43 protein-coding genes, 1 tRNA gene and 1 pseudogene (1 of these 45 cut by a window edge) are annotated in these 57,671 nt (G+C 56.6%); 18 read left to right on the forward strand and 27 right to left on the reverse strand.

Going from position 1 to position 57,671, the window contains the following annotated elements:
- From ACIQVE_RS08170 to dibA, 5 genes and pseudogenes are all read right to left on the reverse strand, one after another.
- Positions 1-734, reverse strand: a pseudogene (locus ACIQVE_RS08170) (sulfate ABC transporter permease); the annotation flags it as partial.
- A gap of 12 nt (positions 735-746) precedes the next feature.
- Positions 747-1,565, reverse strand: a complete 819-nt coding sequence (cysT, locus tag ACIQVE_RS08175; RefSeq protein ID WP_402806541.1) for a sulfate ABC transporter permease subunit CysT — start codon at positions 1,563-1,565, stop codon at positions 747-749.
- Positions 1,566-1,737: 172 nt separating this feature from the next.
- Entirely contained in the window at positions 1,738-2,751 is a 1,014-nt protein-coding gene (locus ACIQVE_RS08180; protein WP_402806544.1) for a sulfate ABC transporter substrate-binding protein, read from the reverse strand.
- 68 nt (positions 2,752-2,819) lie between these two features.
- Positions 2,820-3,002 carry a sulfur starvation response protein OscA gene (gene oscA, locus ACIQVE_RS08185; protein ID WP_007917682.1) on the reverse strand — a complete coding sequence of 61 codons (183 nt, stop codon included), beginning with the start codon at positions 3,000-3,002 and terminating at the stop codon, positions 2,820-2,822.
- A 299-nt stretch (positions 3,003-3,301) separates the two neighbouring features.
- Positions 3,302-5,221, reverse strand: coding sequence for a phosphodiesterase DibA (gene dibA, locus ACIQVE_RS08190; RefSeq protein ID WP_402806547.1), 1,920 nt, complete (start codon positions 5,219-5,221; stop codon positions 3,302-3,304).
- A 146-nt stretch (positions 5,222-5,367) separates the two neighbouring features.
- Here dibA and desA point away from each other — a divergent pair, with 146 nt between their 5' ends.
- Both desA and ACIQVE_RS08200 read left to right on the forward strand, forming a co-directional pair.
- Positions 5,368-6,549 (forward strand): delta-9 fatty acid desaturase DesA, encoded by a 1,182-nt coding sequence (gene desA, locus ACIQVE_RS08195; protein WP_402806550.1) that lies wholly within the window; start codon positions 5,368-5,370, stop codon positions 6,547-6,549.
- Between the two features lie 225 nt (positions 6,550-6,774).
- Complete coding sequence (locus ACIQVE_RS08200) at positions 6,775-7,764, forward strand: GGDEF domain-containing protein (protein WP_402806553.1); 990 nt, start codon at positions 6,775-6,777, stop codon at positions 7,762-7,764.
- 130 nt (positions 7,765-7,894) lie between these two features.
- Here the strand turns inward: ACIQVE_RS08200 and ACIQVE_RS08205 are convergent, their stop codons facing one another.
- The 3 genes from ACIQVE_RS08205 to gabD form a co-directional block, all read right to left on the reverse strand.
- Positions 7,895-9,106 carry an HDOD domain-containing protein gene (locus ACIQVE_RS08205; protein ID WP_402806556.1) on the reverse strand — a complete coding sequence of 404 codons (1,212 nt, stop codon included), beginning with the start codon at positions 9,104-9,106 and terminating at the stop codon, positions 7,895-7,897.
- Positions 9,107-9,242: 136 nt separating this feature from the next.
- On the reverse strand, positions 9,243-10,520 hold the full coding sequence (gene gabT / locus ACIQVE_RS08210) for a 4-aminobutyrate--2-oxoglutarate transaminase (protein ID WP_402806558.1): 1,278 nt from the start codon (positions 10,518-10,520) through the stop codon (positions 9,243-9,245).
- A 184-nt stretch (positions 10,521-10,704) separates the two neighbouring features.
- Positions 10,705-12,147 (reverse strand): NADP-dependent succinate-semialdehyde dehydrogenase, encoded by a 1,443-nt coding sequence (gene gabD / locus ACIQVE_RS08215; protein ID WP_402806561.1) that lies wholly within the window; start codon positions 12,145-12,147, stop codon positions 10,705-10,707.
- Positions 12,148-12,589: 442 nt separating this feature from the next.
- Here gabD and ACIQVE_RS08220 point away from each other — a divergent pair.
- A tRNA-Arg gene (locus tag ACIQVE_RS08220) sits at positions 12,590-12,666 on the forward strand.
- Between the two features lie 104 nt (positions 12,667-12,770).
- Positions 12,771-13,853, forward strand: coding sequence for a site-specific integrase (locus ACIQVE_RS08225; RefSeq protein WP_402806563.1), 1,083 nt, complete (start codon positions 12,771-12,773; stop codon positions 13,851-13,853).
- Positions 13,854-13,856: 3 nt separating this feature from the next.
- On the opposite strand, the gene ACIQVE_RS08230 is transcribed toward ACIQVE_RS08225, so the two are convergent.
- Positions 13,857-14,441, reverse strand: a complete 585-nt coding sequence (locus ACIQVE_RS08230; RefSeq protein WP_402806566.1) for a hypothetical protein — start codon at positions 14,439-14,441, stop codon at positions 13,857-13,859.
- A gap of 109 nt (positions 14,442-14,550) precedes the next feature.
- On the opposite strand from ACIQVE_RS08230, the gene ACIQVE_RS08235 reads away from it, so the two are divergent.
- From ACIQVE_RS08235 to ACIQVE_RS08245, 3 genes are all read left to right on the forward strand, one after another.
- Entirely contained in the window at positions 14,551-14,856 is a 306-nt protein-coding gene (locus ACIQVE_RS08235) for a helix-turn-helix transcriptional regulator (protein WP_402806569.1), read from the forward strand.
- A 35-nt stretch (positions 14,857-14,891) separates the two neighbouring features.
- On the forward strand, positions 14,892-15,881 hold the full coding sequence (trfA, locus tag ACIQVE_RS08240) for a plasmid replication initiator TrfA (protein WP_402806572.1): 990 nt from the start codon (positions 14,892-14,894) through the stop codon (positions 15,879-15,881).
- 284 nt (positions 15,882-16,165) lie between these two features.
- Complete coding sequence (locus ACIQVE_RS08245) at positions 16,166-16,540, forward strand: hypothetical protein (protein WP_402806575.1); 375 nt, start codon at positions 16,166-16,168, stop codon at positions 16,538-16,540.
- Between the two features lie 89 nt (positions 16,541-16,629).
- Here ACIQVE_RS08245 and ACIQVE_RS08250 read toward each other — a convergent pair whose 3' ends face one another.
- The gene (locus tag ACIQVE_RS08250; protein ID WP_402806577.1) at positions 16,630-17,550 is read right to left on the reverse strand and encodes a restriction endonuclease; all 921 of its coding nucleotides are present in this window, start codon (positions 17,548-17,550) and stop codon (positions 16,630-16,632) included.
- 282 nt (positions 17,551-17,832) lie between these two features.
- Positions 17,833-18,045: a hypothetical protein gene (locus ACIQVE_RS08255; RefSeq protein WP_402806580.1), complete on the reverse strand. Its 213-nt coding sequence runs from the start codon at positions 18,043-18,045 to the stop codon at positions 17,833-17,835.
- 558 nt (positions 18,046-18,603) lie between these two features.
- On the opposite strand from ACIQVE_RS08255, the gene mobA reads away from it, so the two are divergent.
- The gene (mobA, locus tag ACIQVE_RS08260; RefSeq protein WP_402806583.1) at positions 18,604-18,906 is read left to right on the forward strand and encodes a plasmid mobilization protein MobA; all 303 of its coding nucleotides are present in this window, start codon (positions 18,604-18,606) and stop codon (positions 18,904-18,906) included.
- A 25-nt stretch (positions 18,907-18,931) separates the two neighbouring features.
- Here mobA and ACIQVE_RS08265 read toward each other — a convergent pair whose 3' ends face one another.
- From ACIQVE_RS08265 to ACIQVE_RS08300, 8 genes are all read right to left on the reverse strand, one after another.
- Positions 18,932-19,240 (reverse strand): hypothetical protein, encoded by a 309-nt coding sequence (locus ACIQVE_RS08265; protein ID WP_402806586.1) that lies wholly within the window; start codon positions 19,238-19,240, stop codon positions 18,932-18,934.
- Between the two features lie 292 nt (positions 19,241-19,532).
- Complete coding sequence (locus ACIQVE_RS08270; protein ID WP_402806589.1) at positions 19,533-19,778, reverse strand: hypothetical protein; 246 nt, start codon at positions 19,776-19,778, stop codon at positions 19,533-19,535.
- 135 nt (positions 19,779-19,913) lie between these two features.
- Entirely contained in the window at positions 19,914-20,957 is a 1,044-nt protein-coding gene (locus ACIQVE_RS08275; RefSeq protein ID WP_402806591.1) for a restriction endonuclease, read from the reverse strand.
- Positions 20,958-21,005: 48 nt separating this feature from the next.
- Positions 21,006-22,382 carry a restriction endonuclease subunit S gene (locus ACIQVE_RS08280; RefSeq protein ID WP_402806594.1) on the reverse strand — a complete coding sequence of 459 codons (1,377 nt, stop codon included), beginning with the start codon at positions 22,380-22,382 and terminating at the stop codon, positions 21,006-21,008.
- Complete coding sequence (locus tag ACIQVE_RS08285; RefSeq protein ID WP_402806596.1) at positions 22,375-23,916, reverse strand: N-6 DNA methylase; 1,542 nt, start codon at positions 23,914-23,916, stop codon at positions 22,375-22,377. The genes ACIQVE_RS08280 and ACIQVE_RS08285 overlap by 8 nt, the downstream gene beginning before the upstream one ends.
- Positions 23,917-23,992: 76 nt before the next feature.
- Positions 23,993-27,337, reverse strand: a complete 3,345-nt coding sequence (gene hsdR, locus ACIQVE_RS08290) for a type I restriction-modification system endonuclease (protein ID WP_402806599.1) — start codon at positions 27,335-27,337, stop codon at positions 23,993-23,995.
- A gap of 680 nt (positions 27,338-28,017) precedes the next feature.
- Positions 28,018-34,356: a DEAD/DEAH box helicase gene (locus ACIQVE_RS08295; RefSeq protein ID WP_402806602.1), complete on the reverse strand. Its 6,339-nt coding sequence runs from the start codon at positions 34,354-34,356 to the stop codon at positions 28,018-28,020.
- Complete coding sequence (locus ACIQVE_RS08300) at positions 34,349-37,684, reverse strand: STY4851/ECs_5259 family protein (protein WP_402806605.1); 3,336 nt, start codon at positions 37,682-37,684, stop codon at positions 34,349-34,351. The genes ACIQVE_RS08295 and ACIQVE_RS08300 overlap by 8 nt, the downstream gene beginning before the upstream one ends.
- 853 nt (positions 37,685-38,537) lie before the next feature.
- On the opposite strand from ACIQVE_RS08300, the gene ACIQVE_RS08305 reads away from it, so the two are divergent.
- Entirely contained in the window at positions 38,538-39,539 is a 1,002-nt protein-coding gene (locus tag ACIQVE_RS08305) for a restriction endonuclease (RefSeq protein ID WP_402806608.1), read from the forward strand.
- 228 nt (positions 39,540-39,767) lie between these two features.
- Here the strand turns inward: ACIQVE_RS08305 and ACIQVE_RS08310 are convergent, their stop codons facing one another.
- From ACIQVE_RS08310 to ACIQVE_RS08340, 7 genes are all read right to left on the reverse strand, one after another.
- Positions 39,768-40,040: a hypothetical protein gene (locus tag ACIQVE_RS08310; RefSeq protein WP_402806611.1), complete on the reverse strand. Its 273-nt coding sequence runs from the start codon at positions 40,038-40,040 to the stop codon at positions 39,768-39,770.
- A 20-nt stretch (positions 40,041-40,060) separates the two neighbouring features.
- A complete protein-coding gene (locus ACIQVE_RS08315) occupies positions 40,061-40,654 on the reverse strand; it encodes a hypothetical protein (protein WP_402806614.1) in 594 nt (197 codons plus the stop codon).
- On the reverse strand, positions 40,651-41,232 hold the full coding sequence (locus tag ACIQVE_RS08320; RefSeq protein WP_402806738.1) for an RNA polymerase sigma factor: 582 nt from the start codon (positions 41,230-41,232) through the stop codon (positions 40,651-40,653). Before ACIQVE_RS08320 ends, ACIQVE_RS08315 begins: the two co-directional genes overlap by 4 nt.
- 29 nt (positions 41,233-41,261) lie before the next feature.
- The gene (locus ACIQVE_RS08325; RefSeq protein ID WP_402806617.1) at positions 41,262-42,935 is read right to left on the reverse strand and encodes a von Willebrand factor type A domain-containing protein; all 1,674 of its coding nucleotides are present in this window, start codon (positions 42,933-42,935) and stop codon (positions 41,262-41,264) included.
- Between the two features lie 128 nt (positions 42,936-43,063).
- On the reverse strand, positions 43,064-44,422 hold the full coding sequence (locus ACIQVE_RS08330) for an OprD family outer membrane porin (RefSeq protein ID WP_402806619.1): 1,359 nt from the start codon (positions 44,420-44,422) through the stop codon (positions 43,064-43,066).
- A gap of 75 nt (positions 44,423-44,497) precedes the next feature.
- The gene (locus ACIQVE_RS08335) at positions 44,498-45,892 is read right to left on the reverse strand and encodes an amidase (RefSeq protein WP_402806621.1); all 1,395 of its coding nucleotides are present in this window, start codon (positions 45,890-45,892) and stop codon (positions 44,498-44,500) included.
- Positions 45,893-45,944: 52 nt separating this feature from the next.
- Positions 45,945-47,258 (reverse strand): MFS transporter, encoded by a 1,314-nt coding sequence (locus ACIQVE_RS08340; protein ID WP_402806624.1) that lies wholly within the window; start codon positions 47,256-47,258, stop codon positions 45,945-45,947.
- Between the two features lie 237 nt (positions 47,259-47,495).
- Between ACIQVE_RS08340 and ACIQVE_RS08345 the strand changes: the two genes are divergently transcribed.
- From ACIQVE_RS08345 to panB, 9 genes are all read left to right on the forward strand, one after another.
- A complete protein-coding gene (locus ACIQVE_RS08345) occupies positions 47,496-48,425 on the forward strand; it encodes an asparagine synthetase A (RefSeq protein WP_402806626.1) in 930 nt (309 codons plus the stop codon).
- A gap of 65 nt (positions 48,426-48,490) precedes the next feature.
- The gene (locus ACIQVE_RS08350; RefSeq protein WP_402806629.1) at positions 48,491-49,561 is read left to right on the forward strand and encodes an LLM class flavin-dependent oxidoreductase; all 1,071 of its coding nucleotides are present in this window, start codon (positions 48,491-48,493) and stop codon (positions 49,559-49,561) included.
- Complete coding sequence (locus tag ACIQVE_RS08355) at positions 49,554-50,795, forward strand: MFS transporter (protein WP_402806632.1); 1,242 nt, start codon at positions 49,554-49,556, stop codon at positions 50,793-50,795. The genes ACIQVE_RS08350 and ACIQVE_RS08355 overlap by 8 nt, the downstream gene beginning before the upstream one ends.
- Positions 50,792-51,247, forward strand: a complete 456-nt coding sequence (locus ACIQVE_RS08360; RefSeq protein ID WP_402806635.1) for a cobalamin-dependent protein — start codon at positions 50,792-50,794, stop codon at positions 51,245-51,247. The genes ACIQVE_RS08355 and ACIQVE_RS08360 overlap by 4 nt, the downstream gene beginning before the upstream one ends.
- Positions 51,248-51,291: 44 nt before the next feature.
- Positions 51,292-52,530, forward strand: a complete 1,239-nt coding sequence (locus ACIQVE_RS08365) for an acetyl-CoA carboxylase biotin carboxylase subunit family protein (RefSeq protein WP_402806638.1) — start codon at positions 51,292-51,294, stop codon at positions 52,528-52,530.
- Positions 52,527-54,023: a hypothetical protein gene (locus tag ACIQVE_RS08370; RefSeq protein WP_402806640.1), complete on the forward strand. Its 1,497-nt coding sequence runs from the start codon at positions 52,527-52,529 to the stop codon at positions 54,021-54,023. The genes ACIQVE_RS08365 and ACIQVE_RS08370 overlap by 4 nt, the downstream gene beginning before the upstream one ends.
- A gap of 3 nt (positions 54,024-54,026) precedes the next feature.
- Positions 54,027-55,286 (forward strand): methylaspartate mutase, encoded by a 1,260-nt coding sequence (locus tag ACIQVE_RS08375; RefSeq protein WP_402806642.1) that lies wholly within the window; start codon positions 54,027-54,029, stop codon positions 55,284-55,286.
- Positions 55,267-56,520, forward strand: coding sequence for an ATP-grasp domain-containing protein (locus tag ACIQVE_RS08380; protein ID WP_402806645.1), 1,254 nt, complete (start codon positions 55,267-55,269; stop codon positions 56,518-56,520). Before ACIQVE_RS08375 ends, ACIQVE_RS08380 begins: the two co-directional genes overlap by 20 nt.
- A 43-nt stretch (positions 56,521-56,563) precedes the next feature.
- The gene (panB, locus tag ACIQVE_RS08385) at positions 56,564-57,382 is read left to right on the forward strand and encodes a 3-methyl-2-oxobutanoate hydroxymethyltransferase (protein WP_402806648.1); all 819 of its coding nucleotides are present in this window, start codon (positions 56,564-56,566) and stop codon (positions 57,380-57,382) included.
- Here panB and ACIQVE_RS08390 read toward each other — a convergent pair.
- Positions 57,367-57,671 carry the 3' end of a PLP-dependent aminotransferase family protein gene (locus ACIQVE_RS08390; protein WP_402806651.1) on the reverse strand. 1,117 nt of this gene lie beyond the right edge of the window, so only the last 305 of its 1,422 coding nucleotides appear in the window; the start codon falls outside the window, past its right edge; it ends in the stop codon at positions 57,367-57,369. The genes panB and ACIQVE_RS08390 overlap by 16 nt on opposite strands.

Raw genomic sequence — 57,671 nt, forward strand, 5'->3', positions numbered from 1 at the left:
AATGAAAACCCGAACAACTACATCTACAACAACAATCAAAATATAACCCAAAACAACGAAAAACCAAACAAAAAACACATGGCCCGCGCGGTACACAGCACCACGCCATAGATCAGGCCCCATTTGATGTTGGGCACGGTGACATGCCAGAACATCTGCCAGCCGTTGGCGCCGAGCAGACGCGCGGCTTCCTCTTCCTGAGTGCCTTGTTCCTGCATCAGCGGGATCAGCTCGCGAGCCACGAACGGCACGGTGACGAAAATCGTCGCCAACACGATGCCCGGCAGGGCGAAAACGATCTGGATGTCGTGATCCTGCAACCACGGCCCGAAGAAGCCCTGGGCGCCGAACATCAGCACGTAGACCAGACCGGCGATCACCGGCGACACCGAGAACGGCAGGTCGATCAACGTCACCAGCATGCTCTTGCCGCGGAACGAGTACTTGCTCACGCACCACGCGGCACTGACGCCGAACACCAGGTTGAGCGGCACCGAAATCAGCACGGCGAACACGGTGAGTTTCAGTGCCGACAGTGCATCCGGTTCAAAGATCGCGGTGAAGAAAGCGCCGAGGCCGTTCTTCAAACCCTGCGACACCACGATGAACAGCGGCAGCAACAGAAACAGGAAAAAGATCAGCCAGCCAAGGCCGATCAGGATTCTGCGCGACGTGGCACTGCCACGGCGTGCAGCGTTGGCCGAGGAAGCGGCCGCAATAGACGATTGGGACATGTTCGCGCCTCCTTATGGGGTTTCGATGCGCCGCTGCAGCAAGTTGATCAGCAGCAACAGGACAAAGGAAACCACCAGCATCAACACGCCGATGGCAGTGGCGCCGGTGTAATCGTATTGGTCGAGTTTGACCATGATCAGCAGCGGGAGGATCTCGGTTTTCATCGGCATGTTGCCGGCGATGAAAATCACCGAACCGTATTCGCCGACACCACGAGCAAAGGCCAAGGCAAAACCGGTCAGCCAGGCGGGCAGCAATGCCGGTACCAGAATGTGCCGGAACACCTGCCATGGCTTCGCGCCGAGGCACGCTGCGGCTTCTTCGACTTCACGGGGAATGTCGGCCAGCACCGGTTGCACCGTGCGCACCACGAACGGCAGCGTGACGAAGGTCAGCGCGAGGGTGATACCCAACGGGGTATACGCGATTTTGAAACCGAGGTCGGCGGCGAATTGACCGACCAGACCGGCCGGCGCGTACAGCGCGGTCAGCGCGATACCGGCCACCGCCGTCGGCAAGGCGAACGGCAGATCGATCATCGCGTCGATAATCTTGCGCCCGGGGAAGGTGTAGCGCACCAGCACCCACGCCAGCAATGTGCCGATGATGCCGTTGATGATCGCGGCGCACAACGCGGTGCCGAAGCTCAGCTTCAAGGCTGCCAGCACGCGGGGGGCGGAGATGATCGTCCAGAACTGATCCCAGGTGAGCTGCGAGGCGTGGACGAACATCGCCGCCAGTGGGATAAGCACAATCAGGCTGAGGTACACCAAGGTGTAACCCAGCGTCAGCCCGAAGCCGGGTATGACGGGGGAAATACGACGCGACATAAAAGTCCCTGGTTAAAAAGCGATCCGGTTAACGCACCAATGTGGGAGCGAGCTTGCTCGCGAAGAGGGAGTATCAGTCAACTTTACGTCGTCTGACACTCCACTTTCGCGAGCAAGCTCGCTCCCACATTTTCCGCGCCTGGCCTCGGCTTGGTGTGTGGCTGAAGTCAGATTACTGCGCCTGATAAATCTGGTCGAACACACCACCATCATTGAAGAATTTCGGCTGCGCGGATTTCCAGCCGCCGAAGTCCTTGTCGATGGTCACCAATTCCAGTTTCGGGAACTGCTGGGCGTACTTGGCGGCGACATCTTTGTCACGCGGACGGTAGAAGTTCTTCGCGGCAATTTCCTGACCGGCCGGGCTGTACAGGTGCTTGAGGTAGGCTTCGGCTATCTGCTCGTTACCCTTCTTCTCGGCGTTTTTGTCGACCACGGCCACCGGTGGTTCAGCCAGGATCGACAGCGAGGGCACGACGATGTCGAACTTGTCCGCGCCGCCGTCTTCTTTCAGCGCCAGGAACGCTTCGTTTTCCCAGGCCAGCAACACGTCACCCTGACCGTTGTTGACGAAGGTAATGGTCGAACCGCGAGCGCCGGTATCGAGAATCGGCACGTGCTTGAACAGGGCTTGTACGTATTCTTTGGCTTTGCCTTCGTCACCGCCGTTGGCTTTCAGGCCATAGGCCCAGGCGGCGAGGAAGTTCCAGCGCGCACCGCCGGAAGTTTTAGGATTCGGGGTGATCACCGAGACGTCGTTCTGGATCAGATCGCCCCAGTCCTTGATGCCTTTCGGGTTGCCCTTGCGCACCAGGAACACGATGGTCGAGGTGTACGGCGTGCTCGCTTCCGGCAGACGCTTCTGCCAGTCGGCTGGCAGGGTCTTGCCGAGTTTGGCGATTTCGTCGATGTCGCCGGCCAGCGCCAGAGTCACCACGTCGGCGCGCAAACCGTCGATCACCGCGCGGCCCTGCTTGCCCGAACCACCGTGGGATTGCTGGATTTTCACAGTGTCGCCGGCATGGTCTTTCTGCCAGAACTTGATGAACTCAGCGTTGTAGTCCTGATACAGCTCGCGCGTCGGGTCGTACGAGACGTTGAGCAGTTCGTAATCCTTGGCAACTGCGGAACCGGCAAACACAGCGCTGGCCAGGGCGGCCAAAGCGTAACGGCGAATCGACGACATGGTGAAAGCTCCTGGAATTGCTGGTGGTGGCTTTTTCTTATGTATTGCTGGAATCGGGTTGCCGGCTTTTAGCCAGGTTGTTTGCCGGGTTGCTGCAAACGGAATTTCTCTTTACGTTCGATCTGCACGACTTGAGCGTTGTGCACAGTGATCTCCACCGCGCCGAAACGCAGATCGCGCAGGGCGCTCTGGATTTCACGCAAGATGGTGCTTTCGTCCTGACCGTCAACGCTGCGAAGGGATGCGCTCATGGTGCTGCTCCTTTGAATGGGATATGCCTGGCAGTGGGCGGCACTGCGTTCGGCGTGGGAGCAATATAAGAGAGGCGCTGATATTCTTAAAAAGACCATTTAATAATGTTTATATAACCAAAAAACATTCTGTGACGGGACAAGGGTTTGCGCTGATTTGAAATCCTTCAGAGAACTTTGTGACGAGGGGATTCATCCCCGTTGGACTGCGTAGCAGTCCGATTTTTTGGGGCCGCTTCGCGACCCAACGGGGATAAATCCCCTCGCCACAGGGTTGGTGTTAGCCGTAAAGGGCCTATTCAGCCAATCATCGGGGCTTTTGCCCAATCTATATCCAACGCAGGCACCGGCCGCCCAAACCAATACCCCTGCCCGAGATCGCATTCCTGCTCCAGCAAAAACGCCGCTTGCTCAACCTGTTCGATCCCTTCGGCATGCACCTGCATGCCCATACTCCGCGCCAGCGCGATGATCACCCGGACAATCGCCGCGTCATCCTCATCCCATGGCAAACCGGCGACAAATCCCTGATCAATCTTGAGCTTCTGTACCGGCAGACGCTTGAGCCTTAATAGCGACGAATATCCGGTACCAAAATCATCGATCGCCAAGCGGATACCCAACTCACGCAAGCGGTGCATCTGCTCGAGCGCCACCTCCGGATCGTCCATCACCGCGCTTTCGGTCACTTCCAGTTCCAGGTACGCCGGGTCCAGCCCGGTATCGCGCAGCACCTGCGCTACCTGCTGATACAGCTCACGCCGGGCGAACAACCGCGAAGAAACGTTCACTGCCACGAACGACAACATCCTCCCGGCCTGCTGCCATTGGCACATCTGCCGGCAAGCCTGCTGCATCACCCAGGCATCGATTTCGGCAATCAACCCGGTACGCTCGGCAATCGGGATGAACTCGGCCGGCGACACCAGCCCCCGCTGCGGATGCTGCCAGCGCACCAGGGCTTCGACGCCGATCAGGCGAGCGGTTTTAAGGTCGTGCACCGGTTGGTAGTAGACACGCAACTCCTGCTGTTCCAGCGCACGGCGCAGTTCGAAGGCAATTTCGACCCGTTGCTGGGCGTGAGCCGTGAGTTCTTCGGTGTACAAGGCATAACCGTTGCGCCCACTGCTCTTGGCCTTGAACAGCGCCGCGTCGGCGTTGCGCAACAGCTGGTCAGCGCTCAGCGCATCGCTGGGGAACAGGCTTATGCCGACGCTGGCGTTGATGAATAACTCACCGCCGTCGATGCCGACCGGCTCCTTCAGCGCATCGAGAATACGCTGGGCGCATGCCGCCGCCTGGCCGGGCTGTGGACAACTTTCTGCCAACACCGCGAATTCGTCACCGCCAAGTCGCGCCACGGTGATGCCGGGGCCGAACAGCGCCTGCAATCGGGTCGCCACCGCTTTGAGCAAACGATCGCCGACGTTATGACCGAGGCTGTCGTTGATCATCTTGAAGTGATCCAGATCGAGCAACAGCAGCGCACAGCCGCGCTTGTGGGTCTGCGCCGACGCCAGTGCCTGTTCGGTACGATCGCTGAACAACAGACGGTTGGGCAGATCAGTCAGCGGATCGTGGTGGGCAAGGTATTGGAGCTCATGCTCGGAATGCTTGATCGCACTGATGTCAGAAAACACCGCCACGTAATGGCTGATCAGCCCCTGATCATCATGAATGACGCGGATGGTCTGCCATTGCGGATAAATCTCCCCGCTTTTGCGACGGTTCCAGATCTCGCCGCTCCACTCGCCCTGCGATTCCAGCGTGGAGAACATCGCCTGATAGAAGCCCGGCGGATGGTGGCCGGACTTGAACAGACTGGGTTGTTGGCCGAGAACTTCTTCGCGCAGATAACCGGTGATCTCGATAAACGCACGATTAACGTGCACGATTAGCCCCCGATGGTTGGTAACCAACACGCCTTCGCGGGTGCAATCGAACACAGCCGCTGCCTGCCGCAGGTGTTCACGATCGGCGTGACGTTCACGCAACCGCGCTCCGATCCCGAGAAACTCACACAACCGCGCTCGCGCCAGAAAAATCAGGCCGGCACTGAACCCCGCGAAAACATAACCGTTGATCAGTTGCCATCGCGCGAGTTCGACGGAGTTATCGAAGAAACTGTTTAATAAATAACCAGTAGCTTGCAGCCAGATCGCCGCAAGTACGAGATAGAGCAGCGCTGCACGCAAGGCATCGCGATAAGTGGCAGACATTCGGCCGTCCATGTCCCTACAAAAAGTTGGGATTATAGGTCAAGAAACATTCAGCTAACTCTTATCTGAAAGCGCGACTGGTTTTATCTGTGTGCTTAGTGATAATGCATCGGCTGTTTTTATCTTTATCGAGGGCCCTATAGCCTATGTGGTACGAAGGTTTTCTTGGCTTGTCGGCCTGGTCTCTGGTCGCGGTCACTCTACTGATGACCCACGTGACGATTGTCGGCGTCACGGTCTATCTGCATCGCTACTCGGCCCATCGCTCCCTGGAGCTGAATGCCGGCCTGAAGCACTTTTTCCGTTTCTGGCTGTGGCTGACCACGGCGCAGAACACCCGCGAGTGGACTGCCATCCACCGCAAACACCACGCCAAATGCGAAACCGAAGATGACCCGCACAGCCCGGTCATCAAGGGGTTGTCCACGGTACTGCGGACCGGCGCCGAGCTGTACCGCGCCGAAGCCCAGAACCCGGAAACCTTGCGCATCTACGGCAAGAACTGCCCCGAAGACTGGATCGAGCGCAACGTCTACAGCCGTTTTCCACTGCTGGGCGTGGCAATCATGGGCGTGATCGATTTGCTGCTGTTCGGCACCATCGGCATCACCATCTGGGCGATCCAGATGATGTGGATCCCGGTGTGGGCCGCCGGCGTGATCAACGGTCTGGGCCATGCTGTCGGCTATCGCAACTTCGAATGCCGCGACGCGGCGACCAATCTGGTGCCGTGGGGCATCCTGATCGGCGGCGAAGAACTGCATAACAACCACCACACCTACCCTAACTCGGCCAAGCTGTCGGTGAAGAAGTGGGAATTCGACCTCGGCTGGGCGTGGATCAAAGTGTTCAGCTTCTTTCGTCTGGCCAAGGTGCAACGTGTAGCGCCAATCGCCCACCGCGTCGAAGGTAAAGGCAATCTGGACATGGACACCGCCATGGCGATCCTCAACAACCGCTTCCAGATCATGGCCCAGTACCGCAAATTGGTGATCGGCCCGTTGGTCAAGCAGGAGCTGGCCAAAGTCGATCACTCGGTGCGTCACCAGTTCCACCGGGCCAAACGCCTGCTCTCGCGGGAAACCAGTCTGCTGGAAGATCGCCACCACGCGCGCATCCAGAGCATGCTTGAGCACAGCCATGCGCTGAAGGTCATTTACGAAAAACGCTTGGCCCTGCAGCAGATCTGGGTCAAGACCAGCTCCAATGGCCACGACATGCTCGCCGCCATCAAAGAGTGGATTCACGAGGCTGAAGCCAGCGGTATTCAGTCTCTGCGTGAATTTGCCGACCAGCTGAAAACTTACTCGCTGCGACCCGCTGCCTGACTGCTGCCCTTGTGGCGAGGGGATTTATCCCCGTTCGGTGGCGAAGCCACCGCAGATCTGACGGCGCGTTTGCATGAATGAAACGCGCCGTCATTACCGCCCAGCAGAACCCCACTACCGGTGGGAACTTCGCCGAAAATCACCTATCTCAAAGACTTCGCCATTCCGGCGGGCTTAGGTGTTGCCGTTGTTGTCGACTCGGCACGCCCTCTGAGAACTGTGCCGATGGTCAACAACAACCAAAAAGACTCATCCTTCCCGCAGTGGCCCGAGGCCGCGCAAACCCTCATGGCATTGATGCACGCCCAAGGCGAAGTCGCTCGTCTGAGCGAACGCGAACAACTGTTCAGCTCGCTGCTGGTCAGCGTTAACGCGGTGCTTTGGGCATTCAACTGGGAAACCCGTCAGGTGCTCTACGTCAGTCCCGCTTATGAGCGGATTTTCGGCCGCTCCGCAGGGCTTCTGCTGGCCGACTACAACCAGTGGCGCGACAGCATCTATCCCGACGATCTCGAATACGCTGAACGCAGCCTCGCTGAAGTCCTGCACAAAGGCGCGGTGGAAGATCGCGAGTATCGGATCATCGCAGCCGACGGCCAGGTGCGCTGGCTCAGCGACAAATGCTTCATCAATCGTCAGGACGAGCCCGGGCAACCGGTGATCATCGTCGGCATCGCCGAAGACATCACCGAAAAGAAGCAGATGGAAACCGAGCTGCAACGTCTGGCCACCACCGACGTACTGACCCAGAGCAGCAACCGCCGGCACTTTTTCGAATGCGCCAACCGCGAGTTCGAAGAGGCGCGTCAGCAAGGCGCGCCTTTGGCCTTTCTGCTGTTGGATATCGATGATTTCAAGATGATCAACGACACCTACGGCCATCCTCAAGGCGACAGCGTGCTGCAAGCCATTGCCGAATGTGGGCGTGCTTCGTTGCGACGGGGAGACTTGTTCGGGCGAATTGGCGGTGAAGAATTTGCCGCGGTGTTCCCGGGCTGCGCCCCCGACATGGCCATGCAAGTAGCCGAACGGCTGCAAAATGAGATTCAGCGTTTGAGCTTTAGTCATGACGGCCAGACGTTCGGCATCACCGTCAGCCAAGGCCTGACCAGCCTCACCGAAGGCGACGAAAGCCTCGACAGTCTATTCGCTCGCGCCGATACGGCGATGTATGAGGCCAAGCGACAGGGCAAGAACCGCATCATCTCTGGTTGAACACAAACCTCAACCAATGCCCCCTGTGGGAGCGAGCTTGCTCGCGAAGGAGTCTTGTCAGTCGACGTGTGCTTATGCCACACCGCATTCGCGAGCAAGCTCGCTCCCACAGGGTTAGAGGTAACTCTGGCTACTTACGCATCCGCATCAACTCGGGCAACCCGATCTTGAGGAACCGGGCCGTCCGGCTCTTCGCCAATTCCTCTATACCTTCATGCTCGGTCAGGCGAGCCATCTGCGCGGCCATGTTCATCACCAGCGCCTCGCGGGAATATACCCCGCCCCCGAGCTGGTAGACCGAGGCAATCAATTCGCGCAGCTCCAGCGGCAGTCGCCAACGGGTGCGCAGCGCCGAACCATAGGCCGCGCCGAATTGCGCCAACGCTTCACCCACTTCCTGAAGATCATCCAGCTCACCGCCCGCCTGCTTCCATTCCTGCAAACACCGCAGCAACGCCAGATCGCCAAGACGATGCAGCATGCCCGCGCAATAGCAGCGCTCCTGATCCAGATCGAGCAACCGCGCCAGTGTGCGCGCGTATTCGGCGGTGTGCAGCGACAGCCCCCAATAACGTTCGGCGTAGTCCGCCAGGCATGGATCGCTAAGCCGGGCACTGCGTTTGAGCGCCAGCCCCAGAATCAAATTCATGCTTTGCCCGGTGCCAAGCCTTTGCAGCGCCTGCGCCAGAGTTTGCACCGGTGCGCCATGGTGTTGCGCGGCGCTGTTGGCCGCCGCAATCAACACCGCTGTGATCTGCGGATCGGTACGGATTTCCTGTTGCAGCAGCGTCAGATCGAGACCGCCGGGATTGAGGCTGCGCTTTACCGCGACCTGCACATCCGTCATCAACGGCGCGCCGTCGGCCTGCTCACGCCGCCGCTCCAGGAATACCGACAAGGTCATGCCGGGCGCCAGCGCCGGCACCTCACAGAACACTTCTTCCCCGGCATTCAACAGCAAACCCTGCAAACGCTCGGTCAGGCTTTCCATGTTCAGGGGTTTGGTCAGGTACGCCGTCGGTGCCAGCGGTAGGGCTTCACGCACGCTGGCACTGTCATTGCGGCTGCTCATCAGAATGAACGGCAGCGGCGGATTACGTTTGCGCTGACGCACACTGCGCAGCACATTCAAGCCATCAACGCCGGGCAGTTCCCAATCGACGATGGCAAAGTCATACGGCACTTCACTGAGCATCGACATCGCTTGTTTGCCATCGGCGCACAGGTCCAACCGCGCATCACAACGCACGTTCAGCAACACTTGTTTGAGCAGGTCCCGGGACCACGGATCAGCCTCGGCAATCAGCACTCGGGGTACGGCGGGTAAATCAACGGCAGTCATGCACGCTCTCCCTTGCAATGCCTGAACCTTAGCCAATGATGGCCATTCGATACAGTGCTAAAGCAGCCGATGTGTTTCAGGGGCATGAAAAAACCCGCCGAAGCGGGTTTTTTGTCGATCAGGTCACACGGGGTGATCAGAGCTCGGAGAAGCACTCTTCGATGATCGCCAGACCTTGGTCCAGTTGCTCGTCCGGCGAGGTCAGCGGTACGAGTACGCGCAGAACGTTACCGTAGGTGCCGCAGGACAGCAGGATCAGGCCCTTGTCGCGAGCCTTGGCCACAACGGACGCTACAGCAGCAGCGTTCGGCTTGTGACTGTCACCGTTTTCGAATAGCTCAACGGCAATCATCGCACCCAGGGCACGAACTTCGCCGATCACCGGGTATTTGGCCTGGATGGCTTTCAGGCCAGTGACCAGACGCTCGCCGACAGCCTTGCAGCGGTCCAGCAGTTGTTCTTCTTCGAACACTTCCATCACTGCCAGAGCAGCGGCGCAAGCGATCGGGCTACCGGCGTAAGTACCGCCCAAGCCGCCTGGTGCGATGGCGTCCATGTAGTCAGCCTTGCCGCAAACACCGGCCAGCGGGAAACCGCCCGCAATGGATTTGGCGAAGGTGGTCAGGTCGGCAGCGACGCCCATCTGTTCCATGGCGAAGAACGTACCGGTACGGCCAGCACCGGTTTGTACTTCGTCAGCGATCAGCAGGATGCCGTGCTGGTCGCACAGGGCACGCAGACGCTTCATGAATTCCTTCGGCGCAACGTAGAAACCACCTTCACCCTGCACAGGCTCGATGATGATCGCGGCGATGTCTTTCGGCTCGGCGTCGTTCTTGAAGATGCGCTCGATGGAAGCGATCGAGTCGTCGATGCTCACGCCGTGCAGTTCGTTCGGGTACAGCGCGCGGAAGATGCCACCTGGCATCAGGCCCATGCCGGCCGAGTAAGGCACGACTTTACCGGTCAGGCCCAGGGTCATCATGGTGCGACCGTGGTAAGCGCCGGTGAAGGCGATCACGCCAGCGCGGCCAGTGGCGGCACGGGCGATTTTCACGGCGTTTTCTACCGCTTCGGAACCAGTGGTGACCAGCAGGGTTTTCTTGGCGAAATCACCTGGCACCTTGGCGTTGATTTTTTCGCACAGCTCGACGTACGGCTCGTAGGCCAGCACCTGGAAGCAAGTGTGCGTCAGCTTGTTCAGCTGTTCGGTCACGGCGGCGATGATTTTCGGGTGCACGTGGCCAGTGTTCAGCACAGCGATACCGCCGGCGAAGTCGATGAATTCACGACCTTCAACGTCAGTCACGGTAGCGTTCTTCGCGGATTCGGCGAAGATCGGGTGAATCTGGCCAACACCACGAGGTACAGCAGCGTTACGGCGGGCCATCAGTTCAGCGTTAGTCTTGCTCATTACAGTCCTCATTCGCCGCTCATCGGGCGGCGTGGTTCAAGGATTAAGCGCAAGGATTCGACGGTGGCAGCATGCGATGATCGACTGCCACGGCGTTCCCGGCCGCAGAGAAAATTCCGGTTTGAAACACGCAAAGGGACAGCGCTCTCGTGCCCTTTGCGTTTGCAGCGATCCCTTTCTCGGCTTAGATGCCCAGGCAGAGGTATTTGATTTCCAGGTAATCTTCGATGCCGTACTTGGAGCCTTCACGACCCAGGCCCGAAGCTTTGATGCCGCCAAACGGCGCGACTTCGTTGGAGATCAGCCCGGTGTTGACGCCCACCATGCCGTATTCCAGGGCTTCAGCTACACGGAACACACGGCCCAGATCGCGAGCGTAGAAATAAGAGGCCAGACCGAACTCGGTGTCGTTGGACATCGCGATCACTTCGGCTTCGTCTTTGAAGCGGAACAACGGCGCCAGCGGACCGAAGGTTTCTTCCTTGGCCACCGCAGCGTTTTTCGGCACGTTGGTCAGGATGGTCGGCTCGAAGAAGTTGCCTTCCATTTGCTTGCCGCCAGCCAGTACGGTTGCGCCTTTGGCTACTGCGTCAGCGATGTGCTCTTTCACCTTGGCCACGGCTTTTTCGTCGATCAGCGGGCCAGTGGTGGTGCCGTCTTCCAGACCGTTGCCGATCTTCAGTTTGGCCACAGCCACTTTCAGCTTCTCGGCGAACGCGTCGTAGACCGAATCCTGAATGTACAGACGGTTGGCGCAAACGCAGGTCTGACCATTGTTGCGATACTTGGAGATGATCGCGCCTTCGACGGCCTTATCCAGGTCCGCGTCGTCGAACACGATGAACGGCGCGTTGCCGCCCAGTTCCAGCGAGACTTTCTTGATGTCCTTGGCGCATTCAGCCATCAGCTGACGGCCGATTTCGGTCGAGCCAGTGAAGGACAGTTTGCGCACGATCGGGTTGCTGGTCAGCTCGCTGCCGATGTCGCCAGCGCTGCCGGATACCACGCTGAACACGCCAGCAGGAATGCCGGCACGCTGAGCCAGTTCAGCCAGAGCGAATGCGGAGAATGGGGTTTGCGAAGCAGGCTTGAGCACCATGGTGCAACCAGCCGCCAGCGCAGGGCCGGCCTTACGGGTGATCATCGCCGCCGGGAAATTCCACGGGGTGATGGCCGCAGTCACGCCGATTGGCTGCTTGATAACGATCAGGCGCTTGTCCGGCTGATGGCCCGGAATCACATCACCGTAGATGCGCTTGGCTTCTTCGGCGAACCACTCGATGAACGAAGCGGCATAAACGATTTCGCCCTTGGCTTCGGCCAGCGGTTTACCCTGCTCGAGAGTCATCAGGCGAGCGAGGTCGTCCTGGTTTTCGATGATCAGTTCGAACCAGCGACGCAGCTTGTTCGCACGATCCTTGGCGGTCAGCGCACGCCAGGCCGGCAGCGCTTTGTCAGCGGCTTCGATGGCACGGCGGGTTTCGGCAGCGCCCATCTTCGGCACGGTGCCGAGGATTTCGCCGGTGGCCGGGTTATTGACCTTGATCGTCTGACCGTTGTCCGCATCGACCCAAGCGCCATTGATGAAGGCTTGCTGGCGGAACAACTGGGTGTCATTAAGCTGCATGTCGGCTTTCCTTAACAGCACCGCGGCCTGCGCGGAGCAAATTATGATTGTAGAAAGGCGCCTCGCAAGGCTGCCGTCAGGGAAATCAGTGACCGGGTGAGGCGCAAAAATAGTGCACGCTTCGAAACACCTGCGCTTCAACACCCAATCAACGGGCGTTTGAAATCTCAAACGGATCGTAGGAGCAAAGGGGTTAAAGGACAATAGGGCGTTCGAAAAAAAGAACAAAAACGCCGCATTTGCTGAATTTTTCAGATCAACGAGCAAAAATCCCTGCCGCAGGAAAACCTTAGATCAGCCCCGCCAAAGCGCCAAGCGAGGGTTTTGCAGAACGTTACCGCTTTATGGAATACAGCGGTTTTATCGCGACACGCGCACTGACAAAACCCACCAAAACCCAGCATGGACGCCCCGAGCCGACCTAGGTATGATGTCGCCCGCTGCACCAGTAGCTCAGCTGGATAGAGTACTGCCCTCCGAAGGCAGTGGTCGTGGGTTCGAATCCCGCCTGGTGCACCATCTTCTTTCCCTTGTATTACAAGGGGATAGCGCTCCTGACAGAAACCTGTCCTAGTCCTGAAAGTCGTTTTTGCCACAAATTTGCCACACTTAATGTGGCGGGAATGGTCGAAATGGCAACAATCAGGAATCGCGGCGAGTATCAGTGGGAAGCGCAAATCCGTCGCAAGGGCTATCCAGCCCAACGAAAAACCTTCGAAACTAAAGCCGATGCTCAAGTCTGGGCGCGCATGATCGAAAGCGAAATCGACCGAGGAATTTTTGTCTCTCGCGTCGAGGCTGAACGCACCGCCTTTCATCAACTCATTGATCGCTACATCTCCGAGATTGCTCCGAAGCACAAAGGCGTCTATTCGGAAATTAAACGTCTGGAAGCCCTTAAGCGTCATCCATTGGCGACACGTATCGTTGCCACCCTCACCTCTTCCGACTTCGCCCGTTACCGCGACGAGCGCCTGAAGATCCGCAAGGGCAATACGGTCAAGCGTGAGCTGGCGTTGTTTCAATGTGTGATTGAGGTCGCTCGCCGCGAATGGGGAATCCATCTTGCCGAGAATCCGGTGCGGATGGTCAGCCGCCCTAGCTATAACGACGAACGTTCGCGACGCCTGGACCCGATTGAGGAGCAATACATCCTCAGCGCCTTGGAGCTTCGGGAGCGCCGTGCCGATGGAACCTATGCAGACGCCTCGCACAACCCTTGGATACGGTCCATCGTGCAACTGGCAATTGAAACCGCCATGCGCCGTGGCGAGCTATTCGAGTTGCGCTGGAAGCATGTGAATCTGGATCGCAAAACCGCTCATCTTCCAGCGACCAAGAACGGGCTACCCAGAACCGTCCCACTCTCCCCGCGAGCTATTCAGCTGCTCAAGGACTTGCCACGCTCACTTTGCGGCCGAGTCTTCCCCACCACCGCAGACGCTCTCAAGAAGGCCTTCACTCGCGGTTTGGAGCGAGCAAGGACGAAATACTTAGGAGATTGCGAACGCGCTCTGGTAACGCCCCAGGAAGACTTTCTGCTCGATCTGCGCTTCCACGACCTACGCCATGAGGCCACCTGCCGGCTGGCCACCAAACTTCCGAATCTGATTGAGCTGGCCAGCGTAACGGGACACCGCGAGGTGAACATGCTGAAGCGTTACTACAACATCACTGCAGAAGAACTCGCGGCGAAGCTAGCTTGATGGTCAGTCGATAATCTCAAGCCCCAGGGAGCGAGCCAGCTCCCTGATCTCTGAATCAGTTCGAGCACGGTTTAGCGCGGCCTCCTCGCGCTCCCGCTGCTTGAGTAGATAGACCTCGTTGAAACACTCGATAACCTGCTCACGAGTTAAGTCGGAGGACGATACTCGACGTTTCAGGGTGTTCAGAATATTGCGCGCACTAAGCTGCGCCGCTTCTCGCAGATATGTCCTCAACAGCAAGTCACGAAAAATCCAATCGCTGACCCACGCCTTCGACAAAGCCCAAAACAACAGCCGTTGATAGGTATCCCAAGCCATCCGCGTTTGACCGCTCAGATAACGCCGCAGAATCCGTCCGTCTGCATCCTTAAAACCGTAAATGCCGAGCTCAGTAAGCAATCTCTCCAAGGCGACCTTCGACATTCCCGACTTGTGCAAAATCCCGGAGAACAGGTACTGCACCAGATCCACCGGAACTCGGACAACAAAGTTTTTCCGGCCCTTTTCCTGGTGACTTTCAATCTCACGGAAAACGAGCTGAAAGACTTCTTCAGGATTGATATCGGATTCAAAGGATGATGGCTGCATGTACCCATTCTTTGGCTAACAGCCGCATCTGTCAAAAAGGTGTCCTAGTTAATCGGTCCTCGATTGGCGAAAGCTGCACGTACTCCATAGCAACCGAGCGACAGTAGCGATGAGCGTCGATTACGAAACCATTCAAAAAATCCAGAAGCTTTCAGATGACGTGTTGATAGGCGTAGCCGAGGTCGCGGCGCTAACAGGATTCAGCGTGTTAACCGTGCGTCAGCGCAAACTGCCGGGGCTTGATCCCCTTCCGGGACTATCGCGGCTACGCTGGCGTCTCGGCGATCTTCGCCAGTGGATGCGCCATGGTCCCGAACGCACTTCGGCTTCGCCAGTCAAGCCAGTGTTGAAAACCACGCCAGAAAATCGAGTTGGCCGCCCCACAAAAAAAGAGCAAGTAGAGGCTAGAAAATGAGCACTCGCACACCTGCCTCCACTCAAAATTAAGCAGTGGTCACTTCGTTTATAAACGAGCCGCTAACGCCGCCAGAGCTCCATACGAATGACATCACGACTTCAGGGAGCAGGCGTCTTGCACAGCTCGCCAAACTTGAAGCTCGAGCAAGAGCGGCTAACAAGGGGCAGCTCAAGCCAAAGCCTGCGATTACAACCCCAACGCTGAAAACATGGCCGGATGAGGTTCGCGGCGTACCGAATGCGTTCTTGCGGTCTGCGCTTTTTGGAGCAGTAAGGAAGGGCAGTCGGACTGATCTAAAAATGGTGGCGATTAACTCAATCGGGGGCGTGCAAATTTCTTATACAGGAACGCGTCTCGACCAGATCGACCTTTCCGTATGGCTAAGCGTGTTGCACCTCTCTCGACGGCAAATGCTAGGCCACGAGCTCCGCTACAAGGCTTACGGCGTGCTTAAACTCATGAAAAAGACCGACACGGGAAAGAATAGGAAGCTGCTGCACGATCGCTTGCTGCGATTGGCAGCGTGCAACGTTGAGGTAGTGCTGGGTGATATTTCCTACACCGGTAGCCTGATCAAGCACTTCTATAAGGACGAGAATAGCTTGGAATACGTCGTAATCCTTGACGCCAAGCTAAACGCACTGTTCTCCAAGTCTGGCTTCAGTTACATCGATTGGAGTATTCGGTCTGCATTGGATGGCCAGCCACTCGCCCAATGGCTTCATGGATTTTATTCGAGCCATGCAAAAGCTTACGGACTTAAAGTAAGCACGCTGCACCAGCTCTGTGGAAGCGAAGCCCGCGAAATCTGGAAATTTACCCAAACGTTATGTCGCGCGTTCGACGCTTTGAGCGCTGCCTACAACAAACACGGTAAATCATTCGAGTACGCCATTCGAGGCGATTTGGTACACGTCCAAAGACAGGAAAGCCAGACCCAGTTCCGACATCTCATGAGGGTGGAAAAAACAAAAAGGACGCGTGCCGTTCTAGCGGGTAGAGAATACTGTTCTAGCAGGTAACGCTTACCGTTACGGCGGGTAGCGTAGCCCGTTCCAAAAGGTAGGCTATCCACAGTCAGTAGTGCCTGTCAGGCTGATAGCATAAGGCCGCAGCATGCGCCCCTCTAAAAACTAATCTCAACCTAATCAGTACTAATCGGATCTCGGACGGAAGTTCAGCCCCAAACGAGCAGTCGAGGGATTGTTCGCAGCCGGCTCAAACGCGGAAGATGAATGCTATGGCTAACCGGAGACGTACCACCGTTGAGCGAATAATCCTCCAAGCCCGGATATGGGGGTGGGATATGTCCTGGTCGTTCAGCATGGCCACGCCGACCGATACCAGGCCAATCGGTCACCATTATTCAGAGCATACTGCGATAAAGCTTTACGGCTCCGTCCGATACCCTGAAGCATTTAAATACCCAGCCCTAGAATGCTACCTATACGTTGACCCATTACTCCTAAGCGACAAATCGGCTCCTCGCTGCATCGGTTCCATGCAGGTGACTGGCAAAAAACTCATCGCATATGTCGCCGTTCACAATGACCGCTTCAACAGCTTAGTCATCGCTGCAAGTCGACTTGTTGCCCTGGAGATCAATGCGGAGCCGCTGAGATATCGCAAGGCAAAGGTGATGGGTATCCACCTAAGCACCGAGCTGGAGTCTGATTGGTAATGGTTTTTGATCATCGGAGCGCTAGTGTCCAGTGCTCGTTTACTAGCCCTGCCCCCGGTGCCGAGAAACTATGACGAGGTCCAAAATCCTCATTCCTCGTCAAAGTAATCGCTATCCAGTTTCGGCAGCTTGAGAAGCCGGGACGTTACCCCAACCTCGTAGTCCATCATCAGGTTGACCAAGCGGATGCCATCCACCAGCACCATGCCTTCCACTGAACGGGCAAAGTCGATTCCTTGAGCAGTGAAACCTGACGTAGTAATAAATACCCCTCGCTTGGCCTTTTGCCCGGCAAGTGCTCCATAGAAAGCTTGCAGCTCAGGACGGCCTACAGTGCCCTGCCAGCGTTTTGCTTGGACATAGACTTTTTCCAGCCCGAGCTTATCAAGCGAAATCACCCCGTCAATTCCGCCATCTCCGCTACCACCAACACGCTGCAAATCGTTTCGGCTAGCCCCGTAGCCAAGGCTGTGCAACACATCGAGCACGATAACTTCGAAGCGGTTGGGGCTGACTTGTAGCAAGTTATCCAGTAGATCCGCTGCTGTTGCATCGCGTAGCTCACGCAGAGCCTGTTCCAACCGATCGTCCGGGCTCACAGTTGCTGATATCGGTGTATCTGCACCCTGCTCTAGCCCATCTAGCGGGACGGCATCTGTGGGGCTCCGAAGCTTCACGTCCATGAAGCCGATGGCGAGTTGTTCAACCTGATCCGCCGTGAGCGGTGACGGGTGCTGTGTGGAATAAGCAGTGCCCGCTTCGGTGAGCCTCCAGTAGCCTCGTTTCGCGCTGGAAGATAACCCTGCGCGCTTGAGACGATCGTGAGCCCATCCAGCGCGGTTCTTATAGGTCGCTTGCCCACTCGCAATCAGCTCTTGAAGCTGTGGTTCAGATAAATTCAAAGCCCGGGCCGCAGCTTCATGCGCGTCCCGTGCTGTCGCGCCTTCCGGATTCGCCGCAAGGTAGCGCAAGATCGGCTCAATGAATTTGTCGTATGTAGGAACGGACATCAGGATTCCCTTCGCAAGGTTGCCAGCGTGGGCAAATGTGGTAAGCCGCATGTTATCCGGAGTTTGGAAAATTATGCTTGAGGTCTGTGCCTGATGATCGTGGAGTGAATCCAAAAGACAGCTGCTGCCTACGACCGCCCATGCAGAGCCTGGGCAGTCGCAGCCAGCCTGATCATTAATTGACAATGACCTCGCACTACTCTGTGAAACGTGCGAACTCCGCAATGAAAACGACGACCCGCATGGCGCCACTCTCGCAATAATCTTTCGATACGTGAGGAGCTATTTGCTCTTAGCGAACGCTGGCGGGGCAATGCGCTGTCGGCGCTGGCTTGGATTGACAGAGTCAAGCAGAACTTCCTTGATGCGCTGAGCAGAAATCTCGAGATCTTCAGGGGCGGCGTTCTGGATAGCACGAATTAACCGCTCACGATTGGAGCGCTTCAGATCCATAATCTCGGCGAAGCTTCTTTCGGAGTCACTGGACTGCTCCATAACTATCTCCAAGGTATCTTGAGAGAATTACCTGAGATCTACACGCCAGTGTCAAATAGCTCCCTCAGATTCGTCAATGTAGCCTTTGTGCCTCCGCATCACCATAACCGTCCCAAAATCGTCTCACGCTTATCAACGTCAAGCGTGCATGCATGCTGTTTATACCATCCCTCTGTATCAGAAAGTCACTCAAGGCCAGTGGCAATTCGGTAAATCCTAGCTGTCGCTCTAGCGTCTTTCTCGCCATCCAATCGTCGTATCCTCAGCCGCTGATGGATGATGCATTCTTTGCTTATGTAATCGATTTTAAATTCGCCTTTTTTTCGTACCCAAGGCGTCCCCTCAATGCCTACTCCCTTTTGCATCCAGGCTGTAACTGGGTAGTGCACAACTCATCTAAATTCTGAAAGCAAAGACCAGGACAAGGTAGGGTTTGTGATACCGCCAGTTCCTGGCGACTCACAATCGGCGCGCACCAGTCGTTACACTCCCTTTGCTTGCCTACCTTCCCTACTCAGGGCAAGCCCCGAGACCCCAATACCTGGAAAAGGAAAGCTCATGAGCCTTAGCGAACAACGCCGACGTACAGGATGGCTACCGGCAATTCGTTGTTTTGAGGAAGAGGAAGCACTGGTACGCGAGAAAGCCCACGATAGCGGAATGAGTGTTGGTCAGTTCGTACTGGCCGCTGCATTGAAGCGACAGACCAGAAGCAAAATTGACTCCCACGTAATCAATGAGCTGCGGCGTCTAGGTGGCCTTCAAAAGCATCTTTTCGCCGAGGGCAACGGCGCGCTTTCCAAGGAGTACGCAAATGTCTTGGTTGAGATTACCGAAGCCATCAAGCGTATCGGGTGTTGAGGCAAACCCGTTGTCCCTTGGTGACTCACAGCGCTGTGCTTATCTCATGCAATGCCAGGACTTCCTGCTCTGCTAGACCACGACTACGCTGTTCCAACCCTGCCGTCGAGCTCAGCACTTGATGTTCGATTTCCTGTTGCTCCAATAACCTTCCCAACAAGATGACCTCTCCGTCCGCCTCAAGCCTAAGAAGCTGCTCTGGACAGCTGAACGCCCAACGATCAAGTATTTGCCAGCCACGGGCGTGATAAGACGGAGAGCGGAGTACAGATTGAATGGAGGAGCTTGCCAACACGTTGGCGGCAATTGATAGCGGCGCGCGGTCACTGAGCATGTGTATCTCCCACTTTACGGAGGCGTGTGATCATTCTTGTATTTTGCGCAATGGAGGAAGACCGGAAGCCGCCCTGTAGCTTCAGCTCTCCAATGTGCTGATGGCAGAATCCAAGTGCAGCAAGGGTAACTATATCGTTACGGGCAAGTGCTCGATTAGCCGAGCGCATCATTGCATTGGCCTGCTCCAGTCGAGCGATATCTTTCGAGACAGAGCAGCTGGTTGGTTTTCTCATAGCCCACTCCTAATCAATGATGGGCTGACACTCAGGAGTGCTTACCCAGGCCGCCCCCTAACTACTGAACAAAGTACTGAGTCGAGCCTCGGTCTTGAGCACTTCTGCCGACCTCAATACAAGACTGAACACAGGAACATCAAGGTTGTTGATCAGCACCTCCAACCGATGATTGCGCTTCCCGGCCGGAACGATCCGCCAAGAATTAATTTCACCAAAACTGAAGAAATGCTCCGCACCATTGATTGGATAGACCAGCAGTCTCCGCTCTGAACCATCGATACCCAGATAGGCATCATTCATCTTCGCAAAGACTTCGAGCTGCGGTTGAAAGCTTCCGCTCCGGAAGCCCACGTTATCTGACTATAACTAGCGCCCTATCAGGTTCGAGTGCAGTGTATTGGGGCAAGCGTCACAAGCTCCCCCGCAAACCTCGTTTCAAGCATCCTCGGTTAGCACAGCAGTCCAAATGCGCTTGAGTGGCAGCTCTGATTTAATTCCCTCATCCAACCGGTCGTAGTTTAGGAATAACTGCTCCAGCAAGTCATCTTGGCTCCATAGGCGCAAACGGAAGAAGCTGGAGGCCAATTCTTTCTGCACATTGCTGCGGTAGCCGCCCCAAGCGACGAACAAGCCCTGGCTGGCGTTGAACTTGCTCATAGCCCCCAAAAGCTTATCCACCGTCGACCGGTCGACTAGACCGGTACCGGACTTCACCTCGACGCAGAGGTTCTGCTCGCCAAATCCCATCAAGCCAGTGCTGGCCAGGATATCCACGCCACCGTCGGCACCTTCCGGGCTTTGCCAGATGCTAAAGCCCTGGGCGCGTAGGATGGCCGCCACCAAAGTGGTCAACCGGTGGCCTTTGAAGCGGCGCTCGATCAACCGCACGATATGGTCTTTGCCGGTGCGTTCCAGGTCAGTTTCCGCCTGCTCCACCGCGACTTCGTCCGAGGCGGTGACCTCGCCCTTGACCAACTCCTGCAAAGATTCCGGCTGCCAGCCATTAGCTTTCATGGCCTTGAGCCGGCCTTCGGCGTTATTACGCTGAATCCGACAAATAGTCATAAAAGCGCCGAAGCTGTAGAGCAAATCCTGAGAAAAGTTCGAGCGCGGAATAGCCTCGCCAATCCACTTCAATGAACGCCAGTGGTAGAACGGATCGGGGCCATCGCTAGCAAACTGGTAGTCGCCAACAATCTCACCGATATAAATCACCGGTTGAGTTTTGAGAGGCACCACCACCCAATCCCCCACCTGCATACGCCGGGCGAAAGGCCAGACCTGGCTGGTCCAGTTTTGCAGCTTCTTCGGTTTAGCATCGGGGAAGCGCTTCGCCAAAGCAGCATGTAACTGCTCGCGCTTCTGTAGATCAGCAAGATTCACGTCCAAGCCGTCCCAAGTTACATAAACACGGCGTTCGCCGATAAATTTTTCCTCGAACTCTCCGGCGGAACCCGCTCGCACCAGCCAGATGGCCATTTGGACTACTCCTTTCAAACATTGCCCTGCCCATTACGAGCGCTTCGATCAATTTGTTGCCGCGCTCTTGCTCCCACGCCACGCCTTAGGCTGTGCCGCACGCTGCGTGCGAATTCGCTCCAGCAGTATGCTAGCCGGCTCGTCGTTGGGGTCCTGCGGTACCAGTTCGCCCCGGAAGGCCTTGGCCAGTATGCTCTGGGTCAACAGGTCGATACGTGCCTTGGCAATTTGAAATTTACTTTCAAGCAATTCGGAAAAAGCAAATAGCTGATTGACACGCCTGACAATTTCCAACTGTTCGTCAATAGGGGGAAGATCAATCGGCATTTTCTTCATAGAGCCAACATTGAAGTGCTGCTGGGCAACCCCAACCTGGTTTGCTGCGACATTTTTTTGCGCAACTTCAGAGTTCATAAACAAGCAGCCAAACTGAGAGTTAAGCCTCTCTGAAGGTCTAGCGATAACAAGGTCAGAACAGTTGGCGATCTCTAAATCATCCGGTATTACACATGTTACCCCCGGCGCGCCAGAACGAACTATAGCCAAATCTCCCGGTGAAAGTTTTGACTTGATAATTTTATCGTGAAACCCTTGGGATATATGAAGGAGGTTTGTATTTGAGAATCTAAATGGACGGACATTCTGAGAGCGTAAGAATGGAATTCCTGTTTCTGTATATTGATCGGACATTTTGCCAACATAACCGACAGTGATTTCAGAGCAAATAGCTCCAAAATTTGTTACCTCCCAGTTCTTCACACCTAGCTTGTCTAAGCTATTAGATATACGCCAATCCTCCGTCAACCGCCCGGCAACGGCAGCGGCAAGAACAGATTGGCGAAAGCGCTTAAGCAGCAGGGGAAGAGCGTCGATTCGGTCTTTTATGGTGCCGACTTGAACCAACAGCTCATCAAGTTTTTGAGTGATACGGGCTTGCTCGGCATGTGGCGCAATATTAAGAGAAACTTCTCGGACATTGTCCAAATTTAGGACAGGTCGCCCCATTCCATAAGCGCTTGCCTCCAATTTTGTTTGAACACTGCCGTCACCCGGAGAAATCAATTGCTTGTGAACAAACTTTGCTAATGACTTGTCTGCCAATCTAACGAGCGCCACCGACTGGCTTACATACGCTTCAGGTACATCCCCTTCAATATGTGCGCACTTTCCAACATTGGCACCAGTGATGGTGAGCAAAATATCGTCTTTTTTAATGAGAGTTCGCTTACCCTCCACCTTCTCAGGAAGGTTAACCTTAGCGATACTATTAAAGCCATTTAATTTGTTTGTATTTATATCCTGAGTTCTGACAAAAAGAGCACCTTCTTCCGCGTAGTACTTGGACCAGTCACGAGATCCGCTAGTTACATACTCTAAAAGATCATCAAGCTTCGCCTTACTCCAACCTTGCGGCAACTCACTCATTCTCCTGAGCCTCGACCATCACCAAGCCCAACATCTCCGCCAGTAATTGCTTCTGGGCTAGCACTTCATCCTCAGCGCCCAATGCCTTCATCAACTCATCCAGTTCGTGCAGGGCTTCCGTTAGTTCAGCCATGGCTTCGCCGGCCAATACTTCGGGGGCAGGAAGATTGCTGGTCTCCAAGTTGTTGGCGTCTTTCAGCCAACTGATATCCAGGAAGTCGTTACGCTCGCGGATCTGCTCACGGGTAAAACAGCGGAAACGACTCAGCTCACCAATACCCTCGACATTCTCGGCGCGCGGGCTATTTCCATTGGGATCGTCACCATAGGCCTGCTCAAATGGCTTGAGCTGTGCAGCACCGAATGGGGTGCGCTTGCCAAAGCTGGGCATATTGCTGCGCATATCGTAGATCCAGGTGCGCTGGGTGCAGCCCTGATCCTGGCGCGGGTCACTGGAGCTGCCCCTCTGGAAAAACAGCACGTTGGTCTTCACGCCCTGGGCATAGAAGATGCCGGTAGGTAGACGCAGGATGGTGTGCAGGTTGCACTTGTCCATCAGGTCACGGCGGATATCTGCACCGGTGCCGACCTCGAACAATACATTGTCTGGCAGTACCACGGCGGCACGACCGCCAGGCTTGAGGCCACGGTAGATATGCTGGAGAAAGGCTAACTGCTTGTTGGTGGTCGGATAGCGTAGGTCGCCACGGCTCGGCAGGCCGCCGCCCTTGGCAATACCGAAGGGGGGGTTACTGAGGATCAGATCGGCCGGCGGCAGGTTCTCGCCATCCGGCGATAGGGTGTCGCCGAAACGCACACCGGTTTCACCGTCAGACTGCAGGTTGTGCAGCATCAGGTTCATCAGCGCCAGCCGGTGGGTGTCGAGCACCAACTCGATGCCATGGAACTGACGGCGATAGCGCTGGAACTCCTCGACACTCAACCCACCGACATCGGCATGTTCGGCCAGGTAATGGTTGGCGGCGATAAGGAATCCACCAGTGCCAGCAGCTGGGTCCTGAATGATCTCGAACAGACGCGGCTTGACGCAGGTGACGATACAGTCGATCAACGGCCGTGGAGTAAAGTATTGGCCGGCACCTGATTTGGTTTCACCGGCGTTTTTTTCCAGTAAGCCTTCATACAAGTCACCCAAACCTTCCTGGCGGGCGGAGTACCAGTCCAGCTCGTCGATGGCTTTGACCAGACTGGTCAAGGTGGTCGGCTTACGGATAAAGGAGCCAGCACTGGCGAAAATTTGCCGGGTGATGGCGGTGCCTTGGCTGTCCTTGCTGCCGAGGTGAATCAACAGAGCACGGTAGAAGTCCAAATCGGCACGGGCTGCTGCGGCCTCCAAGTCATCCCAACGGTAGCCTTCAGGCAGCTGATCCTCACGACCAGTTTCCTTGGCCATTTTGAGAAACAGCAGATAAGTCAGCTCGGTGACATATTGATGGTAGGTAACACCGTCGCTGCGTAATACATGGCAGAGATTCCAGAGTTTCTGGACGATATCGTGGGTAACTTGGCTCATGGGGCTCTCTACTACTTAGCCCAATCGGGCATAAAAACGGATGGTCGCGCCGGAAAAGGCACGCCTTATAGCATTCTCAGGCTTGCTGTGCCCATACGGCTTCGTTGAGCTCGGCCAGCAGCTCCTGCAGGTGACCATCGAAGAAGCGATCGATACGCCCGAAACCGCCTTCCTCAGCCAACGGTCCGTTGTCTAACACCTCACGGTCTAGCACCACATTTCGCTTGAGTTGCCTGCCGAGCTTGTCCAGCCATTGTTTCTGTAAGGCGCTGAACTCTGGGTGGCGCTGGCGAATGCGGTTGAGCGCCTGGTCGACACGATGCTCGAAAGGTACCAACGGATCGCCCAGGGCCGCCTGACGAATAAAACCGAGGATGCCAGCAGCGATGGACTCGCTCCTGCGGTGCGCCCAGGCGGTGCCCAGAGAGCGTTCATCGAAGCCGGCAATTTGCAGGGTAACCGCCAGCTTTTTCAAATCGGCGCGAGTCAACTCACGCGGTCGCTGCAGCACGGCAACCAGTGCCGGAATCTCGTTGCCGTGTTCTTTGAGATAGCTGGCGAAACGATCCAGGTAGTCATCCGCTTCGCCAAAATAAGGCGCAACACCGACGATTTTGTCGGGCTGCTGAGAAATCGGAATGGCATCGCGATGCTTGCCCGATTTGGCATCCAGTAGCTCGCCGAGCCAAGGGTTATCGCAAAACCATTGGGCAATCTGTACCAGCGGGGTTTCTTTGAGGAACTTGCCAAATTCCTTGGGCGTCATGCCGATGCCTTCCTGAAACACGGACTGCTGGCGGTCATCCAAATGGCGGGCCTTGCGCTGGAACTTGGCCAGGAACTGGTCACGGATCAGCGCCTGGGCCTGTTCGCCTTGCTGTTCTCGCAGTTCCTCGCTGAGTTGGCTGAAGCTGATATTCGGGTTGACCACCACTGGACGCATGTTGGTGTTCTGTAACATGTCGCTGTAGGTGCCTACGGCATCGAAGACGCGGAACTCTTCCTTGTTAATGGCCTCGCAGCGGCGGGTAGCGCGACCAAGCATCTGTTCGAAGAGAATGCGGCTATTCACTTTTCGCAGGAACACCAGACTGCAGATGGCCGGTACGTCGATACCGGTCGTCAGCAAATCCACGGTCACGGCAATGGCGGGGAGTCGCTCGTTACGGAAATTGCGGATCTGCTGCAGAGGCTTGTCCGACTGGCCGGTGATCTTGCGTATGTGATCATCGCCAATCTCGTCGGGGTACTGCTGGGCCATAGCTTTTTTCAGCCGATCAACCACTAGGTCAGCATGCTCATCGGTGACACAGAAGATCAGGGTTTTATCTGGACCGAACGGGTTGATGTGCTTCACCAGCTCGCCGCATACCGCCTCATTGAATGGCGCAGTAATAACCTTTTTGTTGAATTCGGCTACTTCAAAGGAGAGCTCGTCCGGTGTGTCGAACAACTCAATCTCTTGAGTATCTGGGCAGTAAACCTGCACCTTTTCGCCAGCTTTCCAGTGAATACCGTTTTCCGACAGTTCGGTCTTGATCACCAACGGTGGGTCGTAGTCGACCAGCACACCGTCTAGAACGGCCTCGCGGTAACTGTAGAAGTACACCGGGTGCCCAAAGATCTCCGAAGTATGTAGGGCAGGGGTAGCAGTCATGCCGATACGCACGGCATCGAAATGTTCGACCACTTTACGGTATTTGGAGATGTAGTCCTGCTGGTCACGAAAGCTGAATTCGGTTTCCGACAGCTCGCGGTCGAGTAGATAGCCACGGTGGCATTCGTCGATGATCACGCAATCGTAAGCATCCACTGGCGGAACCTTGCTCGGTTCGTTGCCGAGAATACGCGCCACCATGCCCTGCACCGTGGCGATATGCACGCATGTTTCCGGGTCAGCCAGCGCCTCGTCGATCTCCTTGATGCCAAAGGCGTCGGCAAAGGTCTGTAAGGTATCGACGCGGGTGTCCTTGAAGCTGTTGGCGGCCTGTTCGCCCAGAGCGGCACGGTCTACGAGAAAGAGTACACGGCGGAAGCGACGAGTTTTGAGCAGGCGATAGATCAATGCGATGCAAGTCTTGGTCTTGCCGGTACCGGTGGCCATAGCCAACAAACAATAGCGTTTACCCTCACGCAGGTTTTTCTCAACCGCCTCGATTGCTTTGCGCTGGTAGCCGCGGAGATCGAAACCGAAATTGAACGGCATTTGTTCCAGTTCTATTTCTGCGTGGGGGATGTCCTGTTTGAACAGCTCCCATAACCCTTCCGGGCTGTACCAGCCATCCAGAGCGCGGCGCAGATTGCTGGCTTGACGCAAATCACAGAACCAGATACCAGAAAGGTGCTCGAGCTGCTTGAGGTATGGCCGGCCGTTGCTGGCAAAAACAAAGGGCACCCTGAACTCGCCCCAGGGGCCACCAGGTAGTTTGCAATCGGCGGCGGTCGCCCCTCGGGCGTAACGCTTGGCCTGGTCGATGTCTCCAGAGACGTTACGGCTCTGACGCTTGGCCTCGACCAGAGCAAGCAGCTCTAATCCATGAAACAGTGCGTAATCCGCTGGACCATTGTTCGTTGGCCATTCCGCGATGGCTTTGTATTGACCGGCTTCTGGGCGTGCTCCTTTGCTGTATCGCAAGTTGACCGTATCCACCTGCCAACCTGCGGCGGCAAGTTGAGCGTCGATCAGCACGCGAGTAGCAGATTCGTCCATCTCTACCAATTTCGCTGCGGCAAATGCACGCTGCATGAATTGTTTTGAGTAAGAGATGTCGGCAATGCCTTGCAACTGTAGCTCAGCCAATTTGGCCTGCAGTTGCTGTTTACTCGCCTCCTCCTCGGAGGCAAGAGTCGCCCAGAGTTGAGCCTCTTCCGCTAACGCTTCAGCGCGCAGACTGGCTGCACTAGCCTCGGATTGGACAGCCGTAAGTTGGGCGTCTAGCTGCGCTTTGTGCTCGCGCAGTTTGGCCAACTCCCGTTGTACCTCTTCAGGAATGACTACCGGGACTTCAGGAATGACGAAAGCTTTAGTCTGCAGATCCTCACGACCAAAAGTACGCTGAAACCATAGGCCTAATTGGGCTGCGAATTTCAGTGCTTGGAGGGCTAGGCGTAGATCATCAGCAAACTCGTGATTGGCTCGATTACCCAGCTTTCGGACAACGTGAAATAGATCAGTTACTTCACGCGGCACGCCAAGACGGCTGAGCGTCTGGATTAGCTCCAACTGGCTTTGTTCTGCTTCGACTTTGTATTTTCCAAGACGCGCAGCAGTCTCCTGAGCAAGCAACTCGCCAAACTGACGTGACTTGAGCAGGCTAGTGTTCGGGTCTTCTTTGAAATACTGCTCAGCTCGCGACCCTAGCTTTGCCAGCTCTGGGCTTAACGTGACTAGGTGAGAAAAGTTGGATTGTCGATCCGTCATTACTAGCTTCCTGGAGGCTGATCTGCATCCCATTCTCCTTAAAATAACTCAAATTCCATGTGCCAGCATCAAAGGTCAGAGCATATGCATTTATTGTAGGCAGCGGGTTCAAGAAAAAGCGTTCTGAATGCCACAAATTTTCCACACTCACCCTGCTAACCGTGGCGAAAACCGGCTACACTCAGCTACCACAACCCTTTCATTTCCCAGCCAATCCGCGCTAACGTATTGATTCTAAACGTCGACTTTTAGGACTCCGAAGGTAGGGGTCGTGGGCTCGAATCCCGCCTGGTGCACCATATAGCACTAGTTTTAAATCTCAAAAAGCCCGCCCGCTGCTGGCTTACTTGTTTCTGGCTATCCAACCCAGCGAAAAAACCTCGAATCAAAGCCAACACCCAAGCCTGGCCGCGCATGGGTGAAAGCGAAATCGAACGAGGCACTTTTGTAACTCTTGTCAATGCTGAACGCACCGCCCTCATCAACCCATCAATTGTCATATTGGCGCATAACTCACAAACTACATGCCCCGGTAGATTGCTCATCGGGGCATAGGTTTTTCGCAATCGACCGCATCGCGAGCTTTTTACAGCTTTACTGACCTGCGCGCAGCTCGCAGGCTGCGGTAAATATCTCACTGTTCCTATCTTTGCAGTAGCAAGATAGAAGTCGTCCAAAAGCTAACTGATGAGTTCCACAAGCACATCCGTCGACCACTTCTGCTCTGAGTTCTGTACTTTGGCTGTTTCTATTACTTTAGCCATGTGCATAAGTTGATCTTGGGCCTCGAGATCAAAGTTAAACCACATATCGGTATGGGAACGAAAACGCACCTGCCAATAGGCAATGCCTTGGTCGAATCTGATCCTCAGAGACCGGCCGTCTTCAAATTCCAGATCAAGCCTACGCCGGTGAGGGACATCACGATTCGAAGCCTCGACAACGAGTTCAACTGACTGGCCGGCCATTACAGAAAGCCACTTGCTGACAAAAAACTCAAAGTCATCCTGCCTTGACCAGTCATCGTAGACCTTGCGACCCTGTGGTCGCCCGGACTTAAACAACGTACAGATTTGTACCTCAGCACCAGCAGAAATACGTGTTTTGAGATACTTGAGGACCGTACCCAGAATCGTGATGACGGCAGGGTTCTGGATATAACGATCTGAATACTTCACCCTGCAAATGGTTGCACTTTCCAGCACCCCTGCAATTTGCTGATTTTTGGAGAGAAGCGCCCAGAAGCGATCACCAAACGACAGCAGCGGCCCATTGAGCTCCTCCTGAATCGGCAAATCAAAGATCACCCCATTTCCAGAGGGCGGGCTCACTACACCTACCAGGTCAAATGCACTCCAACTGAGCGCAGGTTGAGATCGCGAGATCACCACCAGTGCGTCACTCTGATGCCAACTACTACCCGGAATCGTAGCCACAGTTGCCCTGGAAGCGAGGGTCACAATCTCACCTCCTTTGAAAGCCTGTACAACGATATGAACCTCATCGTCAGGCGCACGACAACCGATACTTACGCCAATAAGTGACAGGAGTTGTAAATCCTGCAGGAGATCTACATCGATAATTCCCGGAGGTACTAGGAGCTCGACGGTCAAACCGTCAGTCAACACATAGTTCTGAATTGCTTTGCGAAATTGGGGAGCTAGGAGGTCCCACTCATCAGGATCTCCCGAGGCTACAAGGGTGATTTTTTCCACGCCTTCATTGATTAGTCGGCGCAGAACACTCTCAATACTGCCCGGTGAATATTGACCATCAATTAAGGAAAGCTTGTCTTCGATAGGCAGGCCAACGTAGTGGTTGAAGTCATCGCCCAGCCATTCAAGTGCAAGCTTGCGATCCAATTTTTCGTGGTCATGGCGAGTCTGGGAATCCAATAGGCATTCACTGCAACCGCTTTCACAATGAGAACAATGCAGCGTTTTAACCATCTTTCGCAGGAGGGATTCAATATGGAGGGGGGCACTTGAGGCAAACCCCGCTCCGCCACTGATCACATCATAAAGCTGCAATACTCTGATTGACTGGCCATTTTCCAGCTTGCTTGGCCGGGTTGCATAGCCAAGCTCAGACGCCGAAATGCCGAGTATTTCGGAAAGAGCAGATCGCAGCGCAACGGCCAAAGTCATTGAAACACAGCGCCCCAACTCGGTATCTAAAATGTGCTCTCCACGCACGGGATGATGCAGCGTCAACTCAAATACATCAGTGAGGGATGTAACACCAAGGCTTACGTTGGGAACAATGCTCCCACTCCCCTGGCAAGGCAGCCTCTTGTTGCTCTGATCTTTATCCTCTTTGGTCGGCCGAGGTGGAAAGTGCTCACCAGTTGGAGACAGACCTTGTGGAAACTCATCAGCAGTCAGCATTGACTCGGCTCGACCGCAGCTCATACAAAGTGCAAAGCCAGCACCGTTTTCACCCGAGCTATGATGAAAAACTTGACCATCTGTGCCATAGGCCATCTTACCTACCACTGGATTTGGCAACGGCGTCTTGCCCGCTTTCACAAAAACCCAGGCAGTTTCAACTGGTACAAACTTCTGATGCTGGATGTTGTTCGAGGCTTCCTGATAAGCATCTGTAACGAAACCAGAGGGCTGCAGTACCTTGCGGATATTCGATGGTTTGATGAGGGAAAGGCATTCGCTATTAGTACAAATTAATTCATCAGTTTTGACTAACCCCTCCTCATAACCTAGCCCACCACAGACGTCGCAACGCCAGGCAAAGTCCATTTTCTGAGCTTCTTTGGTATCTGCATTAAGATTATGCCAATGCAATGAGACACCAGCGGATCGGAAGACACGACCATCTAGGACGATCTCTGCCCCCGGCGCATACTCACGAATGGCAATCGATAGATTGCGAGAGGGAAGCCCCTTGTAGCGCGACACATTGTCTTCACGGTCGCGCTTTACCTTGCTTTCAGCTCCTTTCTCGCGAATGTAATCTTCAATTGTAAAATTATCGAAGCTAACAACATCCGTGGGGAATCCATACCCTGGCAGGAAAGTGCGAGCAGAGAGATCACGTAGCAGGTACTCCTTGCAGTGACGACTCTTCTCAACTTGAAGGCGTTTCATGTAAGGGCTATTTGGCTTCGCCTGCTGCTCTTCTGAAAGCAAATAGCGGTAGCTTGCTAACCAACGATTCTGCAAACTTTTTAACTGTTCCATTGATCGCCGACGCAGCTGATCCGGAGCCACTCCTGCCAGAGCAGTACCTTTCACCAATTGCGACAGCGCGCCATCAATGCTCGAAACGGCCAGCCCTAGCGCCTCTAACAAGCGATCACACTGCGAGTTCCCGTTCTCATCGGCATAGAACCACTGCGCATTGAGACTAGTTTTTTCGGTTTGAGTAGGGCCAACGACATTGCAGAGGTAGTCCGCCAACAGCAATGAGTTCACATGCCGCTGGACAAGCCGGGCAGAGTTCAAAGCAACGGCCGGGGCCGGAATCTTTGTCTCAAAAGGCCAGCTGGGATTGGCAAAAACCTGCTGATCGTGCGGATTGTTTTTACAGAGCGTGTAAGCGAGTGCTCTGGACTCTTTACTTCGACCCGCTCGGCCGGCACGCTGAAGATAATTGGCCGGATGTGGCGGCACATTGTTCATAACCACAGCGGAAATACCACCAATATCTACGCCCATCTCCATGGTGGTTGAACAATTCAGGACGTTGATCTGCCCCTTTTTGAACATCTCCTCATAGGAGCCGAGGCGCTCGGAGGACTGCTGGGCCGAATGCTCAGCCGTGCGATAATAGAATCCGCCCTCCACAGACCTATCATTGATATCTGTCCATAGATTACGAGCGCGTAATTCCGAAACCTCATGATCAGCGGCTACCTGCGTTCTGATTTTCGCCAATCCGGGTGCATAGTCTTCCTGGGAGCGATCAAGCTCCCAAATACTAGGTAACTCTATTACTTCAGATGAAAAGCTCTTGCGCTGCTCATCGGTCAACTGGGAAAAATCCAGGTGAGCGGGTAGGTACGGCGTGAACCCTTTGAATGTGGTATCGAGCAATTTATTAGTAATAGGGCAAACGTATGCTCTGTCAACCAACGAAAACAGCATGTGCTCTCTAGGCAAGAAGTAGCGGTTCTCATCAGACTTCAGTGCTGATCCTGGCTTAGTCAACTGCAACCAGGCGGCCCTTAACCAGGCATTGACCAAGTCAACATCAGACGTGTTTGCTGGGTTCAAGTCTGCACCTAGCAGCAGCAACTTAATCAGGCGCTGGGAGTAATTGCCATTACGAATCTGCGGCCAGCGCTTTACTCGAGTCTCGTCTAGCTCTTTTGATTCTGGATTGCGTAGAGTTTTGGCAGAAAAACGGCTTCCGATCCAGCCCTTCCACTCCTCAGTCATAACGATGAAGCTGTTTTCTCGAACATGGAAGTCCAGTGCAACTTTCAAAAAGTCACGCCAATCTTCCAACTTCAGGCCCTTCTGCTCCCAATAAATTGGTGTGTCTTGGATTTTATCCAACCCGAGATAGACGACCTTCACCAACCCCTGAGTTTCCAGACTATTCTGACGTTTCGGACGACGCATAAACTCACGAAACAGCAGCATCTCGGCCAGTTTTTGCGGGCCATCCGACTCTTTGAAAATTTCGGGCTTTTGATATTTATTGGCAAGCAACATAGGACCTTTCTCTTGCAGATCAGCCCGTTGCTTGAGCTCATTTACAAGCTCTGGCCACGCCAGCGAAACTAGCGACGGCTTTATCTTTGCCCCACTGAGTGAGGCAAGCGCTGCAGTGAGACGTGCCACCTTTTCCTCGGCGGCCCTGACCTCCTCCTTGATATCGAGACCGCGATATAGCTCCACCTCCTCCTGTGCTTTACTGATTAGCTGCTTCAGCACTTCAGGTTCAATATTGGTTGATACCGTGTGGGAGTTGCCGTAGCTCTTTTGATGCCAGCTCAAGATCTCTACAACAAGTCCGCGCAGTCTGCTGCGCTCAGCTTCCTGCTGCATACGCACAGCCATACGCGCTGTTCCCTGCCGGCTATCAGTGAACGTAATGAGCCTACGCCCCCTTCCCGGTAGGGACTGAGGCCCATATTCCGGTTTATGGTCTTCGTCCTGATAGTCCTGGCAGTACTCAAGAACTGTCGGTACGGCATTAGTTACATAAAAAGGTGCGCCCAACATAGCGCGTCGAAATGGAAAAGCCCCCTGAAACCCTTTGTAGCCACAACATTTACGGCTGCAAACAGTATCTTGATCATTCAACCGCAGTTTCACACGCTCACCAGATACAACCGAAAACGACCCCGCATACTTGTCGAACTCACACGCGAGGTATGCTTTACCGTCATTTTCAGCGGCCCCCAGTACTAAAGGAATCTTACTCAGCAACTGCCCATCTGGGCCGACGCCAGCGTCCTCCTCACTAGGTGTTTCAACCTGCAGTGAAAACTCATCCCCGCTTGAACTGTCCCACTGGAACAGTTTGCCTCCTTTATCCCGCGCCAGCAGATGGGGCTCATTGCAGTCGTTGCAGAACGCTAACTCGAATACCGGACTACCACAGGTGCAGGTTTGCCGCTGAATGGCATATACGTAGCCAAAAGGCCAATTTTCTTGCAACGGAGTTTTCAGCTTGGCCGAGCAGCACCTATCAAAACAGGCCCAAAGACCATGAGTGGTGCGTTGGAAAAAGTGAGCACGCAGTTTCAAGAACGCTGGATCAGACTCATTGGGACGAGTCCCGGAGCAAAGATCCAACCAGCGCAAAATCTCGTTCTGCGTTGGCAACCAGCCCCCCTCCCGACTCATATGGCTGACAATCTCGGTCAGCTTCATCGGCTTAGGGGCTTCCACTAGAAAGCCTCTCAGAGCGCGAGCCTCGGGAGAGTGCACAAGAGCCTCATAACGGGCGGGATGAATCTCCGGCTCGTCCACGCTTACTGCCGGCATGGACTCCAGTTTTTCCAGAGAAATTTCTGTTTGCTGACAAAGCTCAAGGTCAGGTATGACTCGTTGACCACCCCAGACATCAATCTGAGTGACCGGAACGCCTGAAAGATCCGAGAGGAACTGCTTCAGCTGCTCCGCTGCATCATCGCCGGCAATAGTTGCCGACGTGGCCACAAAACGGACATCCTCGGGCGTAACACCAAAGGCCGTCATCACACGCCTCAACTGCAGAGCCAACTCAGCAGCTTGGGATCCTACATAGCTGTGGGCCTCATCTAAGACAATCCACCGTAAAGACTTCTGATCTCTGGATTTCCGCACGATGGGGGCATCAACCTGCCGCACCATCATGTACTCAAGCATTGTACCGTTGGTAACCAGTATCGGCGCGGGCTGCTCTCGCATGAACTCGCGCGACAGAATCTCGTTGGGTTTCAGGCTTTGCTCAGTGCGTACCTTGGCCTGCAGTTCTTCAGTGTTCCCGTTGTATAAACAGTAACGAATCCCAGAACCAAAGCTTTGCGTCCAAGCATTTAGGCGTTCTCGTTGCGAATTAATCAGTGCGTTAAGCGGATAGAGAAACAATGCTCGCACACCAACCAAAGGCTTGTTGCCAGCATCGCGGTACTCCCGGTAAAGATCGTCTAGCACAGGAACCATAAAGCATTCAGTCTTACCCGAACCGGTACCACTAGTGACCACCACGGAATGCTTCCTTTGCAGCAAGGAGCGCCAACTGGCTAGCTGGTGCGTGAATGGTTTCCAGGTCTCTCCAAACCGGTAACGCCCGTTTGCCTTACCATCAAGCGAAGCGACAATCTCCTTGCTCAGCAACTGTTCTTGGGTTGCCAGCTGCGCCATCGTGAAAGACGACTCCTCCCAGCCGAAGGTCTGCTCGAACAATGGTGGAGCCAGGAATGAACCTTCCTTGCCACATTCCGAGCGCATGAGATCACCTAGATGCTCACGCAGCCCCGGATCAGTAATACTCAGAACACTTAAGGTTGATTCTGTTGTGCGAGACAGTGCTTGTTCGACAAGGGCGGAAAAATACTTATCCATTGATTGGTACTGCCTTATGCATGTCCATAACACTGTTCAACAAGCAATATTGATAAATTGAGTTGAACCACTTTGAGTCGAAATCGCGGACCTGGCGTAAAAAAAAGATCGCCTCAACACTATTCTCAAAAACATCGGAGAATCGTGCCTTGCCACTGGCAACAGCCGCTGCGAAAACAGGCAGATAGACCACCGAATTGCGGTAATCCATTTCCAGTCTGAAAGAAATCACCGAGTCAGTCTGTCTGTTGTGCCAGCGCTCCAGTCTTTTGCCGCCAAACTCCGGCCAAGTGGCTTCACTGCGGTCACGCATCAACTCGAGATACCAATCCTGAAGAACACTCTTGTAGGCTTCTAGAGGAACATGGATCTCGGGACCTACTGGTTTGCCTGATAGGTAACGTTGCACGCTCTCACCATACGTAGGGAAAGTTTCGCCCAATCTAGAAAACATCCTGCTGATCAATGCTCCTACGGCTTCATCGGCAACGCCCTTATCCTTTAGGAAGGCACCAAATTGCTTGGCAGCCTGATGAATTTCGGCAACAGGTAGAAACTCCCAGAAAATGGGGAACTCTGCCTCAATCCGGTCAAGAAACTTCGGATTCATTTCAAACTTGAAAAGCGCCATCGACAAGGCACGGGTATGGCCGACAAGCGATTTCCAGACCTCGAATGTAGCTAGCGGAAGATAGTCGTAGCCCTCATACAGGGCTCGCAGAAACTGCCAACCACTGTGCATTGGATTAACCGCCATAACATCCAGAACGGATGTAAAGGAACTGGTTGGCGAGGCATGATCAAAAGTCAGCACCGCTTTCTGCAGGCTCTGAACCTCGTAGCTCTGTGGCAGCGGCTCCCACCCGCCGGCAATAAAAAGAGGCCGGAATGACATGGATGACGCTGATTTAGGGACGACCAGCCAAGGGCCATTCTTTTCAACCAATTCGGGCAGCTCAAACTCCCCGGTTGGCACACCCTCGCTAGCGCGTGAGTGAAGGGGAACAGCACCGCGCATAGGCTCATGAAGTAACATCAAAACAGGTTCCGGCAGCACTGCATCGCAATCGTGCAGATTGCTAGCGCTCAACACCTGCCGGTCTCGCTCCAGCCGCATCTCAGTCGAATACTTACGAACTCGAAAATTGGCATCCTGGCCGTGACCGAATACTCGCAAACCTACAACCTGATCAATACCGGACTGCAGTGAAAGCAAATCAACAATCTGTTCTCGAATACTGAACAGACTGATTTCCAGGGGTTTCTCAGTAGCGATATAGGACCAGCTGTAACAGGCGTTCTTGGCGGTATTACCTTGGAGGGTCAACTCAAGCCCAAACTTAGTTGGAGCGCCGTTGCGGGCAAACAGATAAATACGAGCGCCCAGCAGGTCATCAACACAAACATCGCGCTTTAGGTTTTTTTCATTGCAGTCAAAAGCCAGGCAACCGGAATTTGGAAACGGTAGTTCAATCTCAATCGGATCAGACAGCAAGCTTGCTGTTACTGAAAAACGCAAACTGATTGGCGGAATGCCGTCAGACGATATTTTGAGTTCAGTATGGCCCTCTCGCTTTATTTGTTGCACCCGAAGATCGCCGTTCATCACCTGAAATAAGCAGCGTTGTAGGGTATGCACCAAAATGCTGCCCTGCCCCGGCCTTTCACCACTTCGTAACTCAACACGGAAATCAGCTGGCAAAATACCGATCTTACGGCGCAATAAAGTATCGCCGCTACGGTTTCGTACCGAGACATACTGGGCACCCAGCATCTCTTGAATAACACCGCTGCCGGGTTGTTTTCCGCCGACGTAGAGGTCACCACCCTGCTTATGTAGATCACCATTGGCACCGGGCCATTGCACTCTGGGTAGTCCTACAAATGTAAGCGTGGGCTTGGTTGCCCAACCTAATAGTGTCCCTCCCAGCTCGAGCCCGAGGCCCATACCGACCGAATGCCCAGTGCGTATCCTGTAGACTTCTTCGCAATCGACTCGCAGCTGGGCCTTACCCTGGACCTTGAGCGTCGGCAGCGAACATACAGAAGACATCTCAGTGATGCAGGCCTCACCAGAATCATCTACTTGACTCAACGCATTATCGGCAGGCAGTACCAACAGGAGTTCTTCATTCGCAATGTTGAACGAGGCCTGCCCGCAGAGCTGCCAGCGATCATTGACAAGTTCAAAGCCCACCGGCACCTCCCCCAGCGCCACGGCACTGCCCTCTATGGGGATTGAGGCGATAACCATACCGCCTGCGATAGCAACCAAACTCAGTGAAGAGGCGTAGTCGTGCCGCAACCCCATCGCCTCACGCTGCCGCAGCCTGATCCTCGCAGCACCATTGTCGATAACGGCATAGCCAGGACCGAGTGACGCAATTGACCGTCCCCCTTCCACAATCGCCAATTCAAACCGTGTCGTAGAAGGTTGCACAGCTAATTTAAAGATAACTTCAGCTGGCATCGAAACCTGAACCTTGAGCGCATCAAGGTGTGCTTCGTGCAAAAAGTGTCGACACCCCCAGCCGCCGAGTTCCTTGCGGCGTCTTCTGCTCTCAACCGTTGCAGTTTTCAGCAGGCCATTGAGTAATTCATTACCAGTTTCGTTATCAAGCGGTAATGGAAACAGTTCGCGCCACTTTGGGTTCATGGCATCCAAGTGCGCGACTGGTTCATCTGCTTGAACCAGGCCATAGTCACGTACCAGTGACACTAACTGATCCGCCATGTGTGCGATCAGCTCTACTGAGGTTTGCGAAGCAAACACCTGAGGTAGGCTTGCCTTTTCAAGCTGCTGCTCTACTTGTTGGGAAGTGCTATGGCCCATTAGATGCCACTGGTCATACTGTTTGAGTACTCGATCAAACAACGTCTGAAAACGGCTGCCTCCCTCGCGCAATATCTGGAAAGGTAGCCCACCCTCACTGAAGAGCGAGCCGAGAAAATCCCTGCGTTCCGACTCGTAAAAGTGCATGGGGCGTTTCCAATAGCCCTCCAAACCCTTAGGAATAGCTTTTCCCAAGTCTGCGGGCGACAGACTGAAGCCCAATGCTTGCCATATCGGCTCCCAGCTCCAGCCGTGCTCGCGTAAGTATTCACGGCGATACCACTCAGAGCAAAAGAGCACCAAGCAGGAACAAGCTGCTGTGTCTTTAACTACCGCGTCAATCGTAGCCAATTCTCTGAGCAGATGCCGCAGGTCGTGGTACTCATCAAGACTACAGTGGTACTCATAGAGCCCACGTTGGTCTGGGACCTGCAGCTCTCGCCGCTGTAGAAACGCTTTGAGCCAGCCGGAACATTTGAATACAGACTGAGACATGAGCAACTTCCTTGATTGAGCGCCGCCGGACGCTGAGTCTTATGTCTTTATACTTAAAAAGTAGCTATTTGACATCTATACCAACGACGTGCGGAGCACGATTACAGCCTATTGCCCACCGGTTGAGGATTCTGATTCGAATCTCGCTCCGTTCATGGCCTGAGATGTTCCTGCATAATGGAGAACAGATGCTCAACAAGCTGCCCGGCTGGAAGGTTAGAAGTTGTTTGCGAATGAGCAGGGTTGAACGAGGTGGAATTCCGTAAAGGATTTCATTAGGCCGGCGATCCTCTGCTCGCTCCCTGGTAGGCATAGGAAAAGATGGGGCGGATCAATTAGATCGCTTGGACGTCCAGTCGCCCTCCAAAGCTCATTCCACATCAGTCTACTATCGCGATGCCACAAATTTGCCACACTCGCCCGGCTAACCGGGGCGAAAATCCGCTATACCCAGCTACCACAACCCTTTGATTTCCCGGCTAATCCGAGCTAACGTATTGATTCTAAACGTCGGCTTTTAGGACTCCGAAGGCAGTGGTCGTGGGTTCGAATCCCGCCTGGTGCACCATGAATAGAAACGAGTAAGCCCCGGACTGTGGTGGTCCGGGGCTTTTTTGTGGGCGCTAGTTTTTACTGGCAAATGATTACGCAAGACTTGGACTGATGGGGCAGTTGTCAACTCTAAGTTGACAACTGCCCCAGTCGACGGACTAAACGTCATCTACGGAATCTTCGGCATTTGCCGCCGATGACTGAGTCATCTACCTTACTCTGCGATTCTTGCGATGCATTACGAGATGCCGGTCGGGGAAACTAGCAATCGCATACGAAATTCAAAAACCAAGGAGGTGATATGACCAAAATGTGGATGATCCGTGGCGAGTCTGGTCGCCTGTACGATGACTTCCGGGAGCGTGGCGTGGTCGCAATCGGATGGTCACAGCTCGCACCGCTGGCGAAGCCCGGCATGTCGCGCAAGGAAGTCACTCGCCTCTATCAAGATATTGAGCCCAACATCAAACCCGGCACAGCCATATCGGGTGCATCACAGGTTTGGCGCTTCATCAATGAAATTCAGCATGGTGACTGGGTAGTTACTTACTCTCCCGCCAACCGCACTTATCTCGTTGGCAAAATCACCGGCGATTTCAAACATAACCCTGACTTGGCTGACCTCGGCATGTCCCTGACGCGTCCAGTGCAGTGGATTGATCAAGAAGTAGATCGCGACAGCCTTACCTCCGCGAGCAAAAACAGCCTCGGCTCCACACTTACAGTCTTCGTCGTCCCGGACTTTGCGCTGCAAGAACTGAAAGCGATGGCCGCTGGAAACAAACCTCCTGCGCTACCGCCAGTTGAAGAAGAATATCCGGACAGCGATCCTCTGGCAGGTATGGAAAGTCTGGCGCTTGAGCGAATCAAGGATTTGATCAGCGCCTTGCCGTGGGACGATATGCAGCACCTCGTCGCAGGAATTTTAAGAGCGATGGGTTACAAGACACAGGTTTCCCCGGCGGGCCCTGATCGCGGCAAGGACATCATCGCTTCGCCGGATGGTTTCGGATTCGAGAATCCACGAATAATCGTGGAGGTTAAACACCGCAAAGAGCAGATGGGCAGTCAGCAAATCCGCAGTTTCCTTGGTGGACGGCACAAGGATGATCGGGGGCTTTATGTCAGTACTGGTGGCTTCAGTAAGGACGCCTATTACGAAGCGGAACGAGCTAATGTGCCGCTGACGCTTTGGACGCTGGATAACCTCGTCCGCGCCTTGATCGAGCATTACGGCCAGACGGATTCGGAGACGAAACGGTTGATACCGTTAAAGATGACCTACCTGCCTGTTGCTGTCTGACACGCTGATGTTCTAACTCTCGAACGATACCCGACCAGAATTTCAAAACTGGGCAACCATCAAGTAAAACTTGACGGTTCGAGCCTTGTACTTGAGTCGGGTCAGGTAGCTTTCTTGGGTAGTTTCTTGGGTAGCCCCAAGAAACTCGACCGTTGTTTTTCTAGCATCACTGTCCGACCACCCTCAGCGCTTAGTAGTTTGAGGGTGGTGGAGCTCCACGGTTAACCGTCACTCCGTCGTCCAGTCAAACTCGTCGTAATCCTCGTCTTCGTCTTCCTCTTCTTCCCCAACCTCCTCAAAAACGTCGTCCTCATCTACAACATCTTCTTCCGACTGACTCAGCAGAAACTCCTTACGCGCTTCAGTAATCGCGCGCCGCATCTCTTCACCCTTTTGCGGGCAATTGAGGAGTTGGGCGATGCGGTCGATTTTTGGTGCCACGGTGTTCTCCAGCGCTTCAGCTATGGCCCGATAGTGCGCGTTTTTGCCGGGCAATGCCAAATGGCTGGGCGAACAGGCGGTCAGTTCTTGTGGATTTTTTTGAGCCGGGCGTCGAGGTCGGCGTTCGGGTAGCGTTTGTGCAAGTTGTTGAACAGGCTGTCGGCGGCTTGCGATTGGCCGGATTCGCGCAGGCGCAGAACTTCGCGTAATTGTTCGTCGAGGCCGTTGGCTGGGGCGGCGGCAGCGCGTTTGCTGACTTTGGCTTCGTCGGCGCGGATAGATTCACTTTGCATCGGCGCGGCCATTTCCGCCATCGGCGCGGGTGCGGACATGGCGCCTGCGGGTACGCTCAATGCTTCGGGCGCTTGTTTGCGGGCAAGGGGCGCAGCGGGTTTGGCGGCGGGAGCAAAGTCGAAGTGCGCCTGCGGCTCAGGGCCGCGTTGTACCAGCGACAGCATCAGGGCCACGCCGACGAGGCTGGCGAACGCGACTTGCCAGCGCGGTTTGCGGCAGGCGTCGAGCCAGCGCTGCCACAGATCAGGCTTCGGCATCGGGGTTTCGCGGCGGGCGGCATTGAGAATGAACGCATCGAGGTGCCTTGGCGGTTCAGCGATGTGCTGTTCGCGCACATGTTTAATCACCGGATCTTCGGGTGTCTGGCGGGCGTCAGTCATGTCAGTACCTCCTCGGCCAGCAGCCGACGCAGTTTTTGCTGGGCGTAGCGCAAGCGGCTCTTGACGGTTTCCAGCGGGGCTTCGGTGAGGCTGGCGATTTGCGCCAGGTCGAGGTCGCCGTGGGCGCGCAGCAGAAACACTTCGCGCTGGTCGGCGGGCAGGGTTTGCAGAGCTGTTTCCAGGCGCTGGCTGTCGCGACTGAGGCTCAGCAGTTGTTCGGGATCGGTGGCTTCGTCGCTGACCGCGTGAGTCTGTTCATCGTAACTGTCGTGCAGCGGTTGATGGGCGCCATGTTTGCGCCAATGGTCGATCAGGCGATTACGGGCAATCTGGAACAGCCACGTACGAAATGTCGCCCGTCCTTGTGGCTGACTGGCGCTGCGGATCAGGCTCAGCCAGGTTTCCTGAAAGACTTCGTCGGCCAGGTCCGGTTTGCTACTCAAACCGAGCAGAAACCGATACAAACCCTGCCGATGGCGGGCGTACAAGATCTCGAACGCCGCGCCGTCGCCCTCGCGATAACGCGCCAGCAGCGCTTCATCGCTACTGGCGGTTGGGCTGTCTGCCGAGGCAAACAGCTGCGTGATGAAGCCTTTCAGACGACTCACTATTCAATCCGTCGCTCAGTGGGCAGCGCATTCGATGCGCTTGAGTTGCGCAGGCTCTGCGCCAGTTCGACCAGTTGCACGAACTCGTTGCGCAGGCCGAAACGGTCGTCGCCACGGGCGCCACGGGCCAGCGCCTCGGTGTCCTTCAGACTGAAATCGCCGGTGTAGCGCCCATCCTTGAGTTGCTGGGAAAACGCGGCGACCGCGGCAGCAAAACGCAGATCTTCACTGGCGGGTGCAACCTGATTGGCAATCGGCCGCTCGATCAGCAGACTTTTCCCACCTTCTGGCTGTTGATATCGCACACGTAGCATTGCCAATTCCCCACTCTTCTCGGAAACCACCTTGCCTGATTGACCGTAGCGCAGCGGCTCCAACCAGCCCTTCTCGCCTGCCGGAACAATTTCATACAGCGCGGTCACCGTGTGTCCTGCGCCGATTTCGCCAGCGTCGACTTTGTCATTGCTGAAATCCTCTCGCTTGAGAGCTCGGTTTTCGTAGCCGAGCAGGCGATATTCACTGACTTGTGCCGGGTTGAATTCGACCTGCAATTTGACGTTTTTAGCCACCACGGCGAGGGTCGAGCCGAGTTGATCCACCAGCACTTTGCGCGCTTCGCGCAGGTTGTCGATATAGCCGTAGTTGCCATCGCCGGCATCGGCCAGTTGTTCCATCAAGTGTTCATTGTAGTTATCCACACCAAAACCTAGGGTGGTCAGGGAAATACCGGTTTTGCGTTTATCCACAGCCATTTGTTTAAGGCTGTCGAAGTTGCTGACGCCGACGTTGAAGTCGCCGTCGGTGGCCAGCAGGATTCGGTTGATGCCTTTGGCAATGAACGCCTGTTGCGCCATTTGGTAGGCCAGTTCGATGCCGGAAGCACCAGCAGTCGAGCCGCCAGCGGTCAATTGCTCGATGGCTGTGCGAATTTTCGCTTTTTCGCGTCCGGAAGTGGGCTCAAGCACCACTCTGGATTCGCCGGCATACACCACCAGCGATACACGATCCTGATCGCGTAATTGGTCAACCAGCAGTTTCAGCGTGCTTTTGACCATCGGCAGCCCTTCGCGGCGATCCATCGAGCCGGACACGTCCACCAGAAACACCAGATTGGCCGGGGCCAATTGCCCGACCGCACGAGCGGAGGCCTTGATGCCGATGCGCAGCAAACGTGTGTGGGGGTTCCACGGTGAGGCTGCCAGTTCGGTGGTCACGCCGAACGGCGAACCATCGCTGGGCAATGCGTAGTTGTAGGGGAAGTAGTTGACCATTTCCTCCAGCCGCACCGCGCCTTCCGGCGGCAGGCGTCCCTGATTAAGCAAGCGGCGAACGTTGGCGTAGGCGCCGGTATCCACGTCCGCACTGAAGGTCGAAACCGGGGTTTCGGCGACGCTGTGGATCGGGTTGTCGGCAAGCGTCTGATATTGCTCGCGCTGCGCGTCGCGATAGCCTTGTGGATAACTTTCCCCGGCAGGCATTGCAGCAAAACTGGCGATCGGTGCCGGATGTGCGCTGCGCTTGGCCATGGCGCCATCAGCCTTGATCGCTTCATGCTGCACAACGGCTTCAGTCTGAGCCGGTGCCGCAGCGGAATCAGGTTTGGAAGAGACACCGCAACCGCCGATGGCCAGCAGAGCACCGACAACGACAGGACGCAAAAGAGGAAAAGACATGGGGCTGACCTCGGGATGAAATTGACCATTCATCCTCTGAGACGGGCAGTTCGTTCAGTTCGGGTTAACGCCGTTGAAAAACTTCTGCTGTGGATAACACCGCAGAGTACGCGGCGTTCGCAGCGCATTTAAAACAGGCTGATCGGTACATTCGCCACCAGACGGAACTCGTCGTAACTGCCGTCAATCTGCCCGCCACTCGCGCGATGGTTATAGACGATGCTGCGCAGCAGCGTATTTTTCAGGGTGCCGGACTGCACCATGTAGGCGAGCATCAAGCCATTTTCGTTGTGCTTGGCACCTTCCAGCCCGCGCACGTTATAGCCTGTGTTGTGTCCGTCGCGGTCGCCGCTGTAGTGCGTGCCGTCGATGCCCCAGCCTTTGGCGTGCCACAGGCTGGCGGTCAGGCCCGGCACACCGTAGCTGGCAAGGTCGAAGTCATAGCGCAGTTGCCAGGATTTTTCGTTCGGACCGTTGTAGTCCGAGTACAGCGAGTTGGCCATGTAGTTGCCTGTGGACTCCCACACGTAGTCGAAATATTCGTCGCCGAACACCTGCTGCCACGCCGCAGTCAGACCATGTGCGCCGTGGCCGGCGGTAATTGCCAGGCTGTAGGCGTGGTTGTCGATAAAGCCCAGGTTTTGTTCACCCTGATCGCGCGTGCGGTAGTAGTTGAGGCTGGTTTTCAGCGCGACGTTGGCGCGATCCCCCATCACGTGAGTCGCGCCCAGATAATATTGCTGCCACATGTCCTCGAACCGCGAGCCATAAGCGCTAAATGTCAGACCGTAGGGCGCCTTGACTGTCGCGCCAAGATAGCTGATACGCGAACCGCTGTAGGCGCGATTGCCGAAGGTGGTGGTCAGGCGTTCGCTGCCGCTGCCGGTGCGCGGGATGGCGCGCTCGAAGCTACCCGCTTGCAGCGCCAGCCAGTCGAGTTCGTTGCTGTTCAGGCCAATGCCCTGAAAGGTCGACGGCAAGGCACGGTTGTCCTTGTAACGCAGGATCGGGTTTTCCGTGAGCATCCGTCCGGCCTTGAGTTCGGTGCTCGACACTCGCAGTTTCACGTCGCCGACTCCCAGCCGACTCCAGCTCGGGACCGCGTCGCCATCGCTATCGACCAGCACCCGGTCACCACCATTGGCCACCGCACCGTGTCCACGCTCAAGGGTCACTGCGCTGAACAGCGAGGCGTCGACACCGAAGCCCATCCAGCCTTCGGAATAGCCCGAGATGTAATTGAGCATCGCGGTCTGCACCCAGGTGTCGCGCTGGCGCGTGGGCTGTGCGACACCTGACTTTTTGATCACCAGGTGAGTACTACGCCGGGTGTGCTGATTGGAATAGTAGTGACGCAAATTCAGGTTGAGGTGGCTGCCATCGATCAGGCCTGTTGCCTGATCCTGCGCTACGACGGGTTCGGCGGCCCAAGCGGGCTGGGCGATGAGCAGCATCGGCAGCAACGCCCGACGTACATGTGATTGCATGGAAAAGAGCCTGTAAAAAGAGTGCACGCTGCCCACGCACCTGGTGCTTGAGCGGCCAACGGCAATTGCCGGTGATCAGCGGGGCGGTGCAGACGGCCAGTGTTTGATCGGGCCGCGCCAGCCTTCGTAAGCCTTGGCGCACTGCAACAACCATTGATCGGCAAACCGCGGTGCAACCATCTGCAGGCCGATCGGCATACCCCCGGATGTGAACCCGCAGTTGATCGACAAGGCCGGTTGCTCGCCCATATTCCACGGCAACGTGAACACGATGTGTTCGAAAGGCTGGCGCGGATCATTGCCGGGCGAGGGCCATTCAGCGGGAAAACTGCTGACCTGATTGGTCGGCGACAACAGCAAGTCGAAGTCACCGAACAACCGCGCGCAGCGACGACGGATTTCAAAAGTCTGATTGAAACCTTCAACCGCTCGCACCGCGCTCATCTCGGCCGCCGGTGCCGCCCAGTCCTGAATGTAGGGTAAGACTTTGTCGCGTTGCGCCGAGCTCAAGGTTTGCAGTTGCGACAACTGGCGGGCGCGCCAGAAATTATCTAGACCGTCGAGCAACTGTCGATCCATCAGCGACCCGATCAACTGCACCTGCGCGCCATGCGCTTCGAACATTCGTGCGGCATCTCGCACCGCTTCACAGACTTCATGTTCAGGCTGGAAGCCGCATCCGGGGTCGAGCATCAGCCCGATGCGTAGACCCTCCATCGACGGTGTTTGCAGGTTCCAATCCAGCGCTTGCGCCGGCAGGCTGGTGGCGTCGCGCGCATCCGGTTGTGCCAGATAACGCATCATCAGCGCGCAATCATCCACGGTGCGGGTCATCGGTCCCGCGCAACGGCCGGTGTAATACGGATCAATCGGGATCCGCCCAAGCGTTGGCTTGAACCCCACCAACCCACACCAGCCTGCCGGCAGGCGTACCGATCCGCCGATGTCGGTGCCGACATGCAGCGGACCATAACCAGCCGCCGCCGCAGCCGCCGCACCGGAACTCGAACCGCCGGGGTTTTGCGTGGTGTCCCACGGGTTGCGCGTGATGCCATGGAAACTCGACAGCCCCGACGACAGCATGCCGAAATCCGGCACCGTGGTTTTGCCCAAAATGATCGCCCCGGCTTCACGCAAACGCGCGGCCGGCGGCGCGTCGACAGTCGCCGCGATCAAAGTCGTGGCGCGCGAGCCTTGGGGGATGCAATCGCCCTCAGTGGCGATCAATTCCTTGAGTGTCACCGGGATGCCGTCGAGCATGCCGTGCGGGGTTCCACGACGCCAGCGCTCAGTCGACGCGCGCGCCTGATCGAGTACGCGCTGCGGATTGAACGCGTAAAGCGCATTGATGCTCGGCTCCCAGTGCTCGATGTGCGCCAGCAGGTGATCGTAGTATTCCAGCGGCGACAACTCGCCGCTGGCAAACAAGGTCAGCAGTTGTGCCGCCGACAAGTCATGTAAATCGGTCATCGAATAGCCGTCCGTGCCAAACCCATAGTGCGCATGCTGCAAAATATCTGCCTTAGCGCTCGGCAACCAGCGTCTGACTGGTTTGAGCCGGCTTGCGCCCACCAAAATACGCGGCGCAGGCAACGCCCACCGCCCCCATCACCAGGCTGTACGCCACGCACACCCACGGGCTCCACGGCATCAGCCCGATCAACAGCAGCGGCGTGGTGCTCGCCCATAGTGCATAGGCAATGTTGTAGGTAAACGAAATGCCCGAGACGCGGATGTGTGCGGGAAACAGGCTGACCATCACCGACGGCACTGCGCCGACCACGCCACAGCTCAAACCCGCCAGCGCATACGCCAGCCCCAGCCACGCTCCACCACTGATCAGGCAGCCATAAAGCAGGGCCACGCCGACCGGCAGCAGCATGCTGTACAACATGACCGTGCGCCAGGCGCCGATGCGGTCGACGATCAACCCGGCCAGCACACAACCGATATTCAGGAAAACAATGCCGAGGCTGCTCAGGGCGAACGTATGACTGGGGCTCATACCGAAGCTTTTTTGCATGACCGTCGGGGTGATCACCACCAGCACCACCACTGCCGAAGTCAGCACGCAGGTCAGAATCATAGCCGGCAACAACATGTGCCGATGTTCGCGCATCACGGTGCGCAACGGCAGTTCGGCGTCAGCCTCGCGGCGCGCCTGCAAAGCCATGAACACCGGCGTCTCGCTCAACCAGCGTCGCAGCCAGACACCTATCACGCCGAACAATCCACCGAGCAGGAACGGCAAGCGCCACGCGTAATCGAGAATTTCCGCGGGAGTGAACACTTGCGCCAGCAGGGTCGCGGTCAGCGCTCCGAGCAAATAGCCAAAGGTCAGTCCGGCTTGCAGGAAACCCAGCGCATAACCGCGATGTCCGGCCGGCGCGTGCTCGGCGACGAACACCCAGGCACTCGGCACTTCCCCACCGACTGCGGCGCCTTGCAACACACGCAGCAGCAACAGCAGCAACGGCGCGAAGTAACCAATCTGAGCATAGGTGGGCATGATGCCGATCAGCAGGCAGGGCAACGCCATCATCAAGATGCTCAGGCTGAACACGCGCTTGCGCCCCAGCTGATCGGCGAAGTGCGCCATCAGAATCCCGCCGAGCGGTCGCGCCAGATAGCCGGTGACAAAAATGCCGAAGCTTTGCAGCAATCTCAGCCACTCCGGCATCTCTGGCGGAAAAAACAATTGGCTGAGGGTCAGTGCAAAAAACACGAAGATGATGAAGTCGTAGATTTCCAGCGCCCCACCCAAAGCAGCAAGGCCCAGGGTCTTGTAGTCAGACTTGGAAAACTGATGGGCTCGCGAACCAGTGATGGCGGTCATGGGCAGACTCTGGATAGACAAATCAAGCAATGACGCCCGCTGACAAGGAACCGTTCGAAGCTGTTCACTTGTGCGCCGTCAGACCAATTTCAGCAGCGCGACATGCTCTACGCAAAAGGCCATCAGAACAATCAAACGGCGGTCCTGTGCTGCTTTTTAGCCGAAATCTGTACATTGAGTTTTCTACCGATTAAACAATAATCAGGCCTCCCTAACTCCCTGAATATCTGGCCAATCATGGAAGAAATTGCACGTAACTTCGCCGATTTTGCGAATCCTGACGTAGAATCAATAGCCATCATCCGGGGCCGCGTCCTACAGGCGTTGCAACAGTTTTTGCTCGAGCGCGACTTCAAACAGTTGATGCCGATCCTGATGTCGCCAATCACTGATCCGTTGAATCACGCGGTGTATCCCGCAGAACTTCAATATGAAGAACGGCGCCTGAAGCTGACCGCCAGCATGATCTTCCACAAGCAGTTGGCGCTGACCGCCAAGGGCCACGACAAGATCTTTATTGTCGCGCCGAACATCCGCCTGGAAAAACCCGAGATCAAGGATTCCGACAACCACTTGCTGGAGTTCTCGCAGTTCGATTTCGAGATCCGCGACGGTGACATGCATCAGGTCATGGCCCTCATCGAAGGCCTGATCAAGCATGTGTTCAGCGAGGTCAATCAGCACTGCGCGGTCGAGCTGTCCCAGCTCAATCGGCAACTGCCGCACTTCGCGACCGCGTTCCCGATCTACAGCTCTGACGAGTTGCGCGCCGAACATGGCGACGACTTCGAGAAAATCATGTCGGCCAAGGCGCACACGCCGTTTTTCGTCACCAACTACCGCCGCGAATTTTACGACCGCGAAACCCCGGGCACACGCGGCACGTACAACAACTATGACCTGATCTATCCCGATGGCTATGGCGAAGCCCTGTCCGGCGCGGAGCGTGAGTTCGAGTACGAGCAGATCGTCTACCGCATGAACGAGTTATCGATGGACCTGCAGCCGTTCGCCAACTACCTGGAAGTCGCCCGGCGCGGCTTGCTGCACCCAAGCGCCGGTGGCGGTCTGGGCATCGAGCGTCTGCTCAAGTTCATCTGCGGCAAGCGACGCATCCGCGATGTGGCGCTGTTCGACCGCACGGTCGGTACCAGCTTCCTGTTCTGAACCGGACCTGACTCGCAAGGCCTGCTCCGCTGTCGCGGCGGTAGGCTTGGCCATGGAGAAACACAATGTCTGCACTGCGTATTCACTGGTGCTCACCGCTCGATAGCGGTCAGCAGAAGGCCTCGGAAAAATACGACACCGGCGCCCTCGACTTTGCCGGGATCGTAGATTTCGCCAAGGAAGCCGATGAGCTGGGAATCGACTCGCTGTTGATGGGCATCAGCTACCACATGCCCGATCCGTTGCCGATGATTGGCGCACTGGTACGTGAGACCGATCGCGTCAAATTCATTCTGGCCTACCGTCCGGGCCTGGTGCCGCCAACCCTGTTCACGCAGATCGTCAACACCGTGTCGTGGATGTCGGACAAGCGTATTTCGCTGAACCTGGTAGCCGGCATTTCCCCGGACGAACAAGCCTATTACGGCGACTTCGTGGCACACGACGGACGCTATGAACGCACCGGCGAATTCCTCGACATTCTCAATCGGTTCTGGAGCGGCGAATCACCGCTGACCTACCACGGCAAGCACTACCGCATCGAAAAAGCCCAGCTCGGGCTGCCGTTCAAGGACGCCGAGCGTCCGCGCATTTATCTCAGCGGCGCCTCGGACGTTGCCCAGCAGATCGCCATCCAGCACAGCGATTGCTGGCTGCGTTATGGCGATACGCCGCAAGGCATTGCCGAGGCCGCCCGCACGGTTTTGAAGTCCGGTTGCTCGGTGGGAATTCGCATGCACGTGCTCGCCCGCGAAACCCGCGCCGAAGCGCTGGCCGCGGTCGAGAGCATGATGGAAAACCCGGACGAACAGCATCGTGAATGGGTGCGTGAATTCGTCGGACGCTGCGATTCGGAAGCGGTGAAAACCTCGTTCCGCCTCGCCGACAAAGCTGAACACGACTGGCTGTCGCCGATGCTCTGGTCGGGTGCCGTGGCCTATCGTGGCGGCCCGGCATTGTGCGTGGTCGGCAGCTATCAGGAAGTCGCCGAATACTTGTTCGAGTACAAAAAAGTCGGCGTCAGCGAATTCATATTCTCTGGCTGGCCAACACGCGACGAAATGCGCCGTTTCTGCAAATACGTGCTGCCTTATCTACGCGAGTTGGAAACCGTCTGGGACCGCGAGCATGCATGACATCAGCAGCGCTGCACGCAATAGCACGATTCGCTGGTTCGGTGCCGGGTTGCTGTGTGCCTTACTGGCGGAGCAGACCGTGCTGTTTGCCGTGCCGTTGATGATTTTCCAGCTCACCGGCAACGTGCGCTATTCCGGCGTGGCGTTTGCGCTGGAGTGGCTGCCGGCACTGATTGCCTATCCGTTCGCCGGGTTGCTGGCTGACCGGTTTGGCGGGCGCCTGCTGTTTCGCGGCGCCAATACTGCGCGGGGATTGAGCCTCGCCGTCACGCTGGGGATCTGCTGGTATCAGCCGCAATGGATGATCTGGGCGTTGATTGGCAACGGCATCGTATTGTCGGTGCTGATGGCGCCGGTGCGCATGGCGGTTGAAAAAAGCGTGCCACTGATCGCCGGCCCTGAACGCCTCGCCCACTGTCAGTCGCTGGTGCAGAACATGGAGCTGCTGGCAATGGCGCTGGGCCCTGCGCTCGCCGCCGGGTTGGCGATGTATGCCGACAAGCGCTGGCTGCTGGGGCTGGCGGCAGTCGCACTGATTGCTGCGGCGCTGTTCTGGACAGGCTTGCCGACGGCGCGTTCCGTCAGTCGCCCGTCCAGCGTGCTCAAGGATCTGGCGCTCGGCTGGCGCCTGTTGCTCGGCAACCCGCCAGTGCTGTCGCTGGCCGGGCTGAACTTCAGCATCAATCTGGCATTCGCTGCCGTGCTCAGCGCCAACGCGTTCGTCATCAGCGGCGTGTTCAGCGCCGCCGACGGCGTGTTTGGTCTGATGAACGCGGGGGCCGGCGCGCTGGGTCTGTTGAACTTCATTCTGGTGCCGCGACTGTTGGCGCGCATGTCGATTTATCGACTCGGTGCACTGGGTTTTGCCTTGCTGTGTCTGGGCCTGATCTGCATGGGCGTGGCCAGCGGTGTGTTGCTGTATGCCCTGAGTTTCCTGCTGGCAATGGCCGGATGCGCGCTGTTCAACGTGTTCAACCGTACGCAGCGGATCAAGGCGATCGAGAGCGCTCATCTGGGCAAAGTCATGGGGCCGTTTTATCTGGTCAACCTGCTCTCTTATCCGCTGGGTGGTTTGCTCACCGCCAGCGTCGGCCACGCCTACGGCGTGCAGGTGCTGATTCTGGTTCTGGCACTCGTGCTGACCGTGCCCGGCACTCTGCTGTTCATTCTGACCACCCGGCGCTTTCGCCTCGCCCTCGAAGATCCATCGCTTGCCATGGAGGCATCCCAATGAAAACTCTGCCGCACTGCCTGCTCGCCACCGTCGAGTCCGACTCGCACATGTGGAATCTGGTGTACCTGCAACTGTGGCTGGGCGAGCACGGTTTGAACGTGAAGAACCTCGGCAGCTGCACGCCGATGGACGCGGTGCTCAGTGCATTGGAACAGCGCCGCACGCAGTTGCTGGTGGTCAGCAGCGTGAATGGCCACGGTTACTCCCAAGGTCTGGAGCTGATCCGCAAGGTGCGCAAGCTGCACCCGCAACTGACCTGCGTGATCGGCGGCAAGTTGACCACTTCCGAAGATGAAACCCTGGCAGTCCGGCAACCGTTGATCGATGCCGGTTACAACCAGGTGTTCGTCGGCCCCGACGCTATCGACGCCTTCAGCGGCTATCTGGGCGCGCTGCATGCGCAGCCCGACGCCGACTCCGTACTCGCCAACAGCGTGGCGTCCTGGGGCTGAACCCCCGACCACGGCTGACTTCGCTCATTCAAAGGATTACCACGATGCACATCGTTATCGTCAACCGCTGGCCGCGCTTTCGTGATGGGCGCCGCTGGGACAACGAACTGACTCGCTACGAAGATTTCTTCGACCATCAACAACACCAGATCAGCTATGTGGTCGATGCACTCGGCGCCGACGGCGTGCTCGCTCCGGCGCAGCATATCGCTCATCAGGTGCAGGTCGCCGACGTCAACCAATACGAGCAACTGCTCGGCGCGGTGCAGGAAGTCATCGAACGCGTCGGCCCAGTCGATCAGTTGATTGCCCTGTCCGAGTTCACCCTGGAAATCGCCGCGCGCGTGCGCCAGACCCTGAACATTCCCGGTCACGGCCCGGACGAAGTGGCGGTGTACCGCGACAAGGCGCGCATGAAGGAAATCCTGCAGAGCCACGGCCTGCCGGTGCCGCCGTTTGCGCGTTGCGAGTCGGTGCAACAGGCAGTGGATTTCGCCCGCGAAATCGGTTTCCCGTTGATCGTAAAACCGGTGGACGGTGCAGCGAGCATGGGCGTGGAGAAGGTCGAAAACGAAACCTCCCTGCGCACGCTGCTCAATAGCATCGACCTGTCGCGCTATGAGATCGAAGGCTTCATGCACGGCCAGACCTACCACATCGACGGCTTCGTCGATGTCGACGGCAGCGTGCCGTTTCAGGTGGTGTCGCGTTACATCAACAGTTGCCTGGATTTCGCCAAGGCGCAGCCGCTGGGCTCGGTGATCGTCCAGGCATCGGCCCTGCGCACGCGCATCGAGGCTTTCAGCCAACAGATCATGCGTGCCCTCGATCTGCGCTGCACGGCGTTCCACCTGGAGATTTTCGTCGAACCGGACGACTCGCTGGTGTTCCTCGAAATCGGTGCACGGGTCGGCGGCAGTGAAGTCCCGCACCTGATCAACAAAGTGTTCGGGGTCAATCTCTACGAGCATTGGTTACGCCGCCTCGCCGGCGATCACGTGCCGGTACCCGCCGTCAGCCACGACCCGAGCGGCGGCTGGCTGGTGATCCCGAAACCCGCAGCCTTGCCGTGCCGGGTGGTGCAGGCCGATTCGCTACGCGAAACCTTGCCCAATCTGTGGCGTGAGCTGCTGCCCGAGCCGGGGCAGATTCTCGAGTCCGGCGGCAGTTACGACGCACTGCACAGCGGACGCTTCATTTTTGTCGGCGGCAGCGAAATCGCCACTGAAAACGATATCCGCCACACCACTCAGGCATTCCAATTCCAGGCGGAACCGGTATGAACTCCACCACTTCCCAAGCCCTGAACGACGAACCTCTGCTGGGTCAGCTCAACCATTATTTGCGCGCCGACGAACGTCGCGCAGTGGCTATCCTCGGCGAGCGTCTGATTGAGGCTGCGGGTGGCCTCGACGGGCTGACCGGCTACAAATTGATGGTCGCTTACGGCGGCGGTAAAGACAGCTCGTACACCGTAGCCATGCTGCGCGCCACGCAATTGCAGCTGTCGATCCTGCATGGCCGCACCTTTCAGTTGCGCATCGCCAACATGCGTCATGCCGGCGTGCCGGATGCGGTGATGGCCAACATTGATCGGGTCTACCGCGCGCTGCACCTGTTCGATGATCCCCGGGTAGAAATGCTGGTGGTCGATCACCGCCAGATTCGCCCGTTCGAACGGCATCTACCGTTCCCCGACGATGTGCAGGCAATGAACCGTTTCGACGTGTTGATGAACGGCCATCGCACCGCAGGCGACGGTCGTCCGACCTTCTGCAACAGCTGCAACCTCGCCGTGGCGGATTTCTACGGTCGCGCCGCGTGGTGGCAGGGCGGCGTCGATGCAGTGGTCACCGGTGATTCGCGCAAAGAGCAGAAGCACTACTTCACCTGGATCATGCGTCTGGCGCAGCGCCTCGGGCTGGATGTCGAGGAATGCCGCCGGCAGGGCTTTCGCGGGTTGCTGCAAGCGTTGGATGGCGTGGCCCAGACCTACTTCGTCGAACTGTTCGGTGAAGGTTTCGATCAGCAGCGCGAGGAACGTCGCGTCGCCTGCGGTGACGACAATGCCGACCCGGCGTTCATCAGCATTTACGATCTGGTCAGCTACAAGGTCGAGGATCATTGGGAATTGATCACCGAATTCCTCGATTTTCGTTTCGAAGAACTGGCATTCAGCTTCACCGAATCGGATTGCGCCAACCCGATGTTGATGGCGCACTTTCGTGGGCTCAAGGCCGAGTATGTGCAGGGTCGCAGCTACAACCAGGGGATTGCCGAATACCTGGAGCTGGCGCAGGCGCTTATGCGCAAGAAAGAAATGCCCCAGCGTCTGATCGATCTGGCCATGTCGGCGTATGTCGATGCGCAGGGCATGCAGGCGCGCCGCACGCTCGCCGAGCGCTTCGCCGAGCAGGCGTTCGGTTTGAATGAAATGCAATTGGTGTGTATGCAATTTGCGCCGTTCGTTGATCGTGGCCGTGAGTTCTCCAGCTTCGTCGGGCTATGCCATCCACAGCGTCTGGCCGATCTCGACAATCTGCACCGAGTGCTCGCTGGCGAACACGACGATCCGGCCCTCAGTCAGTGGCTGAGCGAGGTCAGCGGCTTGCCACTGCCAGCGTTGCGCAGTCTGTACGCGCAACAACGCATCGATTTCGACAGCGACGTCACGCTGATCGCGCGGGTGCGCGCCGGTGATCCGCACAAGGGGCGCATCAGTCGCTACGACCCGGCGACCGGTGAAACCGTGGTTGAACTGGTCTCGGGACGCTAAAGCATGACTGCGTTCAACGGCGGCCATTTTCAACAGTTCATTGAGCGCGCCCGCGCCCGCGATGAGCTGGTGGTGCAACCGCGTATGGGTTTTGGCGCACTCAGCCAGATGCGCGCGGGGCTGGCGAGCGTCGCCGCCCTGCCCTGCGCGACCATCGGCACCATCACGCTCGACAGCTACACCCGGGTCGGCGATTACCAGAGTGCGTTGCAGTGCCTGAACAGTTCGGCGCCGATGAACGGGTTCCCGATCATCAGCCATCCGATCGAAGCGGTGCGCGGCATGCTCGCCGGACTGTACAGCGCAGAGTTTCCGATTCAGATCCGCCACGGCACGGCCAAACCGCAGAACGTTCTTCAGCGCTTGGCAGCATTGGGTCTGGACGCCACGGAGGGCGGCCCGGTGTCGTATTGCATGCCCTACAGCCGCCTGCCGTTGGCCGAGGCGGTCAGTGCCTGGGCGCAGAGCTGTCAGGTGCTGGCAGGCGCGACCGAACATGCACATATCGAGAGTTTCGGCGGTTGTCTGTTGGGGCAGTTGTGCCCGCCCTCGCTGCTGATCGCCATGACCTTGCTGGAGGCCCTGTTTTTCCGTCAGCACGGGGTGCGTGGCGTCTCGTTGAGCTACGCCCAAGGCACTTCGATGGAACAGGATTTCGGGGCGTTGCAGGCATTGCGCGAATTGGCCGCGCAGTATCTCGACGGCGAACACTGGCACGTCGTGGTGTATTCATACATGGGCGTGTTCCCGACCTCCAGCCACGGCGCGCGGCGTTTGATTTGCGACAGTGCGCGGCTGACCAAGGCTGCCGGTTGCGAGCGGTTGATCGTCAAGACCATCGCCGAATCGCGGCAGATTCCTTCGGTCGAGGACAACCTTGATGCCTTGCGCATGGCCGCCGAAGTCGCCGCTGGCGACCAGCCGAAGTTTGACGCGGGCAGCGCCGGCTATTACCAGGAAACGCTGTTCGAAGCGCGGCGACTGGTGGAAACCGTGCTCAATCTGCACGCCGACATCGGCGTGGCCCTGGTGCAGGCGTTCGCGCGCGGCTTGCTCGACATTCCCTACTGCCTGCACCCAGACAATCCCGGTCGCACCACCACCCGTATCGACAATCAGGGCGCGCTGCGCTGGGGCAACACCGGCAGTTTGCCGTTGCCTCGCAGCAGTGGCTGGTCGGTGGACGGCCCCGGCATCAGCTCGTCCGAGCTGTTTCAGATGTTGCATTACACGGTGAACCGTTATGACCAACCCTTGCATTGATTCCAGCGCCGCACCGTTGATTCTGGTCGACGCTTACTCGACCGGCGCCCTGCTGGCCCGCTCACTGGCCGGACAGCGGCGCCTGCTCCATGTGCGTTCACGCGCGCACATGCCGGTCGCATTTGCCGCGAGCTGCCCGAAAGAATTGTTCGTCGAGGACTTCAGCGTCACCGAAGAAGGCCTTGAAGCATTGTTGCTGAAACTCGCCGCCTATCACCCGGCCGCCGTGCTGACTGGCAGCGAATTCGGCGTAGAACTGGCGGATTTGCTGGCCGCACGCCTGGGCCTCCCCGGCAATAATCCAGCGACCTCCGCCGCGCGTCGCGACAAATCATTGATGGCTGAACGCGTGGCCGAGGCCGGGTTGCCGGTGGCGGCACAGTTGCGCACCAGTTCGCTGGCCCGGGCGCTGGTCTGGTTCAAGGCCCGCGGCGGCGAAAGTGTGGTGGCGAAACCGTTGGACAGTGCAGGCTCGGACAACGTCTTCATCTGCCACGATGCGCTGCAACTGGAAGCAGCCATCGAGTCGATCCTCGGCGCCACCAATCTGATGATGCTCAACAATGAAGCGGTGCTGCTGCAGGAATACCTGACGGGCGCCGAGTACGTGATCAACAGCGTCAGCCATGCAGGCGAGCACTGGATCACCGACGTGTGGAAATGCTCGAAGACCTTCGCCGCCGACGGCCGCAAGATCTACGACCGCGAGGACCTGCTGCCGGCGGACGCTCGCGAGCTGCCGCAACTGATTGAATATGTGCAAGGCGTGCTCGACGCGCTGGGGATCGTGCATGGCCCGGCGCACACCGAGTTGATCCTGACCGGCAATGGCCCGCGCCTGCTGGAAACCGGTGCACGCCTGTCCGGACTGGCCTGCCCGCCCGCCCTGCAAGCGGCCACCGGCAACGATCAGGTAGCCCTGACCTGCCTCAGCTATCTGGACCCGGCGCGTCTGGCGCAGTGGCCGAAACGTTATCAGCTGTTGCAACACGCGCGGGGTATGAACCTGATCGCCCACCGCCACGGGCTGTTCGCGCAAGAGCATGTGCGCCAACGCCTGGAAGCCTTGCCGAGTTTTCACAACGCCAGGTTCCGCTTCGCCGAAGGGGCAAGGATTGCCCCCACCGTAGACCTGAACAGCTCACCGGCTGCGGTGTTTCTGCTGCACCCACAGAGCGAACGCATCGACGCTGATTACGACGCATGGCGTGGATGGGAAAGGGATTGGTTGTAACCACTGACGCCCCCGACCACGGGGCTTAACAAGGAAGAGAGCCATGAGCCTGCATACCCGAACCAAACGACTCACCGTTCCTCAATTGGTCGCGATGAAGGGGCAACAGAAAATTGTCTCCCTGACTGCATATACGAGCTGGATGGCCAGATTGATGGACCCTGTTGTCGACTTCATCCTGGTGGGTGATTCAACCAACATGGTCGGACTTGGCCGCAGCTCAACGCTCGACATGAGCCTGGAGGAAACCATCGTTTTCACCCGCGCCGTGGTCAGCAGTACCCAGCTGGCCTGCGTGATCGCCGACATGCCGTTTGGCAGTTATCAGGAATCGCCGCAGCAGGCCTACCGAAACTGCGCGCAAGTAATGGCGCGCACCGGTTGCGATGCGGTCAAGCTCGAAGGTGGCGCGGTGTTCGCCGAAACCGTGGAGTTTCTGGTCAAACGCGGCATCCCGGTGATGGCGCATCTCGGCCTGATGCCGCAATACGTAAACACCATGGGTGGCTTCAAGGCCCAAGGCATGAACGAGGCAGGCGCCTTGACCCTCGAAGCCGATGCGCGCGCACACCTTGAAGCCGGTGCTTTCAGTCTGTTGCTCGAAGGCGTGGCCGAAGGCGTGGCGCGCCGGATCAGCGATTTTTCACCCGTGCCGACCATCGGCATCGGTGCTTCACCGGCGTGCGATGGTCAGGTGTTGGTGACCGAGGACATGCTAGGGCTGGGCGGTGATCACGTACCGCGCTTCGTCAAGCAATACACCGATGTTGGCGCGCAGATCCGCCAGGCGTGTGAGGCGTTCGCCGACGAAGTGCGCGCCGGCACATTCCCCGAACTGCGGCATTGCTATGGCATCAACTGAGCGCCAGCCATCGAACCTTCATCCTGAATGGCCTGAGTCAGCATTTTCAGCGCGTGGGTGATGTCCTTGCTCCAATCGATGGTGTAGCTCAGCCGCAAATGATGCTGCCACGCCCCCTGCTGGCTGAAGATTTCGCCGGGAGCAATCACGATGCGCTTGGCCAACAAGCGCTCGAATACCCGTCGCATGTTCACCGGGCGCGTGGCCTCGATCCAGAACGCTGCGCCGCCCTGCGGGGCGACGATGCGTAACTGACCCTCCGTGTGTTCGTGCAGCATGGCCTTCATGC

Origin of the sequence: Pseudomonas sp. NPDC098747 (assembly GCF_044760045.1) — a bacterium.
Classification (GTDB): domain Bacteria; phylum Pseudomonadota; class Gammaproteobacteria; order Pseudomonadales; family Pseudomonadaceae; genus Aquipseudomonas.

What these genes read in the sequence shown, in the direction of transcription:
- cysT (WP_402806541.1), bottom strand. Translation starts at nt 1,565, where the DNA reads ATGTCGCGTCGTATTTCCCCCGTCATACCCGGCTTCGGGCTGACGCTG.
- ACIQVE_RS08180 (WP_402806544.1), bottom strand. Translation starts at nt 2,751, where the DNA reads ATGTCGTCGATTCGCCGTTACGCTTTGGCCGCCCTGGCCAGCGCTGTG.
- oscA (WP_007917682.1), bottom strand. Translation starts at nt 3,002, where the DNA reads ATGAGCGCATCCCTTCGCAGCGTTGACGGTCAGGACGAAAGCACCATC.
- dibA (WP_402806547.1), bottom strand. Translation starts at nt 5,221, where the DNA reads ATGTCTGCCACTTATCGCGATGCCTTGCGTGCAGCGCTGCTCTATCTC.
- desA (WP_402806550.1), top strand. Translation starts at nt 5,368, where the DNA reads ATGTGGTACGAAGGTTTTCTTGGCTTGTCGGCCTGGTCTCTGGTCGCG.
- ACIQVE_RS08200 (WP_402806553.1), top strand. Translation starts at nt 6,775, where the DNA reads ATGGTCAACAACAACCAAAAAGACTCATCCTTCCCGCAGTGGCCCGAG.
- ACIQVE_RS08205 (WP_402806556.1), bottom strand. Translation starts at nt 9,106, where the DNA reads ATGACTGCCGTTGATTTACCCGCCGTACCCCGAGTGCTGATTGCCGAG.
- gabT (WP_402806558.1), bottom strand. Translation starts at nt 10,520, where the DNA reads ATGAGCAAGACTAACGCTGAACTGATGGCCCGCCGTAACGCTGCTGTA.
- gabD (WP_402806561.1), bottom strand. Translation starts at nt 12,147, where the DNA reads ATGCAGCTTAATGACACCCAGTTGTTCCGCCAGCAAGCCTTCATCAAT.
- ACIQVE_RS08225 (WP_402806563.1), top strand. Translation starts at nt 12,771, where the DNA reads ATGGTCGAAATGGCAACAATCAGGAATCGCGGCGAGTATCAGTGGGAA.
- ACIQVE_RS08230 (WP_402806566.1), bottom strand. Translation starts at nt 14,441, where the DNA reads ATGCAGCCATCATCCTTTGAATCCGATATCAATCCTGAAGAAGTCTTT.
- ACIQVE_RS08235 (WP_402806569.1), top strand. Translation starts at nt 14,551, where the DNA reads ATGAGCGTCGATTACGAAACCATTCAAAAAATCCAGAAGCTTTCAGAT.
- ACIQVE_RS08245 (WP_402806575.1), top strand. Translation starts at nt 16,166, where the DNA reads ATGTCCTGGTCGTTCAGCATGGCCACGCCGACCGATACCAGGCCAATC.
- ACIQVE_RS08250 (WP_402806577.1), bottom strand. Translation starts at nt 17,550, where the DNA reads ATGTCCGTTCCTACATACGACAAATTCATTGAGCCGATCTTGCGCTAC.
- ACIQVE_RS08255 (WP_402806580.1), bottom strand. Translation starts at nt 18,045, where the DNA reads ATGGAGCAGTCCAGTGACTCCGAAAGAAGCTTCGCCGAGATTATGGAT.
- mobA (WP_402806583.1), top strand. Translation starts at nt 18,604, where the DNA reads ATGAGCCTTAGCGAACAACGCCGACGTACAGGATGGCTACCGGCAATT.
- ACIQVE_RS08265 (WP_402806586.1), bottom strand. Translation starts at nt 19,240, where the DNA reads ATGCTCAGTGACCGCGCGCCGCTATCAATTGCCGCCAACGTGTTGGCA.
- ACIQVE_RS08270 (WP_402806589.1), bottom strand. Translation starts at nt 19,778, where the DNA reads ATGAATGATGCCTATCTGGGTATCGATGGTTCAGAGCGGAGACTGCTG.
- ACIQVE_RS08275 (WP_402806591.1), bottom strand. Translation starts at nt 20,957, where the DNA reads ATGGCCATCTGGCTGGTGCGAGCGGGTTCCGCCGGAGAGTTCGAGGAA.
- ACIQVE_RS08280 (WP_402806594.1), bottom strand. Translation starts at nt 22,382, where the DNA reads ATGAGTGAGTTGCCGCAAGGTTGGAGTAAGGCGAAGCTTGATGATCTT.
- ACIQVE_RS08285 (WP_402806596.1), bottom strand. Translation starts at nt 23,916, where the DNA reads ATGAGCCAAGTTACCCACGATATCGTCCAGAAACTCTGGAATCTCTGC.
- hsdR (WP_402806599.1), bottom strand. Translation starts at nt 27,337, where the DNA reads ATGACGGATCGACAATCCAACTTTTCTCACCTAGTCACGTTAAGCCCA.
- ACIQVE_RS08295 (WP_402806602.1), bottom strand. Translation starts at nt 34,356, where the DNA reads ATGGATAAGTATTTTTCCGCCCTTGTCGAACAAGCACTGTCTCGCACA.
- ACIQVE_RS08300 (WP_402806605.1), bottom strand. Translation starts at nt 37,684, where the DNA reads ATGTCTCAGTCTGTATTCAAATGTTCCGGCTGGCTCAAAGCGTTTCTA.
- ACIQVE_RS08305 (WP_402806608.1), top strand. Translation starts at nt 38,538, where the DNA reads ATGACCAAAATGTGGATGATCCGTGGCGAGTCTGGTCGCCTGTACGAT.
- ACIQVE_RS08315 (WP_402806614.1), bottom strand. Translation starts at nt 40,654, where the DNA reads ATGACTGACGCCCGCCAGACACCCGAAGATCCGGTGATTAAACATGTG.
- ACIQVE_RS08325 (WP_402806617.1), bottom strand. Translation starts at nt 42,935, where the DNA reads ATGTCTTTTCCTCTTTTGCGTCCTGTCGTTGTCGGTGCTCTGCTGGCC.
- ACIQVE_RS08330 (WP_402806619.1), bottom strand. Translation starts at nt 44,422, where the DNA reads ATGCAATCACATGTACGTCGGGCGTTGCTGCCGATGCTGCTCATCGCC.
- ACIQVE_RS08335 (WP_402806621.1), bottom strand. Translation starts at nt 45,892, where the DNA reads ATGACCGATTTACATGACTTGTCGGCGGCACAACTGCTGACCTTGTTT.
- ACIQVE_RS08340 (WP_402806624.1), bottom strand. Translation starts at nt 47,258, where the DNA reads ATGACCGCCATCACTGGTTCGCGAGCCCATCAGTTTTCCAAGTCTGAC.
- ACIQVE_RS08345 (WP_402806626.1), top strand. Translation starts at nt 47,496, where the DNA reads ATGGAAGAAATTGCACGTAACTTCGCCGATTTTGCGAATCCTGACGTA.
- ACIQVE_RS08350 (WP_402806629.1), top strand. Translation starts at nt 48,491, where the DNA reads ATGTCTGCACTGCGTATTCACTGGTGCTCACCGCTCGATAGCGGTCAG.
- ACIQVE_RS08355 (WP_402806632.1), top strand. Translation starts at nt 49,554, where the DNA reads ATGCATGACATCAGCAGCGCTGCACGCAATAGCACGATTCGCTGGTTC.
- ACIQVE_RS08360 (WP_402806635.1), top strand. Translation starts at nt 50,792, where the DNA reads ATGAAAACTCTGCCGCACTGCCTGCTCGCCACCGTCGAGTCCGACTCG.
- ACIQVE_RS08365 (WP_402806638.1), top strand. Translation starts at nt 51,292, where the DNA reads ATGCACATCGTTATCGTCAACCGCTGGCCGCGCTTTCGTGATGGGCGC.
- ACIQVE_RS08370 (WP_402806640.1), top strand. Translation starts at nt 52,527, where the DNA reads ATGAACTCCACCACTTCCCAAGCCCTGAACGACGAACCTCTGCTGGGT.
- ACIQVE_RS08375 (WP_402806642.1), top strand. Translation starts at nt 54,027, where the DNA reads ATGACTGCGTTCAACGGCGGCCATTTTCAACAGTTCATTGAGCGCGCC.
- ACIQVE_RS08380 (WP_402806645.1), top strand. Translation starts at nt 55,267, where the DNA reads ATGACCAACCCTTGCATTGATTCCAGCGCCGCACCGTTGATTCTGGTC.
- panB (WP_402806648.1), top strand. Translation starts at nt 56,564, where the DNA reads ATGAGCCTGCATACCCGAACCAAACGACTCACCGTTCCTCAATTGGTC.